The 54,916-nt window shown below is 59.8% G+C and carries 60 protein-coding genes and 6 pseudogenes (1 of these 66 cut by a window edge); 33 read left to right on the top strand and 33 right to left on the bottom strand.

The features are described 5' to 3' along the window. Positions 1-101: 101 nt before the first annotated feature. Positions 102-278 (top strand): annotated as a pseudogene (locus ESO89_RS19290) (MarR family transcriptional regulator); the annotation flags it as partial. A 357-nt stretch (positions 279-635) separates the two neighbouring features. On the opposite strand, the gene ESO89_RS13560 reads toward ESO89_RS19290, so the two are convergent. Next, complete coding sequence (locus ESO89_RS13560) at positions 636-1,097, bottom strand: hypothetical protein (RefSeq protein WP_128906011.1); 462 nt, start codon at positions 1,095-1,097, stop codon at positions 636-638. Positions 1,098-1,341: 244 nt separating this feature from the next. On the opposite strand from ESO89_RS13560, the gene ESO89_RS13565 reads away from it, so the two are divergent. Beyond that, positions 1,342-1,749, top strand: a complete 408-nt coding sequence (locus ESO89_RS13565; RefSeq protein ID WP_128906012.1) for a hypothetical protein — start codon at positions 1,342-1,344, stop codon at positions 1,747-1,749. A gap of 16 nt (positions 1,750-1,765) precedes the next feature. Here the strand turns inward: ESO89_RS13565 and ESO89_RS13570 are convergent, their stop codons facing one another. Together ESO89_RS13570 and ESO89_RS13575 are read right to left on the bottom strand one after the other, a co-directional pair. Further along, complete coding sequence (locus ESO89_RS13570) at positions 1,766-2,206, bottom strand: TRAM domain-containing protein (RefSeq protein ID WP_128906013.1); 441 nt, start codon at positions 2,204-2,206, stop codon at positions 1,766-1,768. A gap of 46 nt (positions 2,207-2,252) precedes the next feature. Further along, entirely contained in the window at positions 2,253-2,828 is a 576-nt protein-coding gene (locus tag ESO89_RS13575) for a hypothetical protein (RefSeq protein ID WP_128906014.1), read from the bottom strand. Positions 2,829-2,960: 132 nt separating this feature from the next. Between ESO89_RS13575 and ESO89_RS13580 the strand changes: the two genes are divergently transcribed. After that, complete coding sequence (locus ESO89_RS13580; RefSeq protein WP_128906015.1) at positions 2,961-3,392, top strand: helix-turn-helix domain-containing protein; 432 nt, start codon at positions 2,961-2,963, stop codon at positions 3,390-3,392. Between the two features lie 360 nt (positions 3,393-3,752). On the opposite strand, the pseudogene ESO89_RS13585 reads toward ESO89_RS13580, so the two are convergent. Together ESO89_RS13585 and ESO89_RS13595 are read right to left on the bottom strand one after the other, a co-directional pair. Next, positions 3,753-4,107 (bottom strand): annotated as a pseudogene (locus tag ESO89_RS13585) (transposase); the annotation flags it as partial. A gap of 121 nt (positions 4,108-4,228) precedes the next feature. After that, a pseudogene (locus ESO89_RS13595) lies at positions 4,229-4,374 on the bottom strand (transposase); the annotation flags it as partial. A 365-nt stretch (positions 4,375-4,739) separates the two neighbouring features. On the opposite strand from ESO89_RS13595, the gene ESO89_RS13600 reads away from it, so the two are divergent. The 3 genes from ESO89_RS13600 (at position 4,740) to ESO89_RS13615 (ending at position 7,872) form a co-directional block, all read left to right on the top strand. Continuing rightward, entirely contained in the window at positions 4,740-5,804 is a 1,065-nt protein-coding gene (locus ESO89_RS13600; protein WP_128906016.1) for a DUF2249 domain-containing protein, read from the top strand. 330 nt (positions 5,805-6,134) lie between these two features. After that, positions 6,135-6,857 (top strand): iron-sulfur cluster repair di-iron protein, encoded by a 723-nt coding sequence (gene ric, locus ESO89_RS13610; RefSeq protein ID WP_128906017.1) that lies wholly within the window; start codon positions 6,135-6,137, stop codon positions 6,855-6,857. Positions 6,858-7,041: 184 nt separating this feature from the next. Continuing rightward, a complete protein-coding gene (locus ESO89_RS13615; protein ID WP_128906018.1) occupies positions 7,042-7,872 on the top strand; it encodes a phosphosulfolactate synthase in 831 nt (276 codons plus the stop codon). A gap of 62 nt (positions 7,873-7,934) precedes the next feature. Here the strand turns inward: ESO89_RS13615 and ESO89_RS13620 are convergent, their stop codons facing one another. Then, on the bottom strand, positions 7,935-8,198 hold the full coding sequence (locus ESO89_RS13620) for a DUF2249 domain-containing protein (protein ID WP_128906019.1): 264 nt from the start codon (positions 8,196-8,198) through the stop codon (positions 7,935-7,937). A 179-nt stretch (positions 8,199-8,377) separates the two neighbouring features. On the opposite strand from ESO89_RS13620, the gene ESO89_RS13625 reads away from it, so the two are divergent. The 4 genes from ESO89_RS13625 (at position 8,378) to ESO89_RS13640 (ending at position 10,252) form a co-directional block, all read left to right on the top strand. Further along, the gene (locus ESO89_RS13625; protein ID WP_128906020.1) at positions 8,378-8,860 is read left to right on the top strand and encodes a hypothetical protein; all 483 of its coding nucleotides are present in this window, start codon (positions 8,378-8,380) and stop codon (positions 8,858-8,860) included. 151 nt (positions 8,861-9,011) lie between these two features. Beyond that, positions 9,012-9,296, top strand: a complete 285-nt coding sequence (locus tag ESO89_RS13630; RefSeq protein ID WP_128906021.1) for a hypothetical protein — start codon at positions 9,012-9,014, stop codon at positions 9,294-9,296. Between the two features lie 318 nt (positions 9,297-9,614). Continuing rightward, positions 9,615-10,004: a ferredoxin Fer gene (gene fer / locus ESO89_RS13635; protein ID WP_128906022.1), complete on the top strand. Its 390-nt coding sequence runs from the start codon at positions 9,615-9,617 to the stop codon at positions 10,002-10,004. 5 nt (positions 10,005-10,009) lie between these two features. Next, entirely contained in the window at positions 10,010-10,252 is a 243-nt protein-coding gene (locus ESO89_RS13640) for a ferredoxin (protein ID WP_128906023.1), read from the top strand. 82 nt (positions 10,253-10,334) lie between these two features. Here ESO89_RS13640 and ESO89_RS13645 read toward each other — a convergent pair whose 3' ends face one another. Continuing rightward, a complete protein-coding gene (locus ESO89_RS13645) occupies positions 10,335-10,799 on the bottom strand; it encodes a NuoI/complex I 23 kDa subunit family protein (RefSeq protein WP_128906024.1) in 465 nt (154 codons plus the stop codon). 390 nt (positions 10,800-11,189) lie between these two features. Here ESO89_RS13645 and sufB point away from each other — a divergent pair, with 390 nt between their 5' ends. From sufB to ESO89_RS13660, 3 genes are all read left to right on the top strand, one after another. Further along, entirely contained in the window at positions 11,190-12,620 is a 1,431-nt protein-coding gene (gene sufB, locus ESO89_RS13650; protein WP_128906025.1) for a Fe-S cluster assembly protein SufB, read from the top strand. 144 nt (positions 12,621-12,764) lie between these two features. Then, positions 12,765-12,992: a heavy-metal-associated domain-containing protein gene (locus tag ESO89_RS13655; protein ID WP_128906026.1), complete on the top strand. Its 228-nt coding sequence runs from the start codon at positions 12,765-12,767 to the stop codon at positions 12,990-12,992. A gap of 59 nt (positions 12,993-13,051) precedes the next feature. Then, positions 13,052-14,425 carry an MmgE/PrpD family protein gene (locus ESO89_RS13660; protein WP_128906061.1) on the top strand — a complete coding sequence of 458 codons (1,374 nt, stop codon included), beginning with the start codon at positions 13,052-13,054 and terminating at the stop codon, positions 14,423-14,425. 71 nt (positions 14,426-14,496) lie between these two features. Here ESO89_RS13660 and ESO89_RS19510 read toward each other — a convergent pair whose 3' ends face one another. Continuing rightward, on the bottom strand, positions 14,497-14,646 hold the full coding sequence (locus ESO89_RS19510) for a DUF7563 family protein (RefSeq protein ID WP_449404946.1): 150 nt from the start codon (positions 14,644-14,646) through the stop codon (positions 14,497-14,499). Between the two features lie 209 nt (positions 14,647-14,855). On the opposite strand from ESO89_RS19510, the pseudogene ESO89_RS19400 reads away from it, so the two are divergent. Beyond that, positions 14,856-15,061 (top strand): annotated as a pseudogene (locus tag ESO89_RS19400) (peroxiredoxin); the annotation flags it as partial. Positions 15,062-15,083: 22 nt separating this feature from the next. On the opposite strand, the gene ESO89_RS13670 reads toward ESO89_RS19400, so the two are convergent. Beyond that, complete coding sequence (locus ESO89_RS13670; RefSeq protein ID WP_128906027.1) at positions 15,084-15,803, bottom strand: hypothetical protein; 720 nt, start codon at positions 15,801-15,803, stop codon at positions 15,084-15,086. Positions 15,804-16,107: 304 nt separating this feature from the next. Here ESO89_RS13670 and ESO89_RS13675 point away from each other — a divergent pair, with 304 nt between their 5' ends. Next, positions 16,108-16,575 carry a metal-dependent transcriptional regulator gene (locus ESO89_RS13675; protein ID WP_128906028.1) on the top strand — a complete coding sequence of 156 codons (468 nt, stop codon included), beginning with the start codon at positions 16,108-16,110 and terminating at the stop codon, positions 16,573-16,575. Positions 16,576-16,601: 26 nt separating this feature from the next. Here the strand turns inward: ESO89_RS13675 and ESO89_RS13680 are convergent, their stop codons facing one another. From ESO89_RS13680 to ESO89_RS13690, 3 genes are all read right to left on the bottom strand, one after another. Beyond that, a complete protein-coding gene (locus ESO89_RS13680; RefSeq protein WP_128906029.1) occupies positions 16,602-16,952 on the bottom strand; it encodes a DsrE family protein in 351 nt (116 codons plus the stop codon). 153 nt (positions 16,953-17,105) lie between these two features. Continuing rightward, positions 17,106-17,423 carry a CGCGG family putative rSAM-modified RiPP protein gene (locus ESO89_RS13685; RefSeq protein ID WP_128906030.1) on the bottom strand — a complete coding sequence of 106 codons (318 nt, stop codon included), beginning with the start codon at positions 17,421-17,423 and terminating at the stop codon, positions 17,106-17,108. Between the two features lie 204 nt (positions 17,424-17,627). Further along, positions 17,628-18,518: a succinate dehydrogenase/fumarate reductase iron-sulfur subunit gene (locus ESO89_RS13690; protein ID WP_128906031.1), complete on the bottom strand. Its 891-nt coding sequence runs from the start codon at positions 18,516-18,518 to the stop codon at positions 17,628-17,630. Positions 18,519-18,858: 340 nt separating this feature from the next. Here ESO89_RS13690 and ESO89_RS13695 point away from each other — a divergent pair, with 340 nt between their 5' ends. The 4 genes from ESO89_RS13695 to glpD all read left to right on the top strand — a co-directional run bounded on the left by ESO89_RS13695 (position 18,859) and on the right by glpD (position 25,538). Beyond that, complete coding sequence (locus ESO89_RS13695) at positions 18,859-20,769, top strand: 2-oxoacid:acceptor oxidoreductase subunit alpha (RefSeq protein WP_128906032.1); 1,911 nt, start codon at positions 18,859-18,861, stop codon at positions 20,767-20,769. Between the two features lie 12 nt (positions 20,770-20,781). After that, the gene (locus ESO89_RS13700) at positions 20,782-21,717 is read left to right on the top strand and encodes a thiamine pyrophosphate-dependent enzyme (RefSeq protein WP_128906033.1); all 936 of its coding nucleotides are present in this window, start codon (positions 20,782-20,784) and stop codon (positions 21,715-21,717) included. A gap of 120 nt (positions 21,718-21,837) precedes the next feature. Further along, on the top strand, positions 21,838-23,625 hold the full coding sequence (locus ESO89_RS13705; protein ID WP_128906034.1) for a ribosome biogenesis/translation initiation ATPase RLI: 1,788 nt from the start codon (positions 21,838-21,840) through the stop codon (positions 23,623-23,625). Between the two features lie 290 nt (positions 23,626-23,915). Beyond that, positions 23,916-25,538, top strand: coding sequence for a glycerol-3-phosphate dehydrogenase (glpD, locus tag ESO89_RS13710; RefSeq protein WP_128906035.1), 1,623 nt, complete (start codon positions 23,916-23,918; stop codon positions 25,536-25,538). A gap of 45 nt (positions 25,539-25,583) precedes the next feature. Here glpD and ESO89_RS13715 read toward each other — a convergent pair whose 3' ends face one another. The 5 genes from ESO89_RS13715 to ESO89_RS19225 form a co-directional block, all read right to left on the bottom strand. Further along, positions 25,584-26,072, bottom strand: coding sequence for a DUF309 domain-containing protein (locus ESO89_RS13715; RefSeq protein ID WP_128906036.1), 489 nt, complete (start codon positions 26,070-26,072; stop codon positions 25,584-25,586). Then, positions 26,069-26,422 (bottom strand): hypothetical protein, encoded by a 354-nt coding sequence (locus tag ESO89_RS19515; protein ID WP_449404947.1) that lies wholly within the window; start codon positions 26,420-26,422, stop codon positions 26,069-26,071. The genes ESO89_RS13715 and ESO89_RS19515 overlap by 4 nt, the downstream gene beginning before the upstream one ends. Positions 26,423-26,467: 45 nt before the next feature. Further along, positions 26,468-27,130 (bottom strand): helix-turn-helix domain-containing protein, encoded by a 663-nt coding sequence (locus tag ESO89_RS13720; RefSeq protein ID WP_128906037.1) that lies wholly within the window; start codon positions 27,128-27,130, stop codon positions 26,468-26,470. Between the two features lie 640 nt (positions 27,131-27,770). Beyond that, positions 27,771-28,202, bottom strand: a complete 432-nt coding sequence (locus tag ESO89_RS13725) for an SRPBCC family protein (RefSeq protein WP_128906038.1) — start codon at positions 28,200-28,202, stop codon at positions 27,771-27,773. Positions 28,203-28,350: 148 nt separating this feature from the next. After that, entirely contained in the window at positions 28,351-28,485 is a 135-nt protein-coding gene (locus tag ESO89_RS19225; RefSeq protein WP_277750274.1) for a hypothetical protein, read from the bottom strand. An 81-nt stretch (positions 28,486-28,566) separates the two neighbouring features. Between ESO89_RS19225 and ESO89_RS13730 the strand changes: the two genes are divergently transcribed. Beyond that, on the top strand, positions 28,567-29,439 hold the full coding sequence (locus tag ESO89_RS13730) for a DUF2249 domain-containing protein (protein ID WP_241686236.1): 873 nt from the start codon (positions 28,567-28,569) through the stop codon (positions 29,437-29,439). A 93-nt stretch (positions 29,440-29,532) separates the two neighbouring features. Here the strand turns inward: ESO89_RS13730 and ESO89_RS13735 are convergent, their stop codons facing one another. The 3 genes from ESO89_RS13735 to ESO89_RS13745 form a co-directional block, all read right to left on the bottom strand. Further along, complete coding sequence (locus ESO89_RS13735; protein ID WP_128906040.1) at positions 29,533-30,156, bottom strand: hypothetical protein; 624 nt, start codon at positions 30,154-30,156, stop codon at positions 29,533-29,535. A 106-nt stretch (positions 30,157-30,262) separates the two neighbouring features. Then, positions 30,263-31,510, bottom strand: a complete 1,248-nt coding sequence (locus ESO89_RS13740; RefSeq protein ID WP_206731765.1) for a hypothetical protein — start codon at positions 31,508-31,510, stop codon at positions 30,263-30,265. After that, entirely contained in the window at positions 31,491-32,849 is a 1,359-nt protein-coding gene (locus tag ESO89_RS13745; RefSeq protein ID WP_128906063.1) for a heme-copper oxidase family protein, read from the bottom strand. The genes ESO89_RS13740 and ESO89_RS13745 overlap by 20 nt, the downstream gene beginning before the upstream one ends. 207 nt (positions 32,850-33,056) lie before the next feature. Here ESO89_RS13745 and ESO89_RS13750 point away from each other — a divergent pair, with 207 nt between their 5' ends. Next, positions 33,057-35,582, top strand: a complete 2,526-nt coding sequence (locus ESO89_RS13750; protein ID WP_128906041.1) for a heavy metal translocating P-type ATPase — start codon at positions 33,057-33,059, stop codon at positions 35,580-35,582. 93 nt (positions 35,583-35,675) lie between these two features. Here the strand turns inward: ESO89_RS13750 and ESO89_RS13755 are convergent, their stop codons facing one another. From ESO89_RS13755 to ESO89_RS13770, 5 genes are all read right to left on the bottom strand, one after another. After that, positions 35,676-36,365 carry a hypothetical protein gene (locus tag ESO89_RS13755; RefSeq protein ID WP_128906042.1) on the bottom strand — a complete coding sequence of 230 codons (690 nt, stop codon included), beginning with the start codon at positions 36,363-36,365 and terminating at the stop codon, positions 35,676-35,678. Between the two features lie 47 nt (positions 36,366-36,412). Then, positions 36,413-38,137 (bottom strand): cytochrome c oxidase subunit I, encoded by a 1,725-nt coding sequence (locus ESO89_RS13760; RefSeq protein ID WP_128906043.1) that lies wholly within the window; start codon positions 38,135-38,137, stop codon positions 36,413-36,415. A 1-nt stretch (position 38,138) separates the two neighbouring features. After that, positions 38,139-38,681, bottom strand: coding sequence for a cupredoxin domain-containing protein (locus ESO89_RS13765; protein ID WP_128906044.1), 543 nt, complete (start codon positions 38,679-38,681; stop codon positions 38,139-38,141). A 7-nt stretch (positions 38,682-38,688) separates the two neighbouring features. Continuing rightward, the gene (locus ESO89_RS18605) at positions 38,689-38,844 is read right to left on the bottom strand and encodes a hypothetical protein (protein WP_164932801.1); all 156 of its coding nucleotides are present in this window, start codon (positions 38,842-38,844) and stop codon (positions 38,689-38,691) included. 70 nt (positions 38,845-38,914) lie between these two features. Next, positions 38,915-40,276 carry a heme o synthase gene (locus ESO89_RS13770; RefSeq protein ID WP_128906045.1) on the bottom strand — a complete coding sequence of 454 codons (1,362 nt, stop codon included), beginning with the start codon at positions 40,274-40,276 and terminating at the stop codon, positions 38,915-38,917. An 88-nt stretch (positions 40,277-40,364) separates the two neighbouring features. Between ESO89_RS13770 and ESO89_RS19405 the strand changes: the two genes are divergently transcribed. The 9 genes from ESO89_RS19405 (at position 40,365) to ESO89_RS13820 (ending at position 47,397) form a co-directional block, all read left to right on the top strand. Then, the gene (locus tag ESO89_RS19405; RefSeq protein WP_128906046.1) at positions 40,365-40,847 is read left to right on the top strand and encodes a metal-dependent transcriptional regulator; all 483 of its coding nucleotides are present in this window, start codon (positions 40,365-40,367) and stop codon (positions 40,845-40,847) included. Between the two features lie 69 nt (positions 40,848-40,916). Then, positions 40,917-41,150: a DUF2249 domain-containing protein gene (locus ESO89_RS13780; RefSeq protein ID WP_128906047.1), complete on the top strand. Its 234-nt coding sequence runs from the start codon at positions 40,917-40,919 to the stop codon at positions 41,148-41,150. Positions 41,151-41,275: 125 nt separating this feature from the next. Then, a complete protein-coding gene (locus ESO89_RS13785; RefSeq protein WP_128906048.1) occupies positions 41,276-41,755 on the top strand; it encodes a redoxin domain-containing protein in 480 nt (159 codons plus the stop codon). 75 nt (positions 41,756-41,830) lie between these two features. Beyond that, positions 41,831-42,184 (top strand): glutamyl-tRNA reductase, encoded by a 354-nt coding sequence (locus tag ESO89_RS13790; protein ID WP_128906049.1) that lies wholly within the window; start codon positions 41,831-41,833, stop codon positions 42,182-42,184. A 225-nt stretch (positions 42,185-42,409) separates the two neighbouring features. Then, positions 42,410-43,480, top strand: a complete 1,071-nt coding sequence (gene nirK, locus ESO89_RS13795) for a copper-containing nitrite reductase (RefSeq protein WP_206731766.1) — start codon at positions 42,410-42,412, stop codon at positions 43,478-43,480. A 210-nt stretch (positions 43,481-43,690) separates the two neighbouring features. Then, complete coding sequence (locus tag ESO89_RS13800) at positions 43,691-45,529, top strand: multicopper oxidase family protein (RefSeq protein ID WP_128906051.1); 1,839 nt, start codon at positions 43,691-43,693, stop codon at positions 45,527-45,529. A gap of 186 nt (positions 45,530-45,715) precedes the next feature. After that, entirely contained in the window at positions 45,716-46,096 is a 381-nt protein-coding gene (locus tag ESO89_RS13805) for a cupin domain-containing protein (protein ID WP_128906052.1), read from the top strand. Beyond that, a complete protein-coding gene (locus tag ESO89_RS13810; protein ID WP_128906053.1) occupies positions 46,093-46,398 on the top strand; it encodes a cupin domain-containing protein in 306 nt (101 codons plus the stop codon). Before ESO89_RS13805 ends, ESO89_RS13810 begins: the two co-directional genes overlap by 4 nt. A 327-nt stretch (positions 46,399-46,725) precedes the next feature. Beyond that, on the top strand, positions 46,726-47,397 hold the full coding sequence (locus ESO89_RS13820; RefSeq protein ID WP_128906054.1) for a helix-turn-helix domain-containing protein: 672 nt from the start codon (positions 46,726-46,728) through the stop codon (positions 47,395-47,397). A gap of 9 nt (positions 47,398-47,406) precedes the next feature. On the opposite strand, the pseudogene ESO89_RS19520 reads toward ESO89_RS13820, so the two are convergent. From ESO89_RS19520 to ESO89_RS13840, 4 genes and pseudogenes are all read right to left on the bottom strand, one after another. Next, positions 47,407-47,710: pseudogene (locus tag ESO89_RS19520) on the bottom strand (IS6 family transposase); the annotation flags it as partial. Between the two features lie 286 nt (positions 47,711-47,996). After that, positions 47,997-48,512, bottom strand: a complete 516-nt coding sequence (locus ESO89_RS13830) for a halocyanin domain-containing protein (protein ID WP_128906055.1) — start codon at positions 48,510-48,512, stop codon at positions 47,997-47,999. 132 nt (positions 48,513-48,644) lie between these two features. Then, a pseudogene (locus ESO89_RS19410) lies at positions 48,645-48,845 on the bottom strand (DUF2249 domain-containing protein); the annotation flags it as partial. A 335-nt stretch (positions 48,846-49,180) separates the two neighbouring features. Further along, positions 49,181-50,398 (bottom strand): hypothetical protein, encoded by a 1,218-nt coding sequence (locus tag ESO89_RS13840; RefSeq protein ID WP_128906056.1) that lies wholly within the window; start codon positions 50,396-50,398, stop codon positions 49,181-49,183. Positions 50,399-50,942: 544 nt separating this feature from the next. Between ESO89_RS13840 and ESO89_RS13850 the strand changes: the two genes are divergently transcribed. Together ESO89_RS13850 and ESO89_RS13855 are read left to right on the top strand one after the other, a co-directional pair. After that, positions 50,943-51,614, top strand: coding sequence for a helix-turn-helix domain-containing protein (locus ESO89_RS13850; protein WP_128906058.1), 672 nt, complete (start codon positions 50,943-50,945; stop codon positions 51,612-51,614). Between the two features lie 134 nt (positions 51,615-51,748). After that, positions 51,749-52,090 (top strand): CGCGG family putative rSAM-modified RiPP protein, encoded by a 342-nt coding sequence (locus ESO89_RS13855; protein ID WP_128906059.1) that lies wholly within the window; start codon positions 51,749-51,751, stop codon positions 52,088-52,090. Between the two features lie 50 nt (positions 52,091-52,140). Here the strand turns inward: ESO89_RS13855 and ESO89_RS13860 are convergent, their stop codons facing one another. Then, the gene (locus tag ESO89_RS13860; RefSeq protein WP_206731767.1) at positions 52,141-52,506 is read right to left on the bottom strand and encodes a group I truncated hemoglobin; all 366 of its coding nucleotides are present in this window, start codon (positions 52,504-52,506) and stop codon (positions 52,141-52,143) included. 163 nt (positions 52,507-52,669) lie between these two features. Here ESO89_RS13860 and ESO89_RS13865 point away from each other — a divergent pair, with 163 nt between their 5' ends. Continuing rightward, entirely contained in the window at positions 52,670-53,854 is a 1,185-nt protein-coding gene (locus tag ESO89_RS13865) for a tellurite resistance/C4-dicarboxylate transporter family protein (RefSeq protein WP_128906060.1), read from the top strand. Here the strand turns inward: ESO89_RS13865 and ESO89_RS13870 are convergent. From ESO89_RS13870 to ESO89_RS13880, 3 genes are all read right to left on the bottom strand, one after another. Beyond that, positions 53,811-54,155 (bottom strand): plastocyanin/azurin family copper-binding protein, encoded by a 345-nt coding sequence (locus ESO89_RS13870; protein ID WP_233139251.1) that lies wholly within the window; start codon positions 54,153-54,155, stop codon positions 53,811-53,813. The genes ESO89_RS13865 and ESO89_RS13870 overlap by 44 nt on opposite strands. Before the next feature lie 106 nt (positions 54,156-54,261). Beyond that, positions 54,262-54,543, bottom strand: a complete 282-nt coding sequence (locus ESO89_RS13875; RefSeq protein ID WP_095638116.1) for a helix-turn-helix transcriptional regulator — start codon at positions 54,541-54,543, stop codon at positions 54,262-54,264. A 155-nt stretch (positions 54,544-54,698) separates the two neighbouring features. Beyond that, positions 54,699-54,916: the 3' portion of a hypothetical protein gene (locus ESO89_RS13880; protein ID WP_095638115.1), read on the bottom strand. The gene runs 16 nt beyond the window's last position; only the last 218 of its 234 coding nucleotides appear in the window; the start codon falls outside the window, past its right edge — the gene reads right to left on this strand; the stop codon is at positions 54,699-54,701.

Raw genomic sequence — 54,916 nt, forward strand, 5'->3', positions numbered from 1 at the left:
AGCGTCCACCGTTATCGACGGGAACGGGAAACTGGTGATGCCGGGGTTGGTGAACGCCCACACGCACTTGGAGATGACACCGCTCATCGGTGCGTTAGGGAATGGCAGATTGCGGTCGCGTTCGCTTTTCTCGCCAACACATCAACGCTCGCTGCAAAACGCTAGTAGCCTACGGGCTTCTTGTCCACCTCGGTAACGGTGTCTACGACATAACCCGAGAAGGGGAACAGTACCTCAATGGCGATCTAGACGCTCGAGAATTAGTACGTGGAGGATAAATTCCCTCTTCTGGAGCTTGGAGTCAACAGGGCAGCGTAATTCCGAGTGGTAACTAGGTTGAGGAACGATTCCAATGCGAGTCTCATATAGAACCTCCTACGGAACAAAGTGGAATATGAGCCTACAGAGAATCGGTGACGACAGGTGAAGCTGGCCTTGCGATGCGAACGTTAGATAGCGGAATCATCATAGATGAGAGGCAGTCGATTCCGTTCACACCAGAGTCCAACAGTATTTTGAGCGGCTTGCACCCGTAGACCGCTTCGTTCTAGATAATGCGTCTGGATTCTCCCCTGTCACACAGGAATATGCCCAGAATCGCCGGATACAGATCATCAAGGTTCGCACATAGTACGCTAATATCCGCACTCTTCACACTCCCACCGGTACCCCTCACTACGTCTTTTATCACTAACCGGCACTTGTAGAGATCCGCATCGGTAGCACTCATCAAAATTATCGTCGGGGAACGCCTCCTCGAATTCGTCTATACAAGCCTCTAACTGCCGTCGTCGTGTGGATTTTCTAAACCATTCGTTCGAGTCCAAGATTCTCTTATCCAGTTCGTTTGCCTCCTTCCGCCAATCCGCTAACGATTCTAAGAACTCATCTATCGAGCTACTCTCTTCGAGATCCTCAATACAGTCCTCTATGGCTTTCCGTTTTATATCTGGTTCTGCGCGTTCACGGGCAGCATCCCAACTCCCTTTGTAGAAGCTGTCTTGCTGTTCTTTAATTTCCTCAGGTCTATCCTCCAGTTCACCAGCTTCCTTACGCCACTCCTGACAAAGAGAGTCTACGACATCCGATACACTCATATCAAGAACTGTGTTTTCAAATGAAATAAGAATCCGGGTGAAAATACTGCTCTACCCTGCCTAAGCGAAGACTGCTAACTCCGGTGACTCCAGCTCCCATTCGCAGGCTTCACCAGCAAATAAATCGTTCTCGTCGATGAGAAATACCAAATCGATCCGCTGGAAGTGTGATGAATTGGTTTGAGGGATACTGCTTGATGAGGGGAGAACACTCAATTATTCATGGTATCTATTACCATACGGAATGGCGGCATTCTGCCGAGGCGGCGAGGAACGGGTCAACGTCTTTGAGGTCGATGAGAGGTATCTGTTCAAGGATTATTTTGACAACGAGGAGGTGTTCGATCGCCTCAAGCACTACTACAACAACCAGCATTATCGCTTCGAAGTCCCTCCGGACGAATTTACCCAGCTCCGATCGTTCCTCAGTGATCAAGGATACGGGCTAGTCATCATCGATACGATCGAAGAATTCATCGTCGTGGTGCAAAAATACACGACCCATCCCGACAACATCTTTAAACAGTCCGTGATCCAGCGCAGCGTCAGTAACTACAATTGTTTCTTGCTCACAGACCAAGCAGCCGTCGAACAGGCAACCCGTGACCACGCGACTCGGCTCATTGACACCGACCTAGCCAATCCATTCTAAACGAGAAACAACAGAATCACAGCGTTCGAGGGTCCGGCTCAACGATACTGGCAAACGCAACGTTCTGTTGCACCTGTTCGATCTCGACAGTCGGTACCTCACCGGGCTGAGCCTCCGGAACAATCACGACGTACCCGCGGTCCACCTTCGCGATGCCATCCCCCTGGTCGCCAACCGCCTCAACCGACACGTCTCGAATTTTACCCTCCTCAACGGGTGGCTCAGGAGAACCGTGTTCACCGACAGCTGAGGAAGATCCTGACGCCGAATCTGAAAGCTGGGATTCGGATCGGGCTGTTGTAGCCTCGGCTTCGAGAACGGCGATTCGATACGTCTCACCGGGCTGAATGGCATCGTGACGCACCTCACTCGCAGGAATCTCGAATGTATAGCTCTCATCGTCGGACTCAATAGTCGCAGTAAATACCGAGCGAAGTGTGTCAGGGATCTCGACCATCACGAAAAGATTCAGCATCCGACGCAAATAGTCGTTCCTCACGCCGTCAGTCGGGCGCGTAGGCATCCTCAATATAGTCACGAAGGTCCTCGGGCGTCGTCCACGTGTACGCACGGTCCACCCGCTCCATCGAGAGGAGATAGTGTGCGAACATCCCGTCGTAGGCCGCGTACTGTTCCTCCTCAGTCTCGTAGGTTCGATAAAACGCTCGCGTTCGCTCCCGATAGGTCGGCTGGTCGATGTAGCCCGCTTCCCACGCGTGCCCGCCCTGGGAGTGTTCGTACACCCCCACGATATGATCCGCGTAGCTGACCAGCAGCTTGAATTTCGACGTGAAGAACTCCGAGACGTCCAGAATATCGTCCATCAGGAACGCGTCGACCCCGTCATCGGAGTTCGAGGCTGCGGCATCACTCGCGAGTTGGTCGCGAACAGCCTCCAATCGTGGCCGCTCCTCCTCATCGTAGGAACCGAGAACAAAGTAGGACGTGTTGTTAATGAATTGTCCGAGGTCCTCGTGCATCGCGGTCTGGATCGCCTCAACCCGTTTGGGTGTGAGCGTCTCGCCCGGCTGGTCACCCAATTTATCGATGACTACACGGGTAGCGTCGTCGTTGTTCATACTGGACAGGATTCACCACCGCCACCTAACGGTACGGAAATACGACTGGAAGTGGAATACGCAAGCACTTTGGCCATCACTTCGAGTTTCACCGAAATGGTTATCCGATCGGGGGAGAAACACAGAGACACAATGTCCCGGCCCGACGCCACCCCGCTCACGCCAGCCGAGAGTTCGGCCGGACTCGATCCGATCGCAGCGTTGAGTGTCCTCGACGACACGACCCGTGCGAATATCATCGGGACGATCGTCGGTCACCCGAAAGGCGCACCCTCGAAGAAGGAACTCGAATACTACAATCCGAGTATCGCAGCGTCGACGCTCACCGACCACCTCATCCGGCTGGAAGAAGTGGGACTGATCGAGGCCATCGAACGGGATCGTGAGGGGCTCGAACGGGGTCAGCCGTACCGGTTCTTTCAGTTGACCGACGCCGCTCGCGAGCTGTTCGATCGAAACAACCTCTTTGAGCCCGACGCATACCGAGAACTGTTCGCCGAAGTCGAGAAAACAGACGAAATCGAGGCCGCAGAGGGGGTCGAGCGGCCGAACGGACGAAACTGAAATCCACCTCAAGGCGTACTTCTGCCGGACAGGGAACTCGACGTCTGGGATATTCCGGAAGCGGAACCAGCGTAGAGCCGACGCGAGAGATCAGTCTCGATTTCGATTCAGAACAGATGAATCGAACAGAAGGCACGCATCAATTCCATCCTCCGAGGCTGTGAGTTGCCCCACAGTTTCGGAGGATAGGCCAGTTTCAGGTCGAATTAGCATCAATTCGTGATTCTTCTCACCGATCAATCCTGATTTGGATCCCTACCGGTCGCATCTACTAGACGAGCGTGTAAAATTGCGTAGATTCTGTCGCTCCTGATTATGGTTGTCACTCCCAAACAGCGGACTCAGGGGGGGATCAGTCGGTTAGTCGTGTGGAATCAACGCGAGGCAACGAGCTCAACACACTCACCGCAGTAGTCACAGGTGAGTAGTCCATCTCGCCGTCGATGTCCGCTTTCAGTAGGAAGTCGGTGAGCCGCCAGATATTGTACAAGAGGACCGCGATCACGAAGTAGAACAAGCGAACGCGGTAGTCTTTCGAGGAAGTCTTGGCGAGAAAATCGCCCTTGATCGATTTGTACTCGCTCTCGATCTGCCACCGACGGCTGTAGCGTCGACAGAACGCCTCGGCCTCGTCGGGTCCGACTCGGAGGTTCGTTGCGAAGACGATTGTCCCTTCACCACTCGTCGACGGCACGTACAGGATCCTGACGAAATGGCCGAGACTTACTGGCATCTTGTCGAACAGGATGACATCAGCACACAGCCGTTCGAGATTCACATTACGAACGGTCCGCAAAATTCCGAATTCATTTAAACAATCTTCGAAGGCAAGTTTCCTCCAACAAGTGCTTGACGGAGTACGCTTGAACTGCCGAACAATGTCCGCAGGACCGCGTTTCGCGTCGCACTTGACGAACAGATGTACGTGGTTGTCCGCGATCTCTATCGCCAGAATTTCGTGTCCGAAGTGGTCGGCGGTCTCACCGTCATCTCTACTCTGTACTATCATGAGCCAGCGTTGTCCGCGAACTACCACATCCCGGACATTTCCTGAACTCGTACATCCCCCACCGATTTTTTGTCTCGAATTCGAATATATTCCCACAAGTGTGACATTTATATTCGGTTATAGCCATATGACTTGATAGCACACCTGTCGTTTATATTTTTTGTCATAAAATTATCATTTAGATGATGTTTCTACATTTATCCTCCGATAATAGGAGGAAATGGCTAACTGACTTTCGAATTTGCCGAGCAGATTGACTGGATGGAACGAACAAGAACGTGACCCCGAAGGGATTCGGCACAGAAGCAATAGCCCAAGCGCGAAAACGGAATTAAGAGATGGAAACGAAACTTGATCTGCGAGAGCAGCCAGAAGACAGGTACCGCCGGATACTGTTCAATACGCTGTCGGAGACTGATGTAGGGGATGACGTCGAAATGGTGGCTGATCACGATCTCGATCCCCACTTGGTCCGCTATCAGATCGAACACAACCGGAAAATAACGTGGACCTACGCGGATCCAGACGAGGAGCCACGGGAACTCACGGTGACCAAGGGCGATCCGCTGGACGGTGAGCTGGGAACGATCGACGTTCGCGATCTGAAGCCCCAGCGGCGCCACGAGGCACTGCTCGCCATCTTCAACGAATTGGGAGCAGACGAAGGGTTCGTATTGGTCAACGACCACGACCCCAAGCCCCTGTATCACGAACTCAGGTCGATGCACGGCGGAGTAGTCGACTGGGAGTACCGGAGCCGCGGCGACGACGGCTGGTGGGTCGAGGTCCGAAAAACGGCTGAGTCCGACGCCGACGACGAGGACATCGTTACCCGATACGACGTCCGCGACATTCCCAAGGAGGAGCGTCACCCGACGATCCACCATCGATACGGGATGATCCCCGATGGTGGAACGATGGAACTGATCGTCCCTCACGAGCCAAGACCGCTCTGCGGGGAGTTTCGGGAACGATACGGGAACGCCTTCTCCTGGGAGGTCGTCGAGAACGAACCCGGGCGCTGTCGCGTCCAAATAACGAAGGAGGGAGACGGCAACGCCAATGATTCCGAGAAATTGAGTGAAGAGGGGACCGATGACGAAACGGTCGAGGTCATCGAAGAACTGGACGTGCGTGACCTCCCACCTGCCCAGCGACACGAACAGATCTTCGCCGCGTACGATGATCTGGCGGATGGGACAGGATTCATACTGATTAACGACCACGATCCCAAGCCGCTATACCACCAGTTCGAGGCCGAAACGGGGCCGGAGTTCCGCTGGGAGTATCAGCAGAAGGAGCCCGGGGAATTCAGGGTGTTGATCGGCAAGACGAACGCGGTAGACGGCGAATCAACCACCGGCCGCGGATCACCCGGCGGCGTGTCGGACGCGTCGTTCTGACGATGGCCGACGCAAACGAAGCGGATGGTACTGACTCCGACGCGGGGAGAGTTGCCGTCACGTGTCGCCCCCGGAACGGATCGACTGGCCGGGAGCGGCCCGCGACCGGAATCGACGACGGCCGATTCCCGCATTCGAGCGGGATGCGGCCGCTTACTGTGTCACGCGAGCGAATACCGCCGGCGATGCGGGGAACCCATATCCAGACGAGTCCCGCGAGGCCAACCTGCTGGCGGACCATCCGACAGCTCCCAACTATGTCAGGGGTGGGACGGCCCGTACTACGTGACCGTTACCGAGAACTGATCGACAACAAATCCAACGCGAACCATGACTGAGATAGACCCGAACCGTACGCTCGCATCGCTCGTCGAGGAATCGCCGACCTGCGCTCGCGTCTTCGAGTCGCTGGGACTGGACTACTGCTGTGGCGGCGACCAGACGCTGGCGACTGCCTGCGAAGAGGGTGGCCTTGCCGTGGACGATGTCTGCGACCGGTTAGCCGAGGATCGCGACCAAAGCGACGGCGACGCCGCCGACTACGAGTGGGACAACCTCGAAGACCTCGCCGATCACGTCGTCGATGCACATCACGACTACCTCCGTGAGGAACTTCCGAAACTCGAGGACATAGTCAAAACGGTCGCAGACGTTCACGGCGAGGATCACCCCGAGCTCCGCGACGTCGAGACGGAGTACCGAGAGCTCGTGGCGGAGATGCGCGAACACATCGACGAGGAAGAGGAGGAGTTGTTCCCCGTCGTGGGGAAACTCGACCGCGGCGAGCGACTCTCGGTCGAGGAAGTCGAGCGCCTACGTGAGGCGATCCGGACGTTTGAGGAAGATCACACTGCGACGGCCGACCGCCTCGAACGGATCGCGGAGTTGACCGATGGTTACGCCGTCCCCGAGGACGCCTGCCCGAGTTACCGAAGCATGCTTGAGCGCCTCGAACGGCTCGAACGCGATACTCACATGCACGTACACAAGGAGAACAACGTGCTGTTCGATCGGGTCGACGAGCGGCTGGCGGCCGCGTCGGTCGAATCCTGAACGAACGGGACAGCGCGGTTGCGTCCGCCGTTTCCGGCCGTCGGATCGCTGTCGCCTCTTTCCGCCGACCGCCTGGACGGTTCGATAATTCGAAACAAGCGACGCAGAGCGGTCTGTCTTAAATCCGGGACATATCATATTCGGCCGTATCCGTATGTCCGCTCGTCGCTAACGATCAGATGCTATGTCACGGCACGACCGTGCGTTCGACTTCTTTCACGTCAACGACCGTCCGGACAAGCCACGTGAAACGGGGATCACGGAGATCCGAGGTCCGTACTACGATCCGATGGGGCCCCGCGAACTGCGGGACATCCTGGAGACCATGGGAGAGTACGTGGACATCTACAAATTCTCGGGTGGATCGTTCGCACTCATGCCCGAGGACGCGGTCCGGGAACTGATCGACGTCTGTCACGAGTATGATGTCGAGGTATCGACGGGTGGGTTCGTCGAGAACGTCCTCGTCAGGAATAACGACCTCGTCGAGGAATACGTCATCGAGGCGGACGAGCTCGGATTCGACATCGTGGAGATCTCCTCCGGATTTCTCGCGGTCGATACCGACGATCTCGTCGCGCTGACGGAACTTGTCGCCGAGAACGGACTCAAGCCCAAACCCGAAATCAACGTCCAGTTCGGTGCAGGCGGGGCCTCCAGCGAGGAGGAATTGCTTTCGGAAGTCCAGCAGGACCCTCGTCTCGCCATTGAGGAAGGACGACGGCACCTCGATGCGGGAGCTTACAAGCTGATGGTCGAAGCCGAGGGTATCACGGAAAACGTTAGCGACTGGCGGACGGACGTCGTCTACGAAATAGCGACCGAGATCGGTATCGAGAACTTGGTGTTCGAGGCGCCGAGTCCTGAGGAATTCGAGTGGTACGTCAAGAATTTTGGCCCGAACGTGAATCTGTTCGTCGACAACTCGCAGATCGTCGAGCTCGAATGTCTGCGGTCGGGTCTCTGGGGCAAGTCGACCTCGTGGGGACGGACCACGTCGTTCAGCCAGGGTTGATCTCCGAAAACGGTTTTCACCTGTTTTTGGATCATCGACGCTGATTCTCAGTCCACACGTGCTTACTCCTTCCAGATGACGGTGACAACTGTATCTCCGTCTTCGAGCGTCTCGTAATTGTACTTCCGGTCGTCTAGCTTCGGATACAGGTGTTGTGGGCGGCGGTCGTTCAACTGGACTAACACGACCGAATCGTCGATGTCGGCGAGCTGTTCCAGCGTGTTCCGGAGCGGCTGTGGGGGCGGGAGTTCACGAGCGTCGATGGTTTCACACGGGCGGGTCTCCGGCGCGTCCGTCTCCGAAAGATACGACACGACGTTCTCCATATCTATCTCTCCGTCCGTCACTGTATCAGTCGTTGGGCCGAATATATTCCCGACAAGAAGGTTGATCCTTCAGTGAGTACGACTGATTACGGAGGACGGCCCCTACCGAGGCGTACGTGTCATACGGACTTGATCCCTCCTGATGGCTTTCGAACCATCGGCCGTCCTCCCCCATTCAGATGTCCACCGAATCCCAACCCGACGGCGCGAAGTACCTGGTCGAAACTAGAGACGGGACCGAAGGATACGTCGTGTCCACGTTCGAGAAGTACTACGGCGACCTACTCACCGATGTGGTCCGAGACCCGGACGACCGCAACGGCGTTTTGCTGCTCACGACCAGCCACGAGCTCCCTTCGGACGCGTTCCGTCGCTATTTCGAGGTCGATGACGTCGTACAGACTGACGTCGTGAGACGAGGTAAAGACCCTGAGAGTGTCGCAGACGGCTGTAGGGAGGCGGTTTCACACCTCCCGGAGGGAACCACGGTCTCGCTCGTGATGAACGGTACGGCGATGTCAGCAGACGATTACGAACTCCGTCGGCGGTGCGAGGACGCGTTACGTGCTGCCGGGCTACTCGTCGACGAGGACGGGACCGCCGAAACAGAGATCCGGGTTTATATTGTCGGTGACTGGGTGGGCGTTAGCGTGAATCGATAGTACGAGCGGAACCCTCTCTGGGAAGCAGAAAGAGCCTCCGTATCGCAGTACTATCCGATCCGGAACATACCACGGCTATCCGCGTGTATGCCTACGTGAAGCTAATATATTCGTAATCGAACTCATCGGGCTTCGTCGACAAGGTAGGAACATGGAGGAATTGGCAACACTACCCGCGGGATGGGACTGCGTCACCGAGCACACGAATTACGACTCGATTATGGACCGCGAGTACACGACCGTCGCCTACGAGCACGCTGACACCGGACGGAAGGTGTTCATCAACGACGTTCAGGAACCAAATAGTTTCGGCGGATGGGGGTATCTCGTTCGAGCGGATGGCCCAAAATACGGCGAATTGGGCCTGGTCGAAGACATCGAATCCGCGAAAGAACTGGCTATGGAGTTTATGAACGAATACGAGAAACCGAACTAAAAGGAGAAACTGCGAGTTCCGTCTCACTGGGTGGTCGAAACTGACACTCGGTAGCTTGGTCCGACTCCGGAGTACTGGATGTGGAGGGGTGACCTGAACTACGAGTTCCGAAGAGATGCCCACAGTCACCCCCTCCAGTCATTCATTATTGATCGAGGGATTGAAATTTTTGACGGGATTCATAAGAAAGCTGTAAATTGTATTTCTCGGTGACGACCGGTACGAGTGGGACGACACTGAAATCCGTCGCTGAGATATACGGACGGGCGAACATATTCTGCCCAATTTATTTATAATAGTCAACCGTCAATTCTGACTATGCCTACCGTCGAATATCTCAATTACGACGTGGTCGACGATCAGAGCTGGGATGTTCACGACGAGGAGAACTTCGAGCGGGCACAGGAAATGGACCTACCCGATGAGGACTACGGCACGTTGGACGTCAACCAGGGCGAATATATCCTCGAAGCTGCCGAGGCAGAGGGATACGATTGGCCCTTCTCGTGTCGCGCCGGCGCGTGTGCGAATTGTGCCGCGATCCTCGTCGAGGGGGAGATCGAGATGGATATGCAACAGATCCTCTCCGATGAGGAGGTCCAGGAAAAGAACGTCCGGCTGACCTGTATCGGCTCGCCGGCGGCCGACCATCTCAAGATCGTATACAACGCCAAACACCTCGACTACCTCCAGAATCGTGTGATCTAACTCGTATGCGCGTCGAGTTCGACCGCGACACGTGTATCGGGATGTTCAACTGTGTCGCTGAATGGGAGAAGTTCGTCGAGGACACCGACGCCGGCAAGGCGACGCTCGTCGGGAGCGACGAAGCGGGAGACGATCTGTACGCCCGCGAGGTACCCGAGGGCGAAGAGTTCGAGGCGAAGATGGCCGCTCGTGTCTGTCCGGTCGATGCGATCACCGTTTACGACGACGACGATCAGATCGTTCCGTGAACCGCCTCGGGGTCAAGCCCCGAGGTACTCGGCCTACCCCGCCCGTCGAACTCGGCCGGTCAGCGAGAGGGGAGACAGGCGGTCACTGGTAGTCGATTTCACCGTCGCCTTCCCCGATCCACGCGCCTCTGTCCGGTTCTCGTGATTCGAGGGGGTCGGGCAGGTCCCTGTACCAGGGGACGTTCTTCAGTTGCTCTTTGTTGTAGGCGAATTCGTCCTTGGTGTCGGCCGTGAACTCGAACTGCTGCGTGAGGATGATCGCGTCGGTCGGGCAGACCTCCTCACAGAGCCGACAGTAGATGCACTGTCCGATGTGGAGGTTGTACTGTTCTCCGTTGCGCTGGTCGTCCTGCACGATCTGGATCGTGTCGTTGGGACACACGTTCTCGCACTGTCGACACCAGATGCACCGCTCCTGGCTGAACTTGTGGACCCCGCGGAACCGTGGGCTCACTTCGGGGGCGTCCTCCGGGTATTCCACCGTGAACGTCTTTCCGTCTAAGGCGTGTTTCATTGTCGTCGCCATGGATTTCATGATCCCGATCATTAATGATAATCAGCGGCAGCTGTACTTAGTGGTGACCCCGAAACGGTTCTTTTTCGATAGATTTTGATAGAGCACATATTTCGCCCCGGTGATACGGCGTTCCGTAACGTGAATCCCGGGACGAATCGATTCGGAGAAATCGACTGGGGGTTGCAAGCCAAACCCGGAAGTGGCGGGATCGGTCGATCACCATGTACGATTCGAGACGCCGCATGAGCGGCGTTGTCACTGGATGACTGAGTGCACGGACGAACAGTGGTCGAATCGCGGTGCCACGGTGATACGTCACGGCGAGAGAGATACGGCGCTCCGGCGAACGATGGGTCGGCCGCGAGGCCGAACGCCTGACCCCCGGATCGAACGACGCCACCGAATCAACAAATCACGATAATGAGTTCAGATACGAGTGATCTTGAAGGAACAGGCTTCGAGAACCGATTCGGATTCAAAAACGAGGAGCGGGCGGCCGTCAAATCGGGGAGCGGGCTCACCGAGGAAACGGTCCGACTCATCTCTGAAGAGAAGGACGAACCGAAGTGGATGCTGGAACGGCGGCTGCGCTCGCTGGAACTGTACCAAGAGATGCCGATGCCGACCGACTGGCCGGGACAGCCGGACCTCTCGGCGATCGATATCGACGAAATCGTTCCTTATCTCCGGCCGGATGTCGAGACGGAAGACAGCGTCGACTCTTGGGAGGACCTCCCCGAGGACATTCAGGACACCTTCGACAGGCTAGGAATCCCCGATGCCGAGAGGAAGGCGCTCTCGGGCGCCGGCGCCCAGTACGAGTCTGAGGTCGTCTACCAGAACATGCAGGAACAGCTCGAAGAGAAGGGCGTCGTCTTCTGTGACACCGACGAGGCGGTACAGGAGTACCCCGAACTCGTCAAAGAGCACTTCATGACGGAGTGTGTCCCACCGACGGACAACAAGTTCGCCGCGCTACACGGCGCGGTCTGGTCGGGCGGGTCGTTTGTCTACGTCCCCGAAGGCGTCACCGTTGAGATGCCCCTCCAGGCGTACTTCCGGATGAACTCGGAGGGTATGGGTCAGTTCGAGCATAAGATCATCATCGCCGAACCGAACTCTGAGGTGCACCTCATCGAAGGCTGCTCGGCGCCTCATTACGGCAGTCACAATCTCCATAGCGGCTGTGTCGAGGTGTTCGTCCGCGAGGATGCGCACGTCCAGTACTCGACGGTCCAGAATTGGTCCCGAAATACCTACAACCTCAACACCAAGCGCGCTATCGTTGAGGCCGACGGCACTATGGAATGGGTGTCAGGGTCGATGGGTTCGAAGGCCACGATGCTGTATCCCGCGTCGATTCTCAAGGGCCCTGGCGCGACGGACAACCACGTCACTATCGCGTTCGCCGGCGAGGGGCAGAACATCGACACCGGCGCGAAGGTGTATCACACGGCACCGAACACGCACTCGACCATCGAATCCAAGTCGATCAGCAAGGACGGCGGCCGCACGAATTACCGTGGTCTCGTTCATATTACCGGTGGCGCGGAGGGGTCCTCGACGAGCGTCGAGTGCGACGCGTTAATGTTCGATAATGAATCGTCGTCCGACACGATGCCCTTCATGGAGATCAGGGAGAGAAGCGTTGACGTCGCCCACGAGGCGACCGTCGGTAAGATCGATGACGAAGACATGTTCTACCTGCAAAACCGCGGTCTCGATGCCGACGACGCCAAGCAGATGATCGTCGCCGGGTTCATCGAACCCCTCACCGAAGAACTTCCCATCGAGTACGCGGTGGAGCTCAACCGGCTCATCGAACTTGAAATGGAGGGAAGTCTCGGCTGAGTGGGAAACGACGGCGCATCGCTGGATGCTTTCGGTTCTGACTTATCAGACGAGAGGACTCAGACCTTCTCTCCTACTTAAAAGGAGGAGAGAAGATATTCGTGGTAGATATTATCAAAGTGCACGAAATATGTGCTTACAATCATGGTTTCAACGACTCAGATTCGCGTTACCGATTCCGTTTTCGCCTGCGAAAACTGTGCGAACACCATTGAGCGGGTCCTGCTCAAGAAAGGCGGCGTCGAAGACGTTACCGTCGACGGCAGCGAGAAGGAACTCGAAGTCCGATTCCACCGATCCCGGATGGACGAGGATCGGATCGTGGAACTCGTCGAGGAGTGGGGATACACGCCGGAGGGATCTTCTCCATAAATACCGACGGGAACATCTTCCGGGAAATCGTCTCCCGGGGCCGGAATGTGTGTACACGTATGACGACGACTGGGGAGCTCGCGACGTTCTTGAATGAGGTACAGTACGACGAACTTCCGGACGACGTGATCGACGCCACTAAGAAACGGCTACTGGACTCGGTCGGTATTGCCCTCGGTGCCGTGGGCGAACCTGCAACGGATGCGGTCCTCGAGACGGTCCGCGCCGAAGGCGGCGACGAGTGTTCGCTCTGGGCGCGTTCGGCGAGGACGTCGCTCTCCGGGGCAGCGTTCCACAACACCGCGTTGGTCCGCTATCTCGACTTCATGGATTCATTTCTGGCACCCGGGGAGACCCCTCACCCGAGTGACAACGTCGGCGTGGCGCTGGCAGCCGCCGAACACGCCGACGCGACCGGCGAGGAGTTGCTGGCCGCCGTCGCGGCCGCCTACGAGTTGCAGGGGGAACTGGCCTGGAACGCTCCGGTCCGCGACCGGGGGTGGGACCACGTCACGCATACGGTCATCACCCAGGCCGCGGCAGCGGCGAAACTCCTCGGTCTTGACCACAAGGAGACGCGCAACGCCCTCGGGATCGCTGGGACCGCCCACAACGCCCTGCGGGTGACCCGGACCGGTGGGATCAACGAGTGGAAGGGACTCGCCTCGGGGAACGCCGCTCGGAACGGTGCCTACGCCGCACGACTGGCCGCCAATGGGATCGAGGGTCCGACGAACCTGTTCGAGGGACAGAAAGGCTGGAAGGACGTCGTCGCCGGGGAGTTCACCGTCGATCTCGACCCGGAGTGTTCACGGCTCCACGACGTCATGTGCAAGCGGTACGTGGCGGAAACGTACGCCCAATCCGCCGTCGAGGGAATCATCGAACTCGCCGACTTCCACGACATCGATCACGAAGCCGTCGAGTCGATCCATCTCGATACGTTCGGTGGGGCGAAACTCATTATCGGTGGTGGCGAGGGCGATCGGCACGAGGTCGAGACGAAGGCTCAGGCCGATCACTCACTGCCCTATATGCTCGCCGCGGCGCTCGTCGACCGACGGCTGCAGACCGAACAGTACGAGCCTGACCGGATCCGGTCGGACGACGTACAGACGCTGCTCCGGACGGTGACCGTCGAAGAGGACGAGGAACTGACCGACCGGTTTGAGGCCGGCGAGATGCCAGCCAGGATAGCAGTTACAACCGAAGGCGGGTCAACCGACACCGTCGAGAAGGACGACTTCCGCGGGCATCCGAATAACCCAATGGACTGGGAGGACCTAGAGACGAAGTTCCACGCGGTGGTTCCCGACGACGTCGATCGATCACGTCGGGTCGATATCATCGAATCTATCAAGCGAATCGACGACCGTTCTGTCGACGAGCTGCTTACGCTCCTGACCGATTTCGAAAATGTGGGGACGGCCTGAGCGATGCAAGCTCGCCAGACCGTTCGGGAGTTTGGTAACAATGCCGGTCGAAGCGGAACGTTCGGGCGAGCCTATTCAGACTCGGATCGGTCGCGGCTGACCTCTTCGATACCGGCATTCGGGGAACAGTTCGGACAGGCGTACACCCGACCGTCCTCGATCCCAAACACGCGCTTGAATCGCTCCGAGACGTGTTCGCCGCAGTTTTTACAGCGGGGCATGAGTTTTGGGCGAAGCGACAACCTCCAGTTGCCACTCTAAGCCCCACGAACATAATTTTATCTATTGAGAATGAAATTCAGTTTGATACAAAATATTATAGGGTGACTGTTTTTTATTTTTAGTATATATTAATATGATGTCAGAAATCAACCCCTGCGATACAGTTCCGAAGCTCGCGGCTACGCGGGTAACGAGCGTTCACGAGTGGTTCGATCTCGTGAGCGACATGACCGGCGACGCGATACGGCAGTACGGCCTCGGGATCGACATCCCGGAACAGGGTCTACACAGCATCGCCAACCCCCCGGTGTTCGCAGTCGACGAGGACGGGACCATCGCGTACCGCTGGGTCGCCGATGACCGACCAACGAGCCCGACTACGAGGGACTTCTCGACGCGGCCGAATCGACGTAGGCCGGTCCGCTCGGAGCGGTCGTCACTCGCTCGGACCGCCTCTCTTTCGCGCCCGCCTGAGGTTGATCGCGACCAGTCCCGTCAACAGGGCCAGAACGGCGAACTTGACCGCGACGAGCCGACCGGCAGCCGTGCCGACAGGCACCGAGGCCGAGTACCCGAGGAGACGAACGGCCTGGTAGACCCCGGTCGCGAGGAACACGGCGATAACGACCGGCAGGTGCCGGCGGAACCGGCGCGCCCCCGCTTTGATCTCGTCGGCCGCATCCGGGTGAGCCCGTAGCGTGGGGAGGACGACGAAGTTGTGCCAGCTCGCACCGCCGATCCAGAGTGCGAACGACCCGACGTGACCGAAGCGGACCGCCTGTTCGAAGGGATGTCCGCCCGTCTCCGTCCAGACGAAGCCGACGAGCGACCCGAGGACGGTTGCGAAGAAGAGCCAGCGAACGTATGCCGACGTCTGGCTCCACTCGTCTCCGGAGTATCGACCGAGAACGACCCACAGGAACGGCGAGAGGGCCACTCCGAAGCCGACGGCGACCTCTCCGGGGTCGAGCGGTCGACCCGCCGCACCGGTCGCAACGCTCCCGACGCCACCGATCAAGAGCGCCAAAACGGCGAACGCTTCGACGTGCCGCCACCGCTCGCTGACCGCACGGGTCGTTTCGTCGTGTTCGAAATCGCTCGCGTCGAACAGGACGAGTCGCCAGTAGAGCCCGCCACAGAGCGTGCCGAGCGACACGACGAGGAGCCACCAGAACCCGCGTGTAACAAACGGGGAGCCCCAGCGAGACAGCCAGATCCCAGCAGCAGACCCGACCAACAACAATGCGAATACAATCCTAGGCTGGAGGTCTTTCAGAGACACGTCCAGCCCGAATGGAGGCGTTTTCTCGTCGTGATTCCCGCGAGTTCCCATGTTTGTCTTCCCTGTTTTCGCCCGCACGGAAAATGCTCCGTGGGAAGATATTCGAGGAATATACGGGAAAGTTCGTACGAAGAAATTCGGCGGCACGCTTTCTAGTGAGTATGATTGATGATTGTGTATGTCCTCGGACTATCGAACGGGATCGGCCCCAAACCCCTCGCCCGAGATGCCGGACGTTGAGCGGACGACGGCACGCTATCTCTTCGTCATCTCGACGCTCTCGAACGACACCGAAGAGCGCATCGCGACCGGCGAATTGAACGAGCATCTGGACGTCACTCCCGCGAGCGTGACGGAGATGGTGGCCAAACTGGACGAGCGGGGACTGGTCGACTACGAGAAGTATCAGGGGGTTCGACTCGCTGACCGTGGAGAGGAGTTCGCCTCGTGCATCGCGTGGCGACTCTGTATCGTCACTAGTTTCTTCGATTCGGTCTTGGACACGAACCTCGACGAGGAGACGGCGTTCGATATCGGGTTCACACTCCCCGAAGACGGAGTGTATCGCCTCCGAGAACGGATAGAGACGTCGTGTCTCGAGATTTGCCCCGAATCCGGACGACACGAGACTCGCTGCCTCGCGTAGCAGGATGATGACCCGCTCACGTATTTTCACACGATGTGGAGTTCGTAGCCGTCTTCGACGAGCGCGTCCACGTCGGGCTGGTGGTCCTCGCCGGTTATCTCGAATCCTTCGGCCTCGATGTCCTCGACGACTCCCTTGTGGGTCGCACAGTGGTTACAGACGCCGGCGATCAGGCCGCGTTCTCTGGCCGTCTTGTAGGCGTCAAGTGCGGGTGCCGGACGACTCTCTAGGTCCTCGAACCAGAACGTCGACCCGCCATCAAACCACACGATAACGTCGTGGCCCGCGTTGTCGAGCTGAGCCGCGTATTCGAGTGGATTTGCGATCTTTCCAGGATTCTCCGGTGACGACAGCAACAAGAACGCGTGTTTTGACATTACGTCCGGAGGTGTGGTCGGGAACGAGGTAATGGTGACTGCGAACATCTTCCGGTCCAGTTTTGTCTCTGGACGCTCATCCGTCGAAGAATCCCTGTGGTTTTTCGCGTACGGGTGGACCGATCGGTCGCCAAGCACGGAGATTGCGTAACTTCAAACGTGAATTCGGACGACGTGCCCGCCACAGCCGCACTGTTCGATATATTCCCAATCAACGTTATCGTCGAATTCGGCTGCGAGTTCGTCAAAGAGAAATTCCGAGGGGTGGCCGTGGTTCTTGTGGGTGACGAGGTTGACGTGATTGCCTTCGGCGGTATGCCTGATAGCCTCTATCCCCTGTCGGACAACCAGGTCCCGATCGTCGGCATGCTCGGGCTTTTCGAGATTCGCGGACCAGGAGTTGTCGTGAATGTTGTCAGTCACCGGTTCGGCGTCGTGATCGTGGTCGTGATCGTGAGGGGTACTCGACATCGGTGCTCGGATCTACGTGCTCAATATTTAAAAGGGCCTCCACATGTCGCCTAAATTACCAATCTCGAAGGTCGTCGTAGAGTGGATCGGCAGACGATGTTCGTATTGCTCGCGTCACCCGGCGAAGCGCGTCGTGAGCGTCCCCGGGTGGGAGGTGAGATCGGTCATCGAGTCACCTGACGGCGTCCTCGGAAAGCGTCTCCGTCAGTCCTCCCAGAACCGCATGTCGCGCTTGACCCCTTCGCGTTTCATCTCCTGAATGTACTCGGTGATGGGAATGTCCTTCGGACAGACTTCCGTACAGGAGAACTGCGTTTGACACCGCCAAACGCCGTGTTCCTGGCTCAGGATTTCAAGCCGTTGGTCTCGCGCTTCTTTGCCCTCGCGCTCATCCATGTAGAAGCGATAGCCCTTCACAATCGGTGCGGGCCCGAGGTAGTACTGGTCGCCTTGGACGATGTTACAGGAAGACATGCAAGCGCCACACCAAATACAGCGGGTCGACTTCTTGATCTTCTCGCGGTTCTCCCGCGACTGTCGTTGCTCTTCGAGATTGCCGTCAGGCAGTTCGTCGGGCTGGAAGTACGGCTCGACGGCGTGCATTTGATCGTAGAAGTCCTCCATGTCCGTCACGAGGTCCTTGATGACCTCCTGATGGGGGACCGGCTCCACTCGGACAGGGTCATCAAGGTCGCCAATCTGGGTCTGACATCCGAGCCGCTGTTGTCCGTTGATGAACAGCGCGTCCGAGCCGCAGATTGCCTGCCGACAGGAGTGACGGAAGGTTAGCGACGAGTCGTAGTGGTCCCGCGCATAGATGAGCGCGTCCAGAACCGTCATCCCGCGACTGTACGGGATGTGGAAGTCGTCAAACCGCGGCTCCGCTTTCGCCTCTACTTCGGGGTCGTATCTGAAAACCTTCAACTGGACGTGTCTGTCGCCCCCTTCCGTTTGCTGGTCACGAGAAGGTTCATGACTGGCGACCTCGCCTTCGGGGCTCGATCGTTCAGTTGACGAAACTCCGGGCTTTTTCGACGTTTCCCGTTCGGTCACGGCCTCCTCACGGGCCTCCGCCTCCGGTTCGGCGGAATTCATGCGTACTGATACGCGCCCGTGGAAAGTAAGCGTTTATCCGAATCGCTTCGGATATGCTCGTTCGACATCACCGTAGTCGCGGACCGCTCTCCCGTCATCAGAGTCACGCCGATGCCGAACCCCGGCGAGCGACGCGTGGAACGCACGCGTTCTTGAAACCGCAGGGCCGCGCTCGGACTGAACTCCCGTGGCGGGACTCCCGCGTCTTCGGACGCGAGCGGAAATTAATCGCTTCCGAGGTTCCCCGATCGAGGAGCCCGAGCGTTGTTTCGGAGATATTCGCGGTGCGAAATATGAGTGTCTAACGTGTGTGGTTCAGTACGGAGGCGTCCCGATTCCCATGACAAACGCTGAACTCATCTGGCGGATCGCAGGCGGGTCGGGCGACGGGATCGACTCGACGAGTCAGAACTTCGCGAAGGTGTTGATGCGGTCCGGGTTGGACGTGTTCACCCACCGCCACTACCCCTCGCGGATCCGAGGCGGACACACGTACGTTGAGATCCGGGCGCAGGCGGACGGCGCACGCTCCCGGGGCGACGGATACAATTTCCTTCTGGCACTGGGTGACTCGTTCGCGCGCAGCCCCGAACAGGAGGCCTACTACGGCAACGAGGAATTGAAGCCGCTCACGGAGAACCTTGACGACCTTCGCGACGGTGGCATCGTCGTCTACGACGAGGGACTGATCGACATCGACGACGCCAACGCCGAGTTAGAGCGGCCGCTCGAGGACCTTGCGGCGGAACACGACTGGCACGTCTACCCGCTGGACCTGCGAAGCCTCGCAAACGAGCACGGCCGCGAGGTGATGCGGAACACGGCGGGCATCGGTGCGACCGCGGCGCTGCTGGACTTGGATCTCGAACCGTTCGAAGGGCTGATGAGCGACGCGATGAGCGGGGATACTCTCGAAGCGAACCTGACGATACTCGAAGCCGCCCATGAGCGGGTCAACGAGATCCACGATGTCGACCACGACATCGACGTGCCCGCCGGCGACCACGACGAAGACCAGATACTCGTCACGGGGTCACACGGCGTTGCCTACGGTGCGTTGGACGCCGGCTGTCGGTTCATCTCCGGATACCCGATGACGCCGTGGACGGCCGTGTGGACGATCATGTCCCAGCATCTGCCGGACTTCGACGGCGTCGCCGAACAGGTCGAAGACGAGATCGCTGCGGCGGGACTGGCGATCGGCGCCTCCCACGCCGGTGTCAAGGCGATGTCGGGATCGTCGGGGGGCGGATTCGCACTCATGTCCGAACTGTTGGGAATGGCCGAGATGACCGAGACGCCGGTCGTTCTGGTCGAAGCGATGCGGGCCGGTCCGTCGACGGGCCTACCCACGAAGCCGGAACAGGGCGATCTCGATCACGTCCTCTACTCCAGCCAGGGCGACTCGAATCGGATCGTGTTCGCGCCTGCCAACCCGGCGGAATGCTATCGACAGACTAGACGCGCATTCAAACTCGCCTACGAGTACCAGCTCCCCGCGATCGTCGTTATTGACCAAAAGCTGTCGGGTGAGTACCGAACCATACCAGATCGGGTGTTTACGGAGCGTGAACCCAATCCGGACCTCGGGACGGTCCTCACCGAGGCGGAAATCGCTGACGCCGCCCACGACGAATCGGGCAAGTATCTTCGGTTCCAGCACGACGCCGACGACGGCGTCGTCCCGCGAACCCTGCCCGGGCAGGAGGGCGGGCACTTCCTGGCTAGCGGCAACGAACACAACGAGGCGGGACACATCGAGGAAGACCCGGCGAACCGGCGTATGCAGGTGGACCGCCGGATGGCTAAGCTGACGGCGGTACGCGAGGAGCTAAACGAGAGTGGCACTCATCAGACGCGTCACGGACCGGACGATGCAGACCTCGGTGTGCTCGTTTGGGGGAGCCAGCAGGACACCGTCTTCGAGGCCGTCGACCGGCTCAACGACGGCGGGACGACGATCCGGGCGCTCGGCGTGAGCGAGCTGATGCCCTTCCCCGAGCGGGACGTCGAGTCATTCTTGGCGGCCGTCGACGAGGCGGTCGTCGTCGAAATGAACGCCTCGGGCCAGTTCCGCGGACTGATCCAGCGCGAACTCGGCGCGTACGGTGACGAACTGACGAGCCTGCTGAAGTACGACGGTAACCCGTTCGAACCCGCCGAAGTGGTCAACGGAGTACGGGCCGTTGTGACGGCTGACTCGACCGAGGCGCCGGAGACGACGCGCCTCGAACCGGGCGCGGCAGACTGACAGGTGGTCACAATGAGTACATTCAACGCTATCGGATCGGATCGCGACGCCACCACAGACGACTTCACGCCGGGTATCGAACCACGGGCGACGTGGTGTCCGGGATGCGGGCACTTCTCCGTGCTGAAGACGCTGAAGCAGGCGATGGTCGAACGGGGTAAGAACCCCGATGAGGTGATGGTGGTATCCGGCATCGGCTGTTCGGGCAAACTCACCAGCTACTTCGAGAGCTACGGATTCCACTCGATCCACGGGCGGTCGCTCCCCGTCGCCCGGGCGGCGAAACTCGCTAATCCCGAGTTGGAAGTCGTGGCGGCCGGCGGCGACGGCGACGGCTACGGCATCGGCGGCAACCACTTCACGCACACCGCACGCGAGAACCACGACCTCGTCTATATTGTGATGAACAACGAGATCTTCGGGCTGACCAAGGGCCAAACCAGCCCTACCAGCCCCAAGGGACACAAGTCCAAGAGCCAGCCCTACGGATCGGCAAAAAGTCCGATCCGGCCGCTCGAGTGGGGTCTCAACGCTGGGGCATCGTACATCGCCCGCACCGCCGCGGTTAACCCGCGACAGGCCACGGAGATTCTCGTCGAAGCGATGGAACACGACGGGTTCGCCCACGTCGACTATCTCACGCAGTGTCCGACTTGGAATAAGGACGCTAAGCAATACGTCCCGTACATTGATGTCCAAGACTCCGAGGACTACGAGTTCGACGTTCGCAACCGCGACGAGGCCGCACGTATGATGCGCGAGACGGACAAGCGCCTCCACCAGGGCGAGATCCTTACGGGACGGTACTACGTCGAGGAGGGACGCCCCTCGTACGGGGATGAGAAGCGCCGGACGGGACAGATGCCCGAGGAACCGATCGTCGAGCGGTACTTCGACGACGATGCCGACTGGAAGGCCTCGGCCGACCTGCTCGACCGTCACCGCTGACGGCGCTTATCCGTTTCCGGTCCGTACAACGAGACGTCGTCGATTCGATATCGTGTCTGCGCGAGGGAGGCGGAACCGAACGGACGAACGCGCGGTCGACGGTCGGAGCTCACAACGCTAATGTCTTCACCCACCGATACGCGAGACGAGGAGTACGTCGCGGTTATCGACCAGGACGAGGTCACCGACGAAGTGCGCGACATCGCGGTCAAGTACGACCCGCTCAACCGGTCCGGCGGCGAGGGCTTTCGCGTCACCGAGGACGGCGAACTCCACATCGACGACTCGAAGGTGATGGCCGAACACGGGCTCATCGAGAAGAAGATCCCCAACGACGCCGTCCGGATCGTCCCGTTGCCCTCGGAGTCGGGCCAACTCGTCCACCAGTACGGCGAGAACGGCTTCAGGCTACACGAGTTGCCCATTCCCGAGGAGGGGTCGATCGTCGGCCTCCTGGGTCGCAACGGCGTCGGGAAGACCACTGCACTCCGGATCCTGGCGGGCGATCTAGTCCCGAACTTCGGCGACCCCGACGAGACTGACTGGGAGCACGCGGTCGCATCGTTCCGCGGAACGACGCTCCAGACGCATCTCCAACGCCTCGCCGACGGCGACGTCGAGACTGCTTATAAGGACCAGCGTATCGACACACAGCCGGGGACTGACGGGAAGACCGTGCGTGACCTGCTACCGGAGAGTTCGGACGTACGGGATCGGTTGGTCGACGACCTCGACGTGCGCCCACTCCTGGACCGGTCGACGGCCGACCTCTCGGGCGGAGAACGCCAGCGGGTCGCGATCGCCGCGACGCTTGCCGTCGATGCAGACCTGTACCTGTTCGACGAACCGTCGTCGTTTCTGGACGTCAGTCAGCGACTGTCGGTCGCACGGGTGATCCGTGAGCGCGTCCGGGAGGCGGAAGCGGCCGGCCTCGTCGTCGAACACGACTTGGCGTCGCTGGACTTGCTGGCGGACGCGATTCACGTCCTGTACGGTGAGCCGGGCGGGTTCGGTGTCGTCTCCGGACGCCTGTCGACGCGTACCGGGATCAATCAATTTCTCGACGGCTATCTGTCGGGGGAAAACGTCCGGATCCGGGAGGAAGCCATCACGTTCCCATCGCCGTCCGATCGGGGTGGGCGGAACGCCGATCCGGTCGTGGAGTACCCGACGCTCGAAGCCGAGTTTCCGGCGTTTTCCCTGACGGTTGACTCGGGTCGAGTTCACGCCGGTGAATCCGTCGGCATCGTCGGTGAGAACGCGCTCGGAAAGACGACGTTCGTCAAACTCCTCGCGGGAAGCATAACGCCCAACTCGGGTACGGTTCCGGACGGCGTGACCGTCTCGTATAAGCCGCAGTACATCAGCCCCGGCGGGCAAGGGACGGTCCGCGACCGGCTGGCCGCGGTCACGGACCTTCGGTCGCAACGGTTCCAGACGCGGATACGCGACCCGTTCCATCTTGAAGAGCTGTACGACCGATCGTTGGACGCACTGTCCGGCGGCGAACTCCAACGCGTCGGCGTCGCGCTCTGCCTCGCTCGGGACGCGGACCTGTACCTCCTCGACGAACCGTCGGCGTTCCTCGACGTCGGCCAGCGCGTCGCACTGGCCGACCGGATCCGCCGGTTCGCCGGTCGGACCGAACGTCCTGTCCTCGTCGTCGATCACGACCTGTTCGTCATCGATCGGATCGCCGACCGCTTGGTCGTCTTCGAAGGGACGCCCGGGGAGCGAGGACACGCGACCCCGCCCCAGTCGATACGAGACGGGATGAATGCGTTCCTGTCATCGCTGGGAATCACGTTCCGGCGCGACGAGGGGACCGGCCGACCGCGGGTTAACGACCCCGGCAGTCGACTCGATAGGGAACAGAAGGCCGACGGAGAGTACTATTACCCGGGATGAACCGGAGATACGGATAGAGTTGGCCCGATACCGGTCGTGAGAACTTGCATCCGTGAGTACCGGGTCAACCGCACGCCCGAATACGGGAATTTCGACCGAATCAAACGGTTCGTACCGGTCGAGGCCGGTATCGAATTGCCAGCGGCACGCGAGGGGCCACGGGGCGACCTTCGATCGCGTGTCGAAACCGACCGCTTCTCAGGCCCCTTTTGTCCGCGTGCGAGTACAAGAGGTGGCGGGCGGATATATTCCCGAGAACACCTACGGTCGTCGCCTACTGACAATAAACCATGGCGGACCGAGTTTCGCCGACCGACCGCGCGGAAACGCTCGACCGGATCCGGGGGACCGAATACGACGTCGCCGTCGTCGGAGGCGGGATCGCCGGGGCGGGCGTCGCACGGGACGCCGCCATGCGAGGCCTAAACGTCGTGTTGGTCGAGGCGAACGACTTCGGGTCCGGGACGACCGCGTACTCGACGCGGCTCGTCCACGGCGGGTTGCGATACCTCGAACAGTACGACTTCGGGCTCGTCTTCGAGAGCCTACAAGAGCGAGAAACCCTCGCCGAGATCGCTCCGCACCTCGTCGACCCGCTGCGGTTTCTCATCCCCCAGTACGACGAGTCCCGGTTGTACCGTCTCAAACTCCGTCTCGGGATGACCCTCTACGACGCCCTCTCGTACGGTAAGACGGTGCCCAACCACGAGCGGCTGTCGCCGTCACGCCTCCGCGAGGCGGAATCCACCCTGCCCGAAGAGGGGCTTCAAGGCGGGTTCGCCTACTACGACCGTCAGGCCGAGTTCGTCGAACGCCTGTGCCTGGAGACGGTCATGGACGCCGACGCGAACGGAGCCGACGTCGTGAACCACACGGCGGCCACGTCGATCCGGACGAACGGCGACTCCGTCTCCGGTCTCACGATCGAGGACGACCTTACAGGAGAGATGATCGAAATCGAGAGCACCGCCGTCGTCAATGCGGCCGGGCCGTGGGCCGAGGAGGTGGTCGCCGGTCTCCCCGACGCCACCCTCGTTCGCCCGGCGAAGGGGATCCACCTCGTCGTTCCGCGGCTGACCGAGAACGCCGTCACGCTGCCGACGACCGACGGACGAGTGGTCTTCGTCGTTCCCTGGAACGGGAAGTCGCTCGTCGGGACGACCGACACCGACTACGACGGTGACCCCCGCGAGGCTCGCGCGACCGCGTCGGACGTCGCCTACCTCCTCGAGGAGGTCGGTCGGTTCTTCCCAGACCTCGACGAGAGCGACGTCCTCTACGCCTACGCCGGCGTCCGTCCGCTGTACGACGCCGGAGGCGCTTCCGATTCGGCCGCGGTCTCCCGGGACCACGAGGTCGTCGAACACGGCCGCCCCTACGCGGGACTGCTATCGCTCGTCGGAGCCAAGATCACGCCGTACCGCGCGGCCGCCGAGGATGCGACCGACGCGGTTGCCGAGTACCTGGGCGTAGAAACGCCCTGTTGGACCGACGCGACGCCGCTCCCCGGCGGGCGCGGAAAACCGACGCTCGGAGACGATCTCCCGACGGCGACGGTCGATCACCTCGCGTCGCTGTACGGTAGTCGGGCGGAGGCGGTCGAACGGCGCGTCACGGAGGACCCGTGGCTCGCCGAACCGCTCTGTTCCCACACCGACGACATCCTCGCACAGGTCACCGTCGCCGTGGAGGAGGAGTACGCACGTCGTCTGACCGACGTGATGTTCAGGCGGTGCACCGTCGGATTCGAGGGGTGTGAGGGACGGGATGCCGTGGAGACGGTTGCGGACCACATGGCGACGCTACTCGACTGGGATGAGGAGCGAACGCGGGAGGAGATCGACCGGTACGAAACGGTTATCGATCGCCGGCACGCATTCGAGGACGATCACCGGACGCGTGTCTCGACGTGAGTCGTATTTCGATCCGTTTCGACGCCGGAAGCGACGGGCTGCGGCTCAGTCGTGGATCGATTCGACGAACTCACGGTCGACCCGTCGGGCGGTCGGGAGCGCGCCGTCGAGTCGGACCCGCCCTGCGTCGAGCACCGTCGAGTCGTCCAATCCGCCGCGCAAGAGATCGCGAACCGCGGGAACGTCGACGCCGTAGAAGTCGTCCGGAACGTCCCGGAGGTACGTCAGTGACGTCTCGAACAGGCGGACCATCCCGTCGTCGTTCTCGAAATAGAAGTGCTTGTACGCACCGGCGGCCAGCTGCACCATCCCGTGACAGAACTTGCTCTCGACCGTCCCGTTCGCGTAGTTGAACCATTCGTGTTCGAAGCAATCGGCCGATTCGTGGTGCTCCCCGCCGTTGTAGAGGCGGACACCGTGGACGACGGCTCGGCGGAGGGTCGGATGTTCCCACCGCTCCGCGCCATCGAGCCATCCTGTGGGATTGCCGGTATCGGGGGGTTCCACGCCTCCGACTTGAGTGTGATTCATCACGTGGTAGTACGGACGAGACCGTCAAAGGCATCTCCCGGAAGGTATTCGACCGATCGTTTATTAGTCACTGCCGGACTTGCTAGTCTGATTCTTGGAGTCAATACAACCGAATGTCGGACTGACCAACCTGTTTTCGAGACGGCCTCATGGAGTCGTCTGGAGTCGGGTACAAGCCTGTGTCCACGATATCGTCGTGGATCCCAACTGTGTGTCTTAAGATACCGAAGACTGATATCGATCGTCTCGTTTGTCCCTATCGTCGCTTGATTTCGAAATCGGCTCTCGTCGATATTGAGATGATCGATCAAAAGAGCACAATACGATCGGTGGCGTGACCAACCGTCGATCAAAAGTGTGTGTCAACAAAACGCCGCAGGTGACGGCCTGTCTTGGCATCAATCAGAAAACATCGCGAATTCAGACGAAATGGTATCGTCGCCGTTTCTGTATTCTTTCAACACTCGTTCCTCTGCGCGATGGAGAACCTCGCTGCATGTTGATTTCGCGATATCTAGGTCCTCGGCCAGACCGACGAGAGTCGTGCGCCTTGGCGTGTCATAGTAGCCGTGTTCGATCGCCTCATCGAGCAACCACCGTTGGCGTTCGGTCAGGAGCGAATCCGATTCAGTCTCTTGTTGAATCCGTTCGACCGTGTACTGGATTCCGAACTTGTCGAGTGTTTTCCCGAGGTTCGAGAGCGTCTCCTGTGGAATCGTTGCTTCGAATGTCATTTGGCCATCCTTGACTTCGAACGGCATCTCCAGAGGGACACCAGATTCTTGTAAAGAAGTTAGTAGTAGCGGAACTGTGGTCTCAACCTGAATACGGTTCATTTCGGGTTTGGTTTCAAAAACCGTCAAATCGGTCACCGTATCGTACTCTCGGAGTTTTTCACTGATGTTTTCCGGATTTTCACCGAGTATTTCGATTCGAGCGACTCCGGTTGCAGTATTCGCAGTAGCTGCGAGTACTCGGAACCGGGTGTCAGGATGGGTTCGGGAAACCTCACTAATCCACACTGACTCTGGTATCGTGATCGTGAGTTCTGCGTAGGGCATGATTGGGGCTGTATTTACGGTCGTGTTCGGCCGAGCCGTTCCGAACTACTTCACAGTTTGTATTTTTTAGGCCCTCCTAAAAACATGCTAGCACGAACATATTCGGGGGCGATTGAAGTGATGTCGTGAGATCTTGACCGAGGTTTCTCGACATTTATAAATGAATTTCACTGATTCTCCATCCCGCCACGCCAATAGTAGCGATTGTCGTCGATCTCCTTGATCGTGACCTTCGACAGGACGTCATCCGGGAGGTCGTCTGCTTACGGAAGTTCGAGGAGAAAGCCTCGCGCTTCAGCGCGGGGATGAATCCGACAACCCCTCTACACGCTACGCTCTACGTTCTGAACGGATGTTTTAAGTAAGTAATTACCGTACTAACAGATAACCGAGGCGGCCTGTCCGCCCACCTAATTGGACAATATCGGGATTCTCCGATCCCACGCAGAAAGCATCCCTTTCTGTACTTGGATTTCGGGATGCAGGCAGTAAAAGTATCTCTGAATCCCATGCCGGGATAGGAGTAACGGCTGGTTGGCACAGCCAGTAGCCGTCTTTCGAGGCCGCTACAAACCATAAACATCCCAACTCAGCGGTGCGGTGCCGTGGGAATCTTCCCCCCTTCAGGGCGGAGAGGATGTCAATCCTCCACTTCGTCTAGGCCTGTCTCCTCTTCAAGCCAGTCGAACTGGGCCGTGAGTTCCTTTCGACGTTGGCGTTTGATGACCGTTGAATCAAGTACGTCCCCGACGATCGCAACGTCAAGCGCGAACTCTGTCGTTGCCACCAGTTCACTCCCGTTGGCAACTGGTGTGACGGTGTACGCCGTCCGCATCTCCTTGAAGATGCCCTCACGCTGCTCGTAGGCGAGGTCGGCGTCAGGACGGTCAACGAATTCGAGTGTGAGTTCGATAGTCGCAATCCCCACCTCGTTCGCGACACGAACCGTTTCGCCGTCTACGTGAACCTCGTCGAAGCCCGACGCTCGCATGAACTGCTCGAGTTCGTTCATCGATTCGCGGACAACAGTCGGAGGTACATCGATCGTTCGCGAAAGCGTCACCGAATTCATGGGTCGGGATTTCCTTCGGAAAGCAGCAGAGATTTTTGTACTGGATTGGTAAGCATTCGGTAATTCTTCTCTCGACTCCGTCTCGTTTTACAGATATCCCGAACAAGTTCGGCTGAGAGACCATCCTTCTTCGCGACCGTACTCTATCCTAAAGATGGTCACTGAAATTGACCTGCGGGATTCCGTGCCTCACGAGTTTCAACGCCGGATCTACGACGCGCTGGACGAGACCGAGACAGATGCCGAAGTTCTCGTTATCGCTGATCGAGATATCGACGCTCATCTGATCCAGTATCAGATCGAACGGGACTACGCCCTTGACTGGGACCACGAGGATCCTGACGCGGAGCCCCGCGAGGTTCGGGTGTCCAAACAGAAACCACTCGGTGACGATGAGTTAGGGACGTTCGACGTGCGTGACCTGATACCGCAACGGCGACACGAGGTGTTGCTCGATACGTTTAATCGCCTCGGCCCCGGCGAGGGGTTCGTACTGGTCAACGACCACGATCCGAAGCCGCTCTACTACGAACTTCGATCGATGCACGGCGATGTCATCGATTGGGAGTATACAAGTCGTGAGTCGGGTGAGTGGCGCGTCAAAATCGTGAAGACCGACGCTTCGATAGCCGACAACGAGGGCGTAATCACGCGATACGATGTCCGGGAGATCCCGAAGCCGGATCGCCACGAGACGATCCACCACCGGTACGGAATGATACCCGACGGGGAGACGATGGAGCTCATCGCTCCACACGAGCCGCGACCGCTCCGTCGCGAGTTTCGGGAGCAATATGATGACACGTTCGACTGGGAGGTAGTCGAAAAAGAGCCCGGTCGCTGTCGGGTACGGATCACAAAGTCTGAACGAAGTGAATCTACAGCTGACGGTGAGGATCTCACATCTGCGATGTCTGACAATGACGAGGTGTCCACGGAAGCGTCCGTCGAGATCCCAGAGAGTACGGCTGAGCTCGACGTCCGCGACCTTCCACCCGCGCAACGACACGAGAAGATCTTTGAGGCGTACGCAGATCTCGACGACGGAGAAGGATTTACCCTCGTGAACGACCACGACCCGAAGCCGCTGTACCACCAGTTCGACGCCGAGGCTGGCCCGGAGTTCTACTGGGAGTATCGCAAGCGTGACCCCGGCGAGTTCAGGGTGCTGATCGGGAAGGCCGAAACGTATGACGACGACCCGACTGTCGCGGAGGATCCAAACGCACCGTTCTGACGAGGCGGTTTCGAAAACGGACTGATCCGGAGCGAGACCCGAATCGCGGTACCGATCACGCAGTGGCCGTTGCCCCGGGGGGACCAGATCCTTTCAGAACGGAGCGTCCGGCGATCCGCGGCTCGGTCCCTCGTTTTTCATCGAACGTTCCATCGGGTTCGACCCGATTTCGCTGTCGCCCTCCGGATCGGCGGTCACGTCTCCCGTCTCGAGATACGTCTGCTCGAGGTCGGCGAGCTGCTCGTTGATCGCCTCGCTTTGGTGGTGCATGGGTGCCGCGCGGACGCGGATGAGGTCGTACTCATGTCGTTCAGAGAGCCCATTCCACGCGCGGAACGACCCGATCGTCAGCGTGTGGGTCTGTGGACAGAATGGAGTCGTCGGCGTGAACTCGGCACGGAGTACGCGGTCGATGTCGTCCGCCTCGACGGCGTCATCAGCGTCGTCGCGTTCGACGGCGTAGCGGTAGCCGGCGCCCGTGTGCCGCGTGTCGAGATTCAGCCGGGCGAGATTGTAGTTGAACGTCATATCGTACACCTTTCGCTCCTCGAAGCAGTCGCGCGTGAGACGGTGAAACGCGACGTGGTCCGCCCCGGTGAGCAGATCATGAGGTTCGAGGAACTCGCCCGGTCTCGGGACGTGGTCCGAAACGAACTCGTCGTACCCGTCGAACAGGTCGTCGTCGTCGGACCCGAACGGAGACGGAAAGCTGGGCATACCCAGTTGTTCGAGATCGTGAGGGGTACTCCTACTCCCGTACATGTTCGGATGACGGTCTCCTCGCTCGAAAACGGTCGGGCCCTCGTCTTCGACCGGTCGGGTATCAACCGTTCACAAACCGGCGTCCGAGGAGGTAGCCACATCCGATCGCCCCGATTACGGACCCGAGAATTCCGATCACGCGTACCGGTTCGTACTGAAGAGCAACTCCCACCGATTGTACCGCGACGCCGGCCCCGAGCACCCCGATCGTCGCACGGGCCGTTTGTGGGTTCGCTCCCCTGAACTGACCGCCGGTAATTGGGAAGAATAGGTACGCGTATCCGACGATTGTGAGCGGAAAGAACCCGGCTAGGATGAGCGTTCGATGGACGGCAAGCGACATCGGGTTCCCAAATCCGAACGCCACCGGAACTACCGACACGACGGCGGTCCCTCCCGCGATCGCACCGAGTGCGATCCCCGATATGCCGACCCGTCTGCGATTCGTTTTCAGAACGACAAGCAGTACGAGGCCCACATACCCGAGCATTGCGAGTGTCGCGAATACGCCGCCGACCCGGAACCACGGATCGATCCAGAGGAACGTTCCCAGAAAGGCCGGTGCGATGGCTCCAGCCATGAGCACGAGCCAGACGACGGCGCGAGGTAGCGAGACGTGGAAAAAAGCCGTCAGCAGCCGCGTGCCGAGCGCGTAGATTAGCAGCGTTGCGAACCCGGTAAGGTAGTAGTGGGTGACCTGTGCTACAGTGACCGTCCCGATCCCCCGCGAGACGTCGGTCACGAAGAAGGCAACTGTTCCGACGACGAGATAGCCGACGGCAACCGGTATCATCGCTGTGGCAAGTCGGGTCGTGCGTTGGGATCGTCCACTTTCTCCAAGTGTCCCAGCTACTGTACTGACCGCCGTCGGACCGACAGTCGCCAGCAACGACCCAACGAAAATGAGGACACCGGTCGTCCAGAGCGTCACACCAAGGGGCCTCAGGAGAATCCCCGCCGTAACGAACTGATCCGCCACGAGAAGAGTGACACCGACATAGGCGAGCCCGAAGTGAATCCCGGCGAGTCGCTGATCGACGAGCGTCTCGCCGACGTACGAGGGGAGCAAAAGGTACGCCATCCCGAACACCATCGGACAGACGAAGCCGAACACGCTGATCAGGACGGCGACCTCATCTGCCCCACCGAGAAAGGCGAGAAGCGAGCCCACGAACGACCCGACGCTCGCCACCGTGAAGCGTTGTGTCCACGTCCGCAGTCCAGTTGATCCCGTGTTCATGAGTGTTGTCAGAAGCTCAGGACGATCTCCGGGCTTTCTGCTGGCAAATCTAATCGTCGGCCGCCTCATCAAGATCGCGCGCTCGGCGCGGCGAGAATGAACCCAACACGATCCGATCGATTGAGTGCGGGCTGTGACGGACCAACACGAGGATCATGTTGGACACGAACACCACGACACCGACGCCCACCAGCAGTCCGCCGAGGAGCGCCGGCGTGCCGGGGAGTTCCAGGAGGTCTGCGCTCACGATCAGCGCGCTTCCGGTCCCGAGGAGTAGCCCGTCGATCGCGGCGATCCGGTCGTCGTAGAGGTCGTCGATCATCGGGACGTCCTCTAATCCTAACAGATCGCTGTACCGGTTGACCCAGATGACGAAGGGAATGATGTGATAGAGCGTTCCCACGACGACGAACCCGATCGCTCCCAACAACAGCAGATGGCCGGCGTTCGCCGCGCCGAGCAGATGCTCACGCGTCAACGGATCAGATATCCACGCGGGTACTGTGACGGCGATCCACAGCGCGAGTGCGCCGGCTGCCACCATGTACCGTGTGTGCATCGGGGTCCGCTCAACCTGCATCTCGTACAGTTTGCGTGCCAAAACGAGACAGAACACCGACGCGGCGAGCAGGATCAACAGACCGCCGACCCGCGCAGTAGGGGCATGAGCCACGAGCCGACCGACCGCGAGCACGACCACGCCGATGGGATGCGCGATCTCCTCGATGGACCGAAGCCGGTGATCGATCCCGTGTAGTTCCGTCTGCGTGAACATTGTCCCGAGCTGGTATAGCGCGCCGTACACCGTCGTGAGCACGGCGCCGAAGACCGCGAGGGTCGCGTGAGCCCCAACAACCCCGGACCGGCTGACGCCGACCCGCGAGAACGTCGGCACCGTGAAATCGATTGCGAGGAGAACGCCGAGCGCGGTCAACAGGAGGAAAAAGCCGAGTGCGCCGATAAAGTGTCGTTCGGTGACATCGTACTCCTCGACGGTGGCGAGCGTTCGGATGATGTTGTACACGAACACCCAGAAGCCGACGAGCATGAGCGCTGCGAACGGGATCAGCCACGCCGTCTTGACCAGCAGAAACGCGACGATGAACCCGGAGAGACCGGCGACGACCAGCCCCAGCTGCAAATTCGCGAGTCGTCGCGAGTGGAGGGTCGCTCCCGACCAGACGGGCACGAACTGCGTCATCGCCCCCATGATCGTAATACAGATCCAGCCGGCTAACAGGAGGTGGACGTGAGCGAGCCGGCCCAGTCCCGGGACGGCGTTCAGGTGTAAGCCGATCCCGACCCCGATACCCGCTACGAGAAAGGCGAGCCCGACGACGAAATGTCGTAACGGGACCGTCATCGGGGGCTGTTGGTCCGTTTCGATGTTACCCGGAATCGCGCCCATGGGATCGGGTACGGGCTCCGCACCCCTGACAGTACCACCGAAGATGTTCCCCTTCTCCTGACCGCGGTCCTCCCCGTATTCGGATGGACGTGACAACTACCACGGTTCGGTCGGGTACCAGAGCGAACTTGTCTCAATAGAACGCGACGTCTGTACCCGAACACGTTCGCGGATAGCGACTCCCGGGTCGCCGGACAATCACGATCGATGGCTGATTGCCGCCTCTGTGATCTCCCGACTCCGGACTCACCTATCAGGGCTGCCGATATCGATGGGGAGTTCTGTTGTCGCGGCTGCTTGGAGGTGGCCCGTCGCCTTGACGACTTGGAGCGCATGACGGATGCGGGCGGGGTCGGGACGGACTCAGGGCCGGTGAGAGATTCGACGACCGAAAGCCCCGGATCAGCAACTGAGACGGCACGTCCGTCGGGCGCCACCGAGGCCTATCTGGCGGTCGACGGGATGCACTGTACGACCTGCGAGGCGTTTCTCGGACTACGCGGTGACGACCAAGCCGGCATCCACACCGTGGAAGCGAACTACGGCACCGAGACCGCCCGCGTCGTCTACGATCCGGGGGAGATCCAACGGCCTGCCCTCCCGGAGGCGCTCTCCGGTTACGGCTACACCCTCCGATTTCGAGACGCGATATCGGCAGACAACGATGCGGCCGCCGGTGACTCCCGCACGTCCTCGCGGAACGATCGGTCGGTCGAGCGACTCGTCGTCGGCGGCTTCCTCGCGATGCTGATCATGCCGTGGTACGTCCTCTCGCTGTACCCGAGGTATCTCGGTGTGGAGACGAACGTCCTCGCAATCGATACGACCACGGCGGTCGGGTGGTACCTTCCGCTGGCGTTCATCGCGCTCCTCACGACCGTGCTGTTAGCGTACACGGGCGCGCCGCTCCTCCGAGGTGCGTACGTAAGTGTTCGAGCACGTCGGCCGAACATGGACCTCCTCGTTGCGGTTGCCGCGCTGTCAGCGTACGCGTACAGTACCCTCGCGCTCGCGACCGGCGGCACGCACCTGTACTACGACGTCACCGTCGCCGTCGTGATGGTCGTCTCGCTCGGTCGGTACTACGAGCGACGAGTCCGATCGCAGGCGACCGATCTCCTCGAGACCGTCACGGCCGCTCGCGTCGAAACGGCCACGCGGATCACCGAAACCGGATCGGAAACCGTCCCGATCGGGGAGCTGGAACCGGACGATCGGGTTCGGGTCGCACCGGGCGAACGCGTGCCGATCGACGGCACCGTGATAGAGGGAACCACCGACGTCGACGAGTCCGTGATCACCGGGGAATCGCTCCCGGTGCACAAGCAACCCGGTGAGACCGTAATCGGCGGTGCGACCCTTCTCGGCGATATCGGTCGAGCCGACAAGGGGGAAGCCGAGGGGAACGGGCTGGCCGGTGCGATCGTGATACGGGTCGGTGAGGACGCGGAGAGCACCGCGGATCGCCTCGCCGCCGCGCTCTGGGAGGTCCAGACCGCCACTCCGGGGATCCAGCGGTTCGTCGATAGGCTCGCGACGGCCTTCGTCCCGGTCGTGCTCACACTCGGGCTGCTCGTCGCCGGCTGGCAACTCGCGACCGGGGGTACAGTCGCCGCCGCGATGCTCGCCGGACTGACCGTTCTCGTCGTCTCGTGTCCGTGCGCGATGGGACTCGCGACGCCGCTCGCTGTCTCCGGGGGGTTGCGCGACGCGCTCGACCGCGGCGTGGTCGTCACAGACGCCTCGATGTTCGAGGTTGCACAGGAGGCGGAGACGGTTGTGTTCGATAAAACTGGGACGCTCACCGCCGGAGAGATGCGCGTCAGCGCGACGTACGGCGACGCCCGGACGCTCCGGCGTGCCGCCGCGGTCGAACGCCGTGCCGATCATCCGGTCGCGGACGCGATTCGGGAGGCGGCTGCCGACGATCGGCCGACCGACGTCCACGCCACTGAGGCGCCGATAGTCGAATCGTTCACCTATCACCCAGGTTCCGGGGTCTCTGGATTGCTCGTCGAGGAAGCTCCCGACAGATCGGGTCCTCAATCGAGTGGGACACGCGTCGTCGTAGGGACCGCCGCGCTCGTCGAACGGGAGTGTGGGCCGGTCCCCGAAGAACTACGGGAGGACGTCGACGCCATCTCGGAACAGGGTACGCTACCGATCGTAGTGGGATGGAACGGCGCGGCCCGTGGGGTGATTGCCGTCGAGGACCGCGAACGAACGGGCTGGACGACGACGCTGGAAGCGTTCGCCGACCGAGAGGTGGTCGTCTTGACCGGCGACAAGGGCCCTCGTGCCGATCGGTTCCGGGACCATTCCGCGGTGGACGAGGTCTTCGCTGGCGTGCCGCCAGATGGAAAGCTCGAGGCGCTCCGCGGGTTCGCGTCCGCCGGCCCCACCGTGATGGTCGGCGACGGAACCAACGACGCGCCGGCGCTCGCGGCGGCCGACCTCGGGATCGCGATGGGCGACGGGACGGCTCGCGCCATCGAGGCTGCAGACGTCGTGATCGCCGACGAGGACCTCCGAGCGGTCGAGATCGTCTTCGACCTCGCGGCTGGGACACGGCGGCGCATCCGTGAGAACGTGGCCTGGGCGCTGTGTTACAACGCGGTGGCCATTCCGCTGGCGGTCCTCGGAGCACTCAACCCCTTCTACGCCGCGCTGGCAATGGCCGCAAGCAGCGGCGTCGTCGTGACGAACTCGACGCGCTCGGTGCTGCGGGATTAAATCGAACTACGGCCGTCTGATGTCGGATCGGGCCGAATCGCGGCCGTTCGATGCTTGACTCGGCCGCCGCGACGTGCTGTTTCGACCCGCCCATCAGACGGTCCGAATGAACCGCCGAAGGGTTTCGCCGTCCGAGTCGCGAAGCTCGATCACGAACTGTGGCCCGGAGGGGCCGTCGGAGAGCGACTTGCGGGGCGCCGAGACGCTGTACGGCGGCTCGTCGCTGCTGTCGATCTCCTCACCTCCAGTAAGAAGGACGACGTGGTCGACGCCCTCGGCGGTCTCGAGCTCACAGGTGATCGGATCGCCATCCGTCTCACAGACGATGTCAGCGGTCACGTCGCCGCCGTCGGTTCCGAATCCGGACGAGAAGTCGAACAACATCACACCCGGCGCGAGCGTCCCCACGACCGCGACGATCACGAGGAACGTCGTGAAGTTGATCTTCGACCCGTGGCGAACTATCTGCCGTATTGCGGGGTTCTCCGCGGTGCGCCGCAGCCGGATTACGGCCGGCACGACGAGCAGGTGGGTGAGCGGTCCCCACGCGATCAGGACGAACCCGTAGGCGATCGCGTACCGGAGCGCGATCGCGTCAGTCCAGTAGGCCGTCAGGACGTTCCCGCCCATCCACAGGAAGAGCCCGAGGAAAACGAGCGCGCCGCTCTTGAGCCAGCGCCAGACGGGCGTGTTGGAGTAGTAGACGCTCAGAAAGTCCCGCCAGGCCCGGCGAACGATACCGCCGAGTCGCGTCCGAGGATTCGTTCGAGAGGTGTCGGTCATTCTTTGGGGTCGGACAGTGGTTGGTCGGTAGTTCGGGCGGTCGGCGGCTACGCGCCGATCGCCCACAGCTGGGTCAGCAGATACCAGTTCAACACGTAGACAGCCGCGAACACGCCGAGGAAGATTAGACAGAGCGTGAAGGTTCCGCGGAGTTCCACCGCGTGAACGGGCTCTCCGCCGTCGGCGTGGAGTCCGCCCTCCGGCAGCATTCCGCCGTCGTCGCCGGCGGGGAGTTGCCGGCCGAACAGCAGCGAGCCGACCGAGACGATGACGAACAGAACCCCGGAGAGGATCGCCAGCAGCGCGAAGATCCCGAAGATCATGAATATCGGAATCGCGGCCGAGAGGTTGAACTCCGAGCCGGGGATGTTCCGGACCACTTCGGCGGTCCGGCGCGGCACGCCGTAGAGGATCCCGGCGTACATCAACATCAGCGTGGCGACGCTCATCGCGGCCCCGTAGGCGTACGGGATCGCGGTCGCCAGCGTGTCCGAAACGAAGTCCCGGCGGAACATCGTTTTAATCACGAAAAGAACGAGCCCGAAGAACGCGAGCGTTGTCCCGAGCGCGACGGTGGCGTGGAAGTGGCCCACCGTCGCAAGGGTGTTGTGCCAGGTCATGTTCACCTGGATCTGGCCCATCACGACGCCGGTGATCCCGCCGAGGAAGCCGAAGAGGATGATGCTGAAAACCGTCGCAGCGAAGACAGGGTTCCGCCACGGCGCGGAGGTGAGCCAGCCGAAGAGCCCGCCGCCCTGCCCCCGACGTCGGCGGCCGGCCTCGATCCCGGCCGGGATCGCGAACGCGTGAATCATGCTCGCGAAGGCCGCGCCGTAGAAAGCGTAGGAGGTGTTCCAGATCCGCCACCCGGCGGAGACGCCGGGGTCAACGAGCAGGTGATGGGCTGCCCCCAGATTGATGAAAAAGAGATAGAGAATGAACGCTGTCCTGGAGACTTTTTCGGAGACGACGACGGCACCCCCCACGACGTGGGTGAGGAAGTACCACACCGTGATCATCGCGAGCAAGTTGATCTGTTGGGTCCCGTGGCCGACGATCCAGTAGAGCTGCCGGTAGATCCCTGGATCTACCGAGGCGATGAGGTCGACACGCCAGGCGAGCGCGTACGCGAACGCGGCGATCCCGCCGAGAATCGCTTCGACGGCGATGATCCCGGTGACGAACGCGCCGAACGCGACGAGCGGGAGCGTTCGTCGGCTGTCGCGGGTCTCCATCCAAATCGTCGCGAAGAACGGGAGCGCCGCGATCGTGGCCCCGAGCAGGAAGACGATCGCCGTGCCGTAGAACCACGGCGTGACAGGGAGTGGGACGTACGCCGTCAAAAGCGGTGCTTCGTTCGGTGCCTCGGACAGCCAGATGGAGGCGTTCACACCGATCGCGCCGGCGATCATGGTGAGCCACCCGACGGTCGCAAGCCGCCGAAGCGGGAGCTTCCGACCGAGCACCATTGGGCCGCCGACGTAGAGGACGGCGATCTCCATGAACACCATCCAGAAGATGAGCAGGTTCCACGCGTGTATGCTCAGGTGCGTGTAGTAGCTGCTCGGATCGAGCAGCCCGATGAACTCCCAGCGCGTCATCGCGACGGAGAAGGCGAAGCTCCCGCCGACAGCGAGCGCGATCACCGCGGTCAGCCCGAAGAGCTTCACGTAGTTCTCCACGGACCGATGGACGTCGAGTCCGGTCACCGAGCACGTCCGGAAGCCGTCCGCGTCGTAGTCGTTCCCGAACAGGGAGGTGCTCACCGACATACTATTCCTCCACCACGGTGAAGCGACCATGCATCGTTCGGTGTCCCTGTCCACAGAACTCGTTACAGATGACGTGGTAGGTGCCCGCTTCGTCGAAGGTCATCGGAATCACCCACTCAGAGCCGGGAAACACCTGGAGGTTGATCTGCTTGTTCAGGTTCTCTTCCGGCCTGACCGAGAAACCGTGTTGGACGTCGTAGGCACCGAGATGGATGTCGTACTCCCGTCCTACCTCAAGGACCGCTGGAAGCCCGTCCCAGTTGAATCGCATCGCCCCGATGTACACGTCGTCATTGGGTGGGATCAGTCCGTCTTCGGTCTCTTCGGCAGCCTCTTTGTATTCGCCGACGCGTTCTTGGTACCGATCTGGATCGACGTCGTACGTCGTACCGATCGGGTTTTGGTCCCCAAACTGAGTGAAGCCGGCCATCCACGTGAAGATGCCGAGCGACCACGCACCTACAAGTCCCAGCCAGACGCTTTCCCGGCGGTTTATCGGAGAGTTCCACCAATCGTCGTCCGGATCATCAAGCGGATCACTCATACGAAAGTCACCTCACGGGTACCGAGAGGAGGTCGAGGAGTCCCCAGCCGACGTACGCCACGAGGAAAAACACCACTGCGGCCGCAGCCAGTAGCCAGATGCGATTGTATAGGCGTTGCATCGCCGGAACATCACCGCTGTCGTGTGTCGGTTCGTTGCTCATTGGTCACTCACGTGGCCTGATACACAGATGATCATGCTGAGTGTTCTCACGCACATGTTCGCTGCCGAATTCACAGCGCAAACGTTTCGACGAGAATCGCCACGAGAACGGCGCCGAGGAAAACGTTCGAGGCGTAGAAGCTTCGATAGGCAGCGGCCCGTTCGTCGTCGGATCCTCGTTGATCGATATCGTATTGTTTGACGACGCTTCGAACGAATAGCGCTCCGAACACCGTCGTGGTGAGCGCGTAGAGGACACCTAGGTCAGTCGTGGCCCCCAATAGCACCGCAGCGATCAGCGTGACTCCGAGCCAAGCAAGAATCCGCTGGCGCGCGGTCCGTACACCGGCCACGACCGGTAACATCGGATACTCCGCTCGAGCGTAGTCCTCACGGTGGGCGATCGCGAGATTGTAGAAGTGTGCCGGGGTCCAACAGCAGACGACGAGCGCGAGGAGAACGGCAGAGAGGCCGATGCTCCCGGTCACGGCGGCGTACCCGATCAACGCGGGCAGCGCCCCGGATCCGCCGCCGATGACGGTGTTCCACCGGGTTGTCGGCTTCAACAGAACCGTGTAGACGTACGCGTAATAGACGATCGCTGCCGCCGTGAGCGCGGCCGTGAGCATGTTCACAAAAACGACCAGCATCGCCATCGAAACGATGCCAAGAGCGACGCCGAAGCCGATCGCACGTTGAACGCCGACCCGATCGGTCGCGATCGGCCGATCCGAAGTCCGTCTCATTTTCCGATCGCGGTCACGCTCGTACACGTGATTGAATGTCCCCGCCGCACCGATAGCGAGGATCCCACCTCCGAGCGTCACAACAACGGTCACGCCGCTCAGTTTGGCGCCGGTCGCGACAGCGAGGCCCATTCCCGCCAGCGCAAGCAGGCACAACAGCCACATCAACCGGGGCTTGGTCAACTCGAGATACGCCCGAACCCGGTCGCGAACCTGGTCCGAACCGTTTTCGGGTGCTGGTGGGTGAATGTCCTCGGTAGACGCGATCGGTGGCACGTGGTCGTCTGGCCCGTTTAGAGAATCGTCACTGGATGGTACGCCCGCGGTCGTCTCCACTCTGATCACGAGTGTCACGAGGAGGACAGTGAACACCGCGATTCCGCCCAGCAGGTGGAGTCCACCGTCGAACGGCACCATTTCGGTTTGCCCCGCGAGTCCGATCCCGGCTTGTACCAAATACGTGATCAACACGGCGATCGTTCCGATGCGGACCCCGCGCGAGGTCGCCGTTTGGTGCGCAAGAAGGGTCGTGACGGTGAGCAGAATCCCAACAGCCACGGCGGAGGCGTGGTGAACGAAGACGACTGCGGAGCCGACGCCCGTCGCGGCGGTCGCTCCAAGTGCAACGAGCAGGTACGTCCCCACGACTGACCAGATCAAAAGCGCCGTCAGCCGTGATCGATCCATACGCTCCAGTCACACTCGATCCCCGCGTTCCTTATGCCGAACATATTCGGAGGTACTTTCATCCCCAGAACGTGTCGAACGCACGATAATGACTCGTGAGTACTCCCAGGCCGCCGTCTGCGACTGCGCGCGGCCCACCGCCTGCGTCGATCAGAACGGGGGGCTGTATCTTGTCGCAATCAGGCGCATCGGTACTGGCCGCGACGGTCGGGTTCGTACCGGTGAGGTGAGCGATCGCCTCGACGTCGCACCGCCAAGCGTGACGGAAATGTTCGACCGACTCGCCGCGGCTGGATTCCTTCGATACGAGAAACGAACGGGAGTCGTTCTCACTGACCGAGGGAGAGAAGTCGCGCTGGAATTGGAACGGCGCCAGTGTGTCGTCCGAACGTTCTTCCGCTGTCGAACGGGGTTCGACATGCCCCTTGAAGTGGGCTACCGAATCGGATACATCCTTCCGGACGGCGCGATCGATCGCCTCGGGGTTCTCGTCGACGAGACGCCGACCACGTGCTCTGTGACTCCGTCGACTGGAGTCGAACAGTGTCCCTTCTCAGAAACCGGGTGTTGACTCTCACCATCGATGAATCCCGAATACGTTCGGGGGAACACGCACCTCCTCACCGAGGCACACACAGATATGGCCACTGAGCGACCTGAGGCCGGTCGGCACCTGGACGTCCGAGATATCGATGGCGAACCGTTCGGAGACATCATGGCCGAGCTCGAAGCGCTCCCCGACGACGAGACGCTACTGTTGATCAACAGCTTCGAACCGGAGCCGTTGTATGAGGTCCTCGAAGAACGCAGCTTTCAGTACGAAACGACGTCTGACGGGGCCGACGTGTGGTATATCGAGATCCGACACGAGTGACCTAATTTCGAGAAATCTGTCGATTCCCAACATGACCGCTTTAGAACCGGTACCCACGTGGATTCGATTCTCTCCGAACATGTTCGTGTAAAGCTTATCCTTTGGCAAACAAGAAATGTATCCTGATGGTTCAACGTTCAGATACTGCACCGCTGTTCACCGCGACGCGTGGAACGAGTGATCACGAGACGTTCGAATTGGAAGACCACCTGGGTGAAGGACCGACTGTGCTCGCGTTTTTCCCGGGCGCGTTCACGCCGCCGTGTACGAATGAAATGGTCGCGCTTCAAGACAATCTCGAAGCCTTCCGAGAGGCCGGAGCGACGGTCTTCGGCGTGAGCGCCGATTCACCGTTCTCTCAGGGTGCCTTCCGCGACGAACACGGAATCGAGTTCGATCTCGTTAGCGACATGAGCGGTGACGTGATCCAGCAGTACGGCCTTGAGATCGATATCGAAGAGCTCGGACTGTACGGGATCGCGAACCGAGCAGTCTTCATACTCGATGAGACGGGGACGGTGACGTATCGCTGGGTCGCAGACGATCCAACAAATGAGCCGGATTACGAGGAACTGCTCGAGGCCGTGAAGACGGCAACCGAGTAGAGCGATCCACTACGACAGACAGATCCTTGCTCATGATCGCGTAATTCTCCTTCCAAGGGTACTCTGGATTTAACTATGACCTCTGAACGGCATAACACGGAACGGCGGCGAAATCGTCGCGACAACGTATCTGATACTGAGATCGACGCCCGCCGCGTCCGGAGACGGTTACAACATCATACGGCACGGATCGAACGCCGTGAGGTCGGCAAGGCGCTCTCCAAACTCGAGACGCAGGATGGCCTCACCGACGAACAACGGCAAACCGTCCGGCTGCTCGGGGACACTCTCTCTCGGCGGCTAATTGCGAACTTTGAGTCACCACTGAACGAACGTACTCAAAACAAGCAAGCAACTGCCCGCGCTGTCGCACGACTGTTTAATCTCATTCCAGAAAGCCATTTTGACAATAAGTGCAAGCAGCCGTGATACGTTCATCTTCGTGTGGCCCGGGTGTGTTCATGGACCACGGCTCGAGAATCACTTCCGTTTGATTCCGTACTCACCATTCTTATTAAGTATTTAAGGCCCCGTATATGGTGGTAGATAGTCGTTTTAACCCCGATATTAGGGAATAGTATATATTATATATGTCACTAGGGCGCCTCTGCTGAGATGGGAAGCATCATGTCACAAGACCTCAGCAGGCGGAAGATGGTTGCAGCACTCGGGATCGGAGCGGTCGGCGCCGTGGCCGGCTGTATCGGCGCGCCGGTGAACGCGGAGACACCGCCATCGGAGGACGCGAACGAGGAAGTCGTCCCTGAACTGGACCCCGCACGCGAGATCGATGTCAACCGGATTGCAGCGGACCCGACAGACGTGCCGGCCCCCGTCGACTGGGACGAGCCGCGCGAACACGACATCACCCTTCGCACGAAGGAAGCCGTCGCGGAAATCGAGCCCGGAGTCACGTTCAAGTACATGACGTTCGAGGGGCAGGTCCCCGGGCCGATGATCCGGGTCCGCCGGGGCGACACCGTAAACCTCCGATTCGAGGTGCCAGCCGACGACAACAGCGACATCCACAACGTCGACTTCCACGCCGTGTACGGTCCGGGCGGCGGAGCCGTCGACACAACGTTGGTACCCGGCGACGACGCCGCGGAACTGAGCTTCCGCGCCGCGTTCCCCGGTCTATTCACCTACCACTGCGCGGTGCCGGCGATGGACCACCACGTCAGCTCCGGCATGTTCGGCGCAATCCTCGTCGAGCCCGAAGAGGGACTGCCGGCGGTGGACCGCGAGCTCTACCTCGGCCAGCACGAGCTGTACACGACGGGTGACCTCGGCGAGAAGGGCCACCACGCCTTCGACCACGGCGCGATGCTCGCCGAGGATCCGACGTACGTCGTGTTCAACGGCGAACACCACGGCTTCACGAAGGATCGGCGCGGCGCGATCGGCGCCGAGGTGGGCGAGACCGTTCGCGTGTTCTTCGTGAACGGCGGCCCGAACCAGTCCAGCTCGTGGCACCCGATCGGCAACGTCTGGTCGCGGCTGTACCGCGACGGCGACCTTGTCTCCCCGCCAGCGCGATACGTCGAGACCACCCCGGTTGCGCCCGGCACGGCGACCGTCGGCGAGATGGAACTCGCGGTCCCGGGCCCGATCAAGATTGTCGACCACGCGCTCTCACGGGCCGGACGCCGCGGCGCACTCGCGGTCGTCAACGTCGAGGGCGAATCGAATCCGGACGTATACGTTCCCGGATCCGACGAGTAGGGTCGGATAAGTCGTTGGGTTTTGTTTCCAAGAAGCTTGTCCGGTGTCTTGATTCAGGACGGTCGAATGAAGAGGATATTCGTGGGCTCAGTTGTCAACAGAGGATTTTTGACTCTGACATCCCGTCTTTGTCGGCGAACATGTTCGGGCGGATCCTCATTAAATGAGGTTTGTCCGATCCCCTATTTGTATGAACCGGCTAGCGCGTACATGGTTGGTGATAAGGCTGAACGCTCCCAAAATGATGTTGCACGGCGGCGATTTCTCGCAGCCGTGGGTATCACCGGTACCGCGGCGTTCGCGGGCTGTTCCGCAAAAAGTATCGGCGCTCCGGTAGCTGCGGACGACTCAGAAGACGCCGAAGAAGTGTCCGACGGGACCCATTCCTCACCGGATCTTGAACGATGGGTCGATGAGGTACCTCGTCCGGGTGTCATCGAACCGAGCGGAACGAAAGATGGCCAACCTCATTACGAAGTGGAAATGGCCGAGATCGAACAGAAGCTCCACCGCGACCTTCCGCCGACGACTCTGTGGGGCTACGGCGGGCAGTTTCCCGGGCCGACGATCGAAGCCGAACAGGGCAAACCGATCTACGTTCGGTGGCAGAATCACCTCCCAGACGAGCACCTGCTCCCGGAGGATCCGACGATCCACGGCGATATTATCCCGTACGACGAGCCGGGCGCCCGCGTCGTTCCGCACCTCCACGGTGGCAACGTCGAACACGAGAGCGACGGGAAACCGCAGGCGTGGTTCACCCGCGACTTCGAGCAGACGGGCCCCGACTTCGAGAAGAAGGACTACTACTACGCGAACGACCAGCCGCCCGCAACACTGTGGTACCACGACCACTCGCTCGGTATCACACGCCTGAACGTCTACGCCGGCCTCGCGGGGTTCTATCTGCTCCGGAACGATCACGAACGAGAGCTCGATCTCCCGACAGGCGACAACGAAATCCCGCTCGTGTTACAGGACCGGAGTTTCAACGAGGACGGCTCGTTATACTACCCAACAGACGTCCCGGCAACAGAAGAGGATGAAACCGATCCACGTCCCGACCCAAGCATTGTTCCGCAGTTCTACGGCGACACGTCGACGGTCAACGGGAAGGCGTGGCCCCGACTGTCCGTCGATCCCGAACAGTATCGGTTCCGCCTGCTCAACGGGGCCAACAGCCGATACTACAACCTCAAGCTGCTCGAATACGACGAGGAATCGGGGGATACGGGCGATGCGGGCCCGTCGTTCGTCCAGATCGGGAATGACGGCGGCTTCCTCTCGGAGCCCGTCGAGACCACCGACCGCCTCGAACTCGGATCGAGTCAACGGGCGGACGTCGTCGTCGACTTCAGCGAGTACGCGGGCGAGACCCTGCTCCTACATAATAACGCCCCTGCGAAGTATCGCGGGACGAGCGGAATCGGGCCGGACGACTCCGAACCCCTCCCGGAGATCATGCTTATCGACGTGGCAGCCGCGGAGAGCGAGCAGGAGCCAACGCAACTCCCAGACGAACTGACGCAGGTTCCCGAGGTTCCGATCGAGTCCGTCGACACCGAACGCTTCCTCACGCTCGCCCGACAAACGGACGAGTACGATCGCCCCCTCTACGTACTCGGGACTCGCAACGAAAAGACCGGGTACGAACTCACGGACCCGGTCACCGAGACTCCGACGCTTGGGGACACCGAGATCTGGAGTCTCGCCAACTTCACGGGGATGTCCCACCCGATACATCTCCACCTCGTTCACTTCCAGGTGTTGGGACGGCAGTCGGCTGCTGATTACGATCCCGCCGAAGACGACATCGATCTGGACGCGCTCGACGCCCCCGAATCGTACGAACTCGGGTGGAACGACGTGGTCACCGTCGACCCAGGTAATGTGGTGCACGTGATCGCACACTTCGGGGAGTTCAAGGGGCTGTTCTCCGATCAGACAGGCGATTACATGTGGCATTGTCACATGATCGAACACGAGGACCACGACATGATGCGACCGTTCAAGGTTCGATCGCCCGATGACGGGGGTGGAAGCGAGTAGTCGTCGACGGGGGCCGATCTGACGGGAACATGTTCGTCCCAACCCTGTTGTTGATCCGTGCCACACGTTGAGACGCATGAATTTAGGCAGACCTAAAAATCATCGGGCGGGCAAGTCGTCTATCGCCGGCGCCCGAGCGGCGGTCCGGACAAACGATCGCGTCGCCTGCCGAACGGGTGATTCGGTATGACGGCCGTTGACTTCGACGCGGAACGGACGTACGACGACGAGAAATTCTCGACAGTCGAAGTGTTTCGGAGCGACCAGATGAAAGTCGTCTGCGGCTATTTCGAACCGGGACAGTTTATTCCGGTTCACGCTCCATCAAGTGACGTGGTGATCGATGTCCGTTCCGGCACCGGGCTCATCCGCGACGGGGATGCGGAACACCGCGTCGAACCAGGAGATGTCGTGACCGTCGGAGCGGACACCGACCGCGGTGTCAAGGCCGATGACAACTCGCGGCTCGAAGCGCTGCTCGTCACCGCTCCACCACCGACCGACGCCGAACACGAACCGGTCCGCCGAGGACTCCGAACCGACGAATTCGATCCGACCGATACATGACGACGGTACACACCCTCAATGAACTAGACGGACAGCCTCACGCCAACGTCTTCCCTGACAGAGAACCGAAGACGATCCGACTCACCCTCGGTGCGGGCGGTGAAGTCCCGTCCCATTCACATCCCGACCGAGAGATCGTATTTTATCTTATCAAGGGAAGGATCGAGCTGGAACTCGGAGACGAGACACGCGAGCTGTCAGCGGGCGATGTTGTTCGTTTCGACGGTGATCAGGAGATCGCTCCCCATGCGGTTGAGGAGAGCACTGCCCTAATCATCTTGGCGTCTCGGTCTGACGAGTAGCCAGAAGAGAATGGTACTGCCTCTGGATACAACAGATCACTGTTCGTCGGTCGATTTTGTGCGGACGTAGTACGGCCCTTCCCAATTTTGATCTCACTCTGGCGCCGCAGGATGGGATCACAACTGATTCGCTTCGTATGATTCGTCTGGGAACACGGCTCCCTCCTCGTCAGTCCCATCTTTCCAGAGCACTTCGAACGTTACTGGGCCCCGGCTTTTGGCGGGAATCAGCTGTTTGGCCGTCCCATCGTCTAGGTGGTACTGTCTGTCAACCTTGCCGTGGACGCGAAGACGAATTCATTTCCCCCGTGGCAGCGAATGGTCGGTATGGCACAGGCTCGACTCAACGTTGACCTCCCGGACGGACCGTGGGTTGGTGAGGTTTCACGGGAGTTCCCGGAGGCACGCATCCAAGTACTCAGTGCGACCCCCGGAGACGGTGCGGGGTTCGCGTTGGTGAAGATCACCGCTGACGATATCGACGAGATACTGGACGCGATAGCGGTCCACGACACGATCGAAGAGATCTCGGTGATGGCGTTGAACAACGGTGTCGCCACCGTTCACGTCGAGGCACACGCTCCGCTGTTGATGGCGGCCGCACAGCAGGCCGAGATCCCGATCGAGATGCCTGTCCAGATAGAAAACGGTGTGGCTCGGATCGACATCACTGGCGCCCATGAGCGTATCGCCGACTTCGGGAAGATGCTTCGGGGCGTCGGCGCCGAGTTCAATGTCGCGTACGTTCAACAGCAATTGAACCCCGGCGAATCGCTCACTGAACGGCAGCGAGAACTGTTGTTCGAGGCGGTCGACCATGGTTACTACGACGTGCCACGCACCTGTACGCTAACCGAACTCGCTGGTGAGGTCGGGATCGCAAAATCCACGTGTAGTGAGGCCCTTCAGCGCGTCGAACGAACGATCGTTCGGGAGTTCGTCGACGATCTTCCTCGAAAGCAGATCGAATTCGACTCCAGCGCGGGTACCGATGCGTAGGGCGTCAATCTCAACAGCGCCGTACAGCCAGAATTTCTGGCCGTGGAGGCGGATCATCTTCTCGTCAACCGCGAGTTGATCCTCGGAGACGGTCGAGATCGGCTGTAGATCGGCTTTATGAACAGTTGTGAATAGCAACGTGACTCCGTTTGATCCCATATTGTTCAAGAAATTTACTCACCTCTCGAAGTGACATACCCGTCAAGTGACAGCAAATTCTCTCTTCAATCGCCCAGCGCGGGGTTCGGTCTCGCTCCATAAACGACAAGTCGATCCAGGCGATCTCTTCGTTGAGGCGTTCGATTTCGGCCATAAGCACTCTGAAGTCGAACGCCTCATCCTCTAGCTTTACGCGAACGTCCGATCCGCCCCAAAGACTAGACCAGCCCGTACTGGTGGTGTGAACGCTGACGCTCATCGGAATGTCACGGGCGCTTAGACGGATGTGGCTCACCAATGATCTGACGGAGAAATTGGCCCGGGAGTCCGTGTGACGGACGCTATCTCGGGTAGAAGTGAACGGTCACCCGACAGACTCGTAGTGTCTTCGCCGCTGGAAATTATAGGATAGGAACTCGTCATTCAGGGCGGAGAGTAGATCACTCTACGTGAATGGCGCCCAACATCCCGACGGCCTCATGCGGCGTACAGACGTACGTATAGGTGCCTGATTCCTCGAACGTGTATTCGAAAGTATGACCCTCCTCGCCGACGGTCTCACTTTCGAAATCACCGTCGGACCCAGACACGTTGTGGCTGCCACCCTCACCCGTCCACTCCCAGATAACGGTCGTTCCGGACGACACCGCGACCGCCGCAGGGCCGAACGCAAGCCCCTCTCCGGCGCCGACCTCGACAGTCACCGAGTCGGAACTGGTCATGTCGACCGTCTGCTCGTAGTTGTTGGCGTCTTCGAGGAAGCCGCCGTAGTCCGGCTCCTCGGAGAGGAACTCTTGGCTGCCGCTGCCGCCGTCGGAGCCGTCACTCCCATCGCTACCGTCGGAACCGTCACTCCCGTCGCCGCTGCTGCCGCCACAGCCGGCGAGCGCGGTGGTCACGCCAAGCGCAGCAGTCGTCCGAACGAACGATCGCCGGTCGAGTGTCCGTTGAGTCATACGGTTTGATGAAGGAGAGTGGAAGGGATATCTTAGACGGGAATTCCTGTACAGTGGGAAAACACGAAATATTCGGTGGGCTATATAAAAAGGAACGGTGGAAGCGAAGGTACTCACTGTCCGAGGAGTGGGTCAGTCGCCTCGGGCTGCCCAGATCACCGTAACCACACTCTCGTCGGTCTCGACGGTGTCGTACATGTAGCCGCGGTCCACGAACTTCGGGAACAGAAACTGCGGAGCCCGGTCGTTATACTGGATAAAGACGGCCTCCCTCGGAAGGTCTGCGGGCAATTCGAGTGTCTGGCGAAGCGACTCCGGCGGGCCTTGTCGACGTTCCGACCGGCTTCCTGCACTTCGGTACGTCATCCCAGACATCGACGCGGCACGTGACGACCTACGCGAGTCTGGCGTCGCCTTCCTCATGGAACCGACGACGTTCGGCGACCTGCGGATCGATTTCCTGAGAGACGCCGACGTCGTCCGTGTCGAACTCATCGAGCACCGATAGCGTCGATACTCGCGGATCAGTCGCCGCCGTGACCGTATTGTACGTACAGGCCGAATGCCATCATGGTAAAGAGACCAGGGCCGGTGGCGCCGGTCAGCAGTCGCTAGAATCATATTATTTGGAAATGACAATTTCATACGGGCCAAGTTGACTGATAAGATCATGTCGATCGTGCTCTGAACACACTCGCGATGAGGTACGCGTACCCAAACGCACCGCAGAGCGTGAGCCAACGACCGAGAGTGATTGCTTGTGTCGAAAGCAACGCCATCGCGGGATTGAGGACGGCGATCACACCGGCACCGAGGACCTCGATCCCGAGTCCGAAAGCGAGCGCAGCGATCGCTACGCTCGCGGAACGGTTCGACGACCCGGGAAACGCACCCAGCCGCGGTGGATAGAACTGAAACGATGTTCCGACGATCATCAGGCCGAGAAAGCCGAGCAAGTTGACCCGGAGGTGGGTCTCGATCAACGCTGGAGACGTGCCGCCGACCGCGAAGAGACCGCCCAAAAGGACGCCGATGACGCCGAACGTCGTGCTTGGGAGAAGGGCGTACAATCCGATTCGGCGTTTGTCGGACTGGAACCACATTCTGAAGACGATAAGCGCGAAGCTGACCATCGCGATCACCATCAGAGCGGCACCGAGTGGGAGCAATCGTTTGTCGACGAACCCGCCGGCGATGATCCCGGGGGCAGTCGCGGCAATGGGGAGGACGAGGACAGCCGACGATCGGGTCGGATGTGCGCCGAGCAACCGCGGAAGCAGTCGAAAGCCGAGCGTGACCACGAGCAACGTCGCGGCGCCGGCGGCCAAGAGATGCGTCGCGGCGGCCTGCACGCCGATCAGTGGCGGGAGCGCGCCCGTCTGTCCGGCGACAGTCTCGTAGCTACCGGCGAGGAGATACAGGAGAATGATCGGGACGAAGCGATTCGCGAATCGGTCGAGCGGCCGTCGGTCGGCGTTGTGATCCCCGGTTCCAGTCGTCCCGCGTCGGAGTGGTCCGGCGATCGTCAGTACGATCGATCCGACGAACACGGTGACGCCGACCGTCCAGAGCACACCGCCGAGAACGCCGAGGTCGACACGGAAGCGACGAACGAGAAGCGGGTCGAGCGCGAGACACGCAGTCCCCGTAACGATGAAGGGAAACTGGACCGTCGGGGCGTGTTCGAAAACGAGATCGGCGTCGAAGTACGCCGGCACGAGGGCGTAGGATTTGCCGAAGACGACGTGGAACACGAACCCGAACACACCCAACGCCACCGTCGTGCGTCGCGGGAGGCCGGCGACCGTGGCCACCTGCCAACAACAGAGTGCGATCACCCCGATGAGAACGTATCGACGCGACCAGCGTGAGATTTCAGCGGCCATGGTTCAATTCTGCTATTCTCGAGGTACTTGATCTGCTCTGTCAGTTGCCCGTTACTCGTCGGCAACCGATTTTGTCCGAATGTAGTACGGACCTTCCCAATTTTGGACCCACTCTGGAGCCGCAGGATGGGATCGCAACTGATTCGCTTCGTACGATTCATCCGGGAACACGGTTCCCTCCTCGTCAGTTCCGTCTTCCCAGGGTATTTCGAACGTTACTGGATCCCGATTTTCGGCGGGAGTCAGTTGTTTGTCTGCCCCATCGTCTAGGTGGTACGGTCCGTCGACCCATTCTTGCGGATTGAACGTGACTGCTATCTCTGATTTTGTATTTGTCATGGTAATCGATATTCCGGTGTGTTTTCAGATTTTCGCAGAGAGACCGAAAAGGGATAGGATGACTCTCACTCCGTGGGATACGAAGCGGCACTCATCTCCAAATCCACGTGAGAGTCTCCGTTCACCTCCGATCTGACGAACCGATATCCACTGAGATCGGGGTACGAAGACGAATCCATTTCCCCGGTGACAGCGAATGGTGAATATGGCACAGGCTCGACTCAACGTTGATCTCCCAGACGGACCGTGGGTCGGTGAGATCTCGCGGGAGTTCCCGGAGGCGCGGATCCAGGTACTTAGTGCGACTCCCGGAGACGGCGCGGGGTTCGCGCTCGTGAAGATCACCGCTGACGATATCGATGATATTCTGGACACGATAGCGGTCCACGACACGATCGAGGAAGTCTCGGTGATGGCGTTGAGTGACGGCATCGCGACTGTTCACGTCGAGGCGCATGCACCGTTGTTGATGGCGGCTGCACGCCAAGCCGGTATCCCGATCGAGATGCCAGTCGAGATCGAGAACGGTGTGGCTCGGATCGACATCACCGGCGCCCACGAGCGTATCGCCAACTTCGGGAAGATGCTTCGGGGCGTCGGCGCGGAGTTCGACGTCGAATACGTGCAACAACGGCTGAATCCTGGCGAATCGATCACTGAACGGCAGCGAGAAGTGTTGTTTGAGGCGGTCGACCGCGGCTATTACGACGTGCCACGCACCTGTACGCTAACCGAACTCGCTGACGAGATCGGGATTGCGAAATCCACCTGCAGCGAGGTTCTCCAGCGCGTCGAACGGACGATCGTCCGAGAATTCGTCGACGATCTCCCTCGAAATCCGATCGAGTTCGACCCCGGCGCAAGCACCGATACGTGAATATCATATATTTGTGGTGAACTCGGGATCGAAGGGGATTGTATCCGTGACTTCCGATCTGGCTCCCCGGAATGCGAAACGTAGCAAACATGTTCGTACTGATACGGAGGCGTGGCCGTCTCATACGTATACTCATGTCTGTACGAGACCGGGAATCTGACAGCAAACGTACCGCCGCTGCCTCCGAAACCAACGAGTCGTTACCCGCGTTTCTCGACGAGAATCACGACGCGTCGTGGTCCGCGAACCTCGAAGAGGAACGGTACACTGAGGATCGTGAGACACTGATCGAACACGCGCTCGCGGCCATCAATCGGACGGACGCCGACTACCACGTTAACCTCGTCACGCATTCGAACCACGGAACCCCCGAGGACTACCTAGAAGAGCCGATCCGCGATCATTACCCAGACGCAGAGACGAGCGTCATCGATCAGTGCGGTTGTGGCGGCTACGTGTATCGCGTCCAGCAGTGAGTCACTAATAACGTTTCCCGCGAAGGGTCCCCGACTCGACATACACTCGTTTACTGACCGACGACGTCCGGCTCGAGTGCGCCGACTTCATCGAGGATCGCGTCTATATCATGCTCACTGACATCGTTCCCTCTGAGCGCTTCGGCGAGATATGTTGCCACGCGTCCGAAGGCTTCCCCAGTAATTCCCATTCCCTCGTGAGCGGCCTGCATATCTGCCCCGTCGTATGAAACCGGGCCGCCCGCGACGGCGCTTATGAATTGCACCTGGTGCGCGTACAGCACATCGCGGTCGATATCCTCGAAATACGGCTTGAGAAGTGAATCCGAGAAGACGCGCTCGTAAAAATCAGCTACGACTGATTCGACGGCTTCACGGCCACCAATCCTCGCGTAGATCGTTTGGGTCTGCGTCACTACATTGGAATAATTTTCTGCGCAATAAGACTGCTCCGAAAGAACATGTTCGGGGATATCTTTCGAGAGATCGGTGATTCTACCGCGTAACGGTACTCACTTACGGTCGGAACGACCAACGACGTACGATACGGTGGGATCGGTCCCCACTTGAGGGATAAAAATGACTGAGCCATCGGATACGGACGGTCGGCTCAACTCCGCCGATGGAACGACAATCGCTACCCGTATCGGTGGCGCCCTTGAGGTGCTCGACCCGGCGTACTTCGGGTTCGTCATGTCGACGGGAATCATCTCGATCGCATTCTTAGAGCTGAATGTTCCGATCGTCGCGCGGCCGCTCGCGGTGTTCAACGTCGCCTGTTATGCGCTGTTGCTCGCGGTGTTCGCTGTTAGGACCGCGGTATTCCCTGAGCGTACGCTCGCTGATCTGCGGGACCGAGACCGTCACTGGGGAACGCTAACGTTTATTGTTGCCACGAACACCGTCGGAGTCCAGTTTCTGCTCTTCTTCGACGCATTTGCGGGTGCGATCGCATTGTGGGCCGTGGCCGTTATCGCCACGCCGCCGCTGTTGTACTACCTGTTCGCGACCGAGTTCATCGGCGCGGGTAAGGTTGACGTGAGCGAGCGGATCGACGGCGCCTTCCTGCTGGTGATCGTCTGTATGCAATCGCTCGCGGTCCTCGGTGGGTTGCTCGCTGAACTGCTGGCAGGGTATGGGAACGTAGTCGTCCTGTTGAGCATGAGCTACTTCGGCTCCGGGTATGTCCTCTACTTCGTCGTCGTTACTGTCGTCACCTATCGGCTCCTCGACGGTCCCATCCGCCCCGACGATTGGACCGGCCCGTATTGGATCACGATGGGAGCGGCGGCGATCACGACGCTCGCGGGGACGACGCTCGGCCCGCGGCTGGCGGCGTTCCAGGGCTGGGAACCGTATGCACCAGTGATAGTCGGCGTAACGTTCCTCGCGTGGGCGATCGCCTCTTGGTGGATCCCCCTGCTGCTCGCGATTGACGTCTGGAAGTTCCTCACCGATGGGGTCGACGGCCGACCGCCAATTTGGGTGATTGTGGCCCCGTGGTTGCGGCTCGGATTCGGTAGGGGGGTTCACACGTACTCGCCGACTGCGTGGGGGCGGGTGTTCCCGATGGGGATGTACACGGCGTGTACGCTGAATCTCGCCGGGATTGGAACCTTCGGACTGCTTTCCGTCGTGCCTGTGTACTGGAGTTGGTTTGCGCTGGTGGTGTGGGCGCTGACGCTTGTCGGAATGGCACGGGCACTCGGACGGGTGTTTTTCAGCATCGATCCGACGGAGGAACCGGCTCGGGAGTCCGTGTGACGGACGCTATCTCGGGTAGAAGAGAGCGGTCACCCGATGGTCTCGTAGCGTTTTCGCCGGCTGGAAATAGTAAGGCTAAGACCTCGTCATCAGGGCGGAGAGAAGATAACTCTACGTGAATGGCACCCTTCATGCCGACCACCTCATGCGGTGTACAGACGTACGTATAGGTGCCAGACCATTCGTCTTTAGTTAAGCTTGAGAGTGATACAATTCTCAAAAGTATGCTTGTCAGTATTAGAGGCGGGAGAAGATACAGATGAGACACCAGTACTGGCGAGATCGAGCGATAAGTAACCATCACAAACGCCCTTCTATTGCCGTAGCTGGTGTGGCTAGGCCGTATTTGGGCGAAAACCACGGCTACCGAGTATTACTGATAGTATTAACTAAAGACGGATGGGGTGTCAGTTTGCGTGATCGATGTACTGGTTTTCCCACTCTACTCGGGCCTCGATCTCTCGAGTTCCTCGACGAGTGGTGGTATACTCGTTAGTTCGTCGATCACGCTGACTTTTTTCGACCAGCCCCTTCTCGACAAGTGTGTCGAGATTTGGATACAGCCGCCCGTGATGGATCTCTTTTTCGTAGTAGTCTTCGAGTTCGTCTTTGATTGCGAGCCCGTGTGGGTCCTCAAGCCCGGCAATAACATACAGGAGATCGCGCTGAAAGCCAGTGAGATCGTACATCGTTCGCGTCTCGAGTTATATTCATGAAATACTATCGATTTCTGGTATATCGGAAGTAACGAACCATCTGGGGAAGATCTGTTGTGTTTGGTACAGGCGTGAACTAGCGATAAGAGAGAGAGAAGAGTCTGATAGACAACAGACGTACCAACTCGTCACGAGCGTGGTGGAATCCGAATTTCGTCACCAACCTCATACAGATACCCCTTCAGGAGTAGCTGTTTGATTATATCGCGTCCGTCGGCAGGCTTGATTCCGTGATCTTCGAGGTATGTGATAGCTATCTCACGCGTAAGCGGGTTGGTATCGCCCAGTTCTTCGAGATATGCCTCAAGATGATTGAGGACATTTTCTTCAGCTGGTGCGATGGGCC

This window comes from Halorubrum amylolyticum (genome assembly GCF_004114995.1).
Lineage (GTDB): Archaea > Halobacteriota > Halobacteria > Halobacteriales > Haloferacaceae > Halorubrum > Halorubrum amylolyticum.

What these genes read in the sequence shown, in the direction of transcription:
- ESO89_RS13625 (WP_128906020.1), top strand. Translation starts at nt 8,378, where the DNA reads ATGTCCACCGAATCCCAACCCGACGGCGCGAAGTACCTGGTCGAAACT.
- ESO89_RS13805 (WP_128906052.1), top strand. Translation starts at nt 45,716, where the DNA reads ATGACGGCCGTTGACTTCGACGCGGAACGGACGTACGACGACGAGAAA.
- ESO89_RS13645 (WP_128906024.1), bottom strand. Translation starts at nt 10,799, where the DNA reads ATGATCGGGATCATGAAATCCATGGCGACGACAATGAAACACGCCTTA.
- ESO89_RS19405 (WP_128906046.1), top strand. Translation starts at nt 40,365, where the DNA reads ATGACTCGTGAGTACTCCCAGGCCGCCGTCTGCGACTGCGCGCGGCCC.
- ESO89_RS13770 (WP_128906045.1), bottom strand. Translation starts at nt 40,276, where the DNA reads ATGGATCGATCACGGCTGACGGCGCTTTTGATCTGGTCAGTCGTGGGG.
- ESO89_RS13870 (WP_233139251.1), bottom strand. Translation starts at nt 54,155, where the DNA reads ATGGTTACTTATCGCTCGATCTCGCCAGTACTGGTGTCTCATCTGTAT.
- ESO89_RS13570 (WP_128906013.1), bottom strand. Translation starts at nt 2,206, where the DNA reads ATGGTCGAGATCCCTGACACACTTCGCTCGGTATTTACTGCGACTATT.
- ric (WP_128906017.1), top strand. Translation starts at nt 6,135, where the DNA reads ATGACTGAGATAGACCCGAACCGTACGCTCGCATCGCTCGTCGAGGAA.
- ESO89_RS13760 (WP_128906043.1), bottom strand. Translation starts at nt 38,137, where the DNA reads ATGTCGGTGAGCACCTCCCTGTTCGGGAACGACTACGACGCGGACGGC.
- ESO89_RS19510 (WP_449404946.1), bottom strand. Translation starts at nt 14,646, where the DNA reads ATGCCCCGCTGTAAAAACTGCGGCGAACACGTCTCGGAGCGATTCAAG.
- ESO89_RS13750 (WP_128906041.1), top strand. Translation starts at nt 33,057, where the DNA reads ATGGCTGATTGCCGCCTCTGTGATCTCCCGACTCCGGACTCACCTATC.
- ESO89_RS13780 (WP_128906047.1), top strand. Translation starts at nt 40,917, where the DNA reads ATGGCCACTGAGCGACCTGAGGCCGGTCGGCACCTGGACGTCCGAGAT.
- ESO89_RS13655 (WP_128906026.1), top strand. Translation starts at nt 12,765, where the DNA reads ATGGTTTCAACGACTCAGATTCGCGTTACCGATTCCGTTTTCGCCTGC.
- ESO89_RS13575 (WP_128906014.1), bottom strand. Translation starts at nt 2,828, where the DNA reads ATGAACAACGACGACGCTACCCGTGTAGTCATCGATAAATTGGGTGAC.
- ESO89_RS13620 (WP_128906019.1), bottom strand. Translation starts at nt 8,198, where the DNA reads ATGGAGAACGTCGTGTCGTATCTTTCGGAGACGGACGCGCCGGAGACC.
- ESO89_RS13685 (WP_128906030.1), bottom strand. Translation starts at nt 17,423, where the DNA reads ATGTCGAGTACCCCTCACGATCACGACCACGATCACGACGCCGAACCG.
- ESO89_RS13745 (WP_128906063.1), bottom strand. Translation starts at nt 32,849, where the DNA reads ATGGGCGCGATTCCGGGTAACATCGAAACGGACCAACAGCCCCCGATG.
- ESO89_RS13820 (WP_128906054.1), top strand. Translation starts at nt 46,726, where the DNA reads ATGGCACAGGCTCGACTCAACGTTGACCTCCCGGACGGACCGTGGGTT.
- ESO89_RS13725 (WP_128906038.1), bottom strand. Translation starts at nt 28,202, where the DNA reads ATGAATTCGGTGACGCTTTCGCGAACGATCGATGTACCTCCGACTGTT.
- ESO89_RS13720 (WP_128906037.1), bottom strand. Translation starts at nt 27,130, where the DNA reads ATGCCCTACGCAGAACTCACGATCACGATACCAGAGTCAGTGTGGATT.
- ESO89_RS13580 (WP_128906015.1), top strand. Translation starts at nt 2,961, where the DNA reads ATGTCCCGGCCCGACGCCACCCCGCTCACGCCAGCCGAGAGTTCGGCC.
- fer (WP_128906022.1), top strand. Translation starts at nt 9,615, where the DNA reads ATGCCTACCGTCGAATATCTCAATTACGACGTGGTCGACGATCAGAGC.
- ESO89_RS13855 (WP_128906059.1), top strand. Translation starts at nt 51,749, where the DNA reads ATGTCTGTACGAGACCGGGAATCTGACAGCAAACGTACCGCCGCTGCC.
- ESO89_RS13810 (WP_128906053.1), top strand. Translation starts at nt 46,093, where the DNA reads ATGACGACGGTACACACCCTCAATGAACTAGACGGACAGCCTCACGCC.
- ESO89_RS13675 (WP_128906028.1), top strand. Translation starts at nt 16,108, where the DNA reads ATGTCCTCGGACTATCGAACGGGATCGGCCCCAAACCCCTCGCCCGAG.
- ESO89_RS13865 (WP_128906060.1), top strand. Translation starts at nt 52,670, where the DNA reads ATGACTGAGCCATCGGATACGGACGGTCGGCTCAACTCCGCCGATGGA.
- ESO89_RS13690 (WP_128906031.1), bottom strand. Translation starts at nt 18,518, where the DNA reads ATGAATTCCGCCGAACCGGAGGCGGAGGCCCGTGAGGAGGCCGTGACC.
- ESO89_RS13800 (WP_128906051.1), top strand. Translation starts at nt 43,691, where the DNA reads ATGGTTGGTGATAAGGCTGAACGCTCCCAAAATGATGTTGCACGGCGG.
- sufB (WP_128906025.1), top strand. Translation starts at nt 11,190, where the DNA reads ATGAGTTCAGATACGAGTGATCTTGAAGGAACAGGCTTCGAGAACCGA.
- ESO89_RS13560 (WP_128906011.1), bottom strand. Translation starts at nt 1,097, where the DNA reads ATGAGTGTATCGGATGTCGTAGACTCTCTTTGTCAGGAGTGGCGTAAG.
- ESO89_RS13630 (WP_128906021.1), top strand. Translation starts at nt 9,012, where the DNA reads ATGGAGGAATTGGCAACACTACCCGCGGGATGGGACTGCGTCACCGAG.
- ESO89_RS13700 (WP_128906033.1), top strand. Translation starts at nt 20,782, where the DNA reads ATGAGTACATTCAACGCTATCGGATCGGATCGCGACGCCACCACAGAC.
- nirK (WP_206731766.1), top strand. Translation starts at nt 42,410, where the DNA reads ATGGTTGCAGCACTCGGGATCGGAGCGGTCGGCGCCGTGGCCGGCTGT.
- ESO89_RS13755 (WP_128906042.1), bottom strand. Translation starts at nt 36,365, where the DNA reads ATGACCGACACCTCTCGAACGAATCCTCGGACGCGACTCGGCGGTATC.
- ESO89_RS13705 (WP_128906034.1), top strand. Translation starts at nt 21,838, where the DNA reads ATGTCTTCACCCACCGATACGCGAGACGAGGAGTACGTCGCGGTTATC.
- ESO89_RS13740 (WP_206731765.1), bottom strand. Translation starts at nt 31,510, where the DNA reads ATGAGGCGGCCGACGATTAGATTTGCCAGCAGAAAGCCCGGAGATCGT.
- ESO89_RS13615 (WP_128906018.1), top strand. Translation starts at nt 7,042, where the DNA reads ATGTCACGGCACGACCGTGCGTTCGACTTCTTTCACGTCAACGACCGT.
- ESO89_RS13640 (WP_128906023.1), top strand. Translation starts at nt 10,010, where the DNA reads ATGCGCGTCGAGTTCGACCGCGACACGTGTATCGGGATGTTCAACTGT.
- ESO89_RS19225 (WP_277750274.1), bottom strand. Translation starts at nt 28,485, where the DNA reads ATGAGCGTCGATATCTCGATCAGCGATAACGAGAACTTCGGCATCTGT.
- ESO89_RS13840 (WP_128906056.1), bottom strand. Translation starts at nt 50,398, where the DNA reads ATGGCCGCTGAAATCTCACGCTGGTCGCGTCGATACGTTCTCATCGGG.
- ESO89_RS13790 (WP_128906049.1), top strand. Translation starts at nt 41,831, where the DNA reads ATGACCTCTGAACGGCATAACACGGAACGGCGGCGAAATCGTCGCGAC.
- ESO89_RS18605 (WP_164932801.1), bottom strand. Translation starts at nt 38,844, where the DNA reads ATGAGCAACGAACCGACACACGACAGCGGTGATGTTCCGGCGATGCAA.
- ESO89_RS13830 (WP_128906055.1), bottom strand. Translation starts at nt 48,512, where the DNA reads ATGACTCAACGGACACTCGACCGGCGATCGTTCGTTCGGACGACTGCT.
- glpD (WP_128906035.1), top strand. Translation starts at nt 23,916, where the DNA reads ATGGCGGACCGAGTTTCGCCGACCGACCGCGCGGAAACGCTCGACCGG.
- ESO89_RS13680 (WP_128906029.1), bottom strand. Translation starts at nt 16,952, where the DNA reads ATGTCAAAACACGCGTTCTTGTTGCTGTCGTCACCGGAGAATCCTGGA.
- ESO89_RS13785 (WP_128906048.1), top strand. Translation starts at nt 41,276, where the DNA reads ATGGTTCAACGTTCAGATACTGCACCGCTGTTCACCGCGACGCGTGGA.
- ESO89_RS13850 (WP_128906058.1), top strand. Translation starts at nt 50,943, where the DNA reads ATGGCACAGGCTCGACTCAACGTTGATCTCCCAGACGGACCGTGGGTC.
- ESO89_RS13565 (WP_128906012.1), top strand. Translation starts at nt 1,342, where the DNA reads ATGGCGGCATTCTGCCGAGGCGGCGAGGAACGGGTCAACGTCTTTGAG.
- ESO89_RS13695 (WP_128906032.1), top strand. Translation starts at nt 18,859, where the DNA reads ATGACAAACGCTGAACTCATCTGGCGGATCGCAGGCGGGTCGGGCGAC.
- ESO89_RS13765 (WP_128906044.1), bottom strand. Translation starts at nt 38,681, where the DNA reads ATGAGTGATCCGCTTGATGATCCGGACGACGATTGGTGGAACTCTCCG.
- ESO89_RS13875 (WP_095638116.1), bottom strand. Translation starts at nt 54,543, where the DNA reads ATGTACGATCTCACTGGCTTTCAGCGCGATCTCCTGTATGTTATTGCC.
- ESO89_RS13660 (WP_128906061.1), top strand. Translation starts at nt 13,052, where the DNA reads ATGACGACGACTGGGGAGCTCGCGACGTTCTTGAATGAGGTACAGTAC.
- ESO89_RS13600 (WP_128906016.1), top strand. Translation starts at nt 4,740, where the DNA reads ATGGAAACGAAACTTGATCTGCGAGAGCAGCCAGAAGACAGGTACCGC.
- ESO89_RS13735 (WP_128906040.1), bottom strand. Translation starts at nt 30,156, where the DNA reads ATGCCCAGCTTTCCGTCTCCGTTCGGGTCCGACGACGACGACCTGTTC.